The 57,671-nt window shown below is 68.2% G+C and carries 39 protein-coding genes, 1 tRNA gene and 2 pseudogenes (2 of these 42 cut by a window edge); 18 read left to right on the top strand and 24 right to left on the bottom strand.

What is annotated here, in order from left to right; genetic code table 11:
- Window positions 1–50, top strand: the end of a protein-coding gene (locus OM977_RS05960; RefSeq protein WP_264356594.1) for a purine-nucleoside phosphorylase. It extends 769 nt beyond the left edge of the window; the window shows 50 of its 819 coding nt (coding positions 770–819); its start codon lies off the left edge, out of view; the stop codon is at window positions 48–50.
- A 12-nt stretch (window positions 51–62) separates the two neighbouring features.
- On the opposite strand, the gene OM977_RS05955 is transcribed toward OM977_RS05960, so the two are convergent.
- The gene (locus tag OM977_RS05955; protein WP_264356593.1) at window positions 63–500 is read right to left on the bottom strand and encodes an RrF2 family transcriptional regulator; all 438 of its coding nucleotides are present in this window, start codon (window positions 498–500) and stop codon (window positions 63–65) included.
- Window positions 501–687: 187 nt separating this feature from the next.
- Here OM977_RS05955 and OM977_RS05950 point away from each other — a divergent pair, with 187 nt between their 5' ends.
- Window positions 688–2,430 carry a phospho-sugar mutase gene (locus OM977_RS05950; RefSeq protein WP_264356592.1) on the top strand — a complete coding sequence of 581 codons (1,743 nt, stop codon included), beginning with the start codon at window positions 688–690 and terminating at the stop codon, window positions 2,428–2,430.
- Between the two features lie 36 nt (window positions 2,431–2,466).
- Here the strand turns inward: OM977_RS05950 and nirD are convergent, their stop codons facing one another.
- The gene (nirD, locus tag OM977_RS05945) at window positions 2,467–2,844 is read right to left on the bottom strand and encodes a nitrite reductase small subunit NirD (RefSeq protein ID WP_264356591.1); all 378 of its coding nucleotides are present in this window, start codon (window positions 2,842–2,844) and stop codon (window positions 2,467–2,469) included.
- A gap of 257 nt (window positions 2,845–3,101) precedes the next feature.
- Between nirD and nirB the strand changes: the two genes are divergently transcribed.
- From nirB to OM977_RS05915, 6 genes are all read left to right on the top strand, one after another.
- Entirely contained in the window at window positions 3,102–5,786 is a 2,685-nt protein-coding gene (nirB, locus tag OM977_RS05940) for a nitrite reductase large subunit NirB (RefSeq protein WP_442960702.1), read from the top strand.
- 2 nt (window positions 5,787–5,788) lie between these two features.
- Window positions 5,789–6,823, top strand: coding sequence for a uroporphyrinogen-III C-methyltransferase (cobA, locus tag OM977_RS05935; RefSeq protein ID WP_264356590.1), 1,035 nt, complete (start codon window positions 5,789–5,791; stop codon window positions 6,821–6,823).
- 5 nt (window positions 6,824–6,828) lie between these two features.
- The gene (locus tag OM977_RS05930; protein ID WP_442960722.1) at window positions 6,829–8,013 is read left to right on the top strand and encodes a uroporphyrinogen-III synthase; all 1,185 of its coding nucleotides are present in this window, start codon (window positions 6,829–6,831) and stop codon (window positions 8,011–8,013) included.
- A gap of 147 nt (window positions 8,014–8,160) precedes the next feature.
- A complete protein-coding gene (locus tag OM977_RS05925; protein ID WP_264356589.1) occupies window positions 8,161–9,015 on the top strand; it encodes an NAD(P)/FAD-dependent oxidoreductase in 855 nt (284 codons plus the stop codon).
- Between the two features lie 88 nt (window positions 9,016–9,103).
- Entirely contained in the window at window positions 9,104–9,841 is a 738-nt protein-coding gene (gene deoC, locus OM977_RS05920) for a deoxyribose-phosphate aldolase (protein WP_264356588.1), read from the top strand.
- A gap of 53 nt (window positions 9,842–9,894) precedes the next feature.
- Window positions 9,895–10,128: a hypothetical protein gene (locus OM977_RS05915; protein ID WP_264356587.1), complete on the top strand. Its 234-nt coding sequence runs from the start codon at window positions 9,895–9,897 to the stop codon at window positions 10,126–10,128.
- A 61-nt stretch (window positions 10,129–10,189) separates the two neighbouring features.
- Here OM977_RS05915 and OM977_RS05910 read toward each other — a convergent pair whose 3' ends face one another.
- Together OM977_RS05910 and mfd are read right to left on the bottom strand one after the other, a co-directional pair.
- Window positions 10,190–11,023: a metal-dependent hydrolase gene (locus OM977_RS05910; protein WP_264356586.1), complete on the bottom strand. Its 834-nt coding sequence runs from the start codon at window positions 11,021–11,023 to the stop codon at window positions 10,190–10,192.
- A gap of 4 nt (window positions 11,024–11,027) precedes the next feature.
- A complete protein-coding gene (gene mfd, locus OM977_RS05905; protein WP_264356585.1) occupies window positions 11,028–14,669 on the bottom strand; it encodes a transcription-repair coupling factor in 3,642 nt (1,213 codons plus the stop codon).
- Window positions 14,670–14,851: 182 nt separating this feature from the next.
- Between mfd and OM977_RS05900 the strand changes: the two genes are divergently transcribed.
- The 5 genes from OM977_RS05900 to OM977_RS05880 all read left to right on the top strand — a co-directional run bounded on the left by OM977_RS05900 (window position 14,852) and on the right by OM977_RS05880 (window position 19,038).
- Window positions 14,852–16,375 (top strand): SDR family oxidoreductase, encoded by a 1,524-nt coding sequence (locus OM977_RS05900; protein WP_264356584.1) that lies wholly within the window; start codon window positions 14,852–14,854, stop codon window positions 16,373–16,375.
- A 46-nt stretch (window positions 16,376–16,421) separates the two neighbouring features.
- Window positions 16,422–16,919, top strand: coding sequence for a DUF2505 domain-containing protein (locus OM977_RS05895; RefSeq protein ID WP_264356583.1), 498 nt, complete (start codon window positions 16,422–16,424; stop codon window positions 16,917–16,919).
- 4 nt (window positions 16,920–16,923) lie between these two features.
- Window positions 16,924–17,145: an SCO4848 family membrane protein gene (locus tag OM977_RS05890; RefSeq protein WP_264356581.1), complete on the top strand. Its 222-nt coding sequence runs from the start codon at window positions 16,924–16,926 to the stop codon at window positions 17,143–17,145.
- 105 nt (window positions 17,146–17,250) lie between these two features.
- A complete protein-coding gene (locus tag OM977_RS05885; RefSeq protein WP_264356580.1) occupies window positions 17,251–17,697 on the top strand; it encodes a VanZ family protein in 447 nt (148 codons plus the stop codon).
- A gap of 27 nt (window positions 17,698–17,724) precedes the next feature.
- Window positions 17,725–19,038: a UDP-glucose dehydrogenase family protein gene (locus OM977_RS05880; protein WP_264356579.1), complete on the top strand. Its 1,314-nt coding sequence runs from the start codon at window positions 17,725–17,727 to the stop codon at window positions 19,036–19,038.
- Between the two features lie 21 nt (window positions 19,039–19,059).
- Here OM977_RS05880 and sufU read toward each other — a convergent pair whose 3' ends face one another.
- The 16 genes and pseudogenes from sufU to OM977_RS05800 all read right to left on the bottom strand — a co-directional run bounded on the left by sufU (window position 19,060) and on the right by OM977_RS05800 (window position 43,715).
- Window positions 19,060–19,515: a Fe-S cluster assembly sulfur transfer protein SufU gene (sufU, locus tag OM977_RS05875; protein ID WP_264356578.1), complete on the bottom strand. Its 456-nt coding sequence runs from the start codon at window positions 19,513–19,515 to the stop codon at window positions 19,060–19,062.
- A 12-nt stretch (window positions 19,516–19,527) separates the two neighbouring features.
- Window positions 19,528–20,841 (bottom strand): SufS family cysteine desulfurase, encoded by a 1,314-nt coding sequence (locus OM977_RS05870; protein ID WP_264357318.1) that lies wholly within the window; start codon window positions 20,839–20,841, stop codon window positions 19,528–19,530.
- A 652-nt stretch (window positions 20,842–21,493) separates the two neighbouring features.
- The gene (locus OM977_RS05865; protein ID WP_264356577.1) at window positions 21,494–24,172 is read right to left on the bottom strand and encodes a LuxR C-terminal-related transcriptional regulator; all 2,679 of its coding nucleotides are present in this window, start codon (window positions 24,170–24,172) and stop codon (window positions 21,494–21,496) included.
- A 62-nt stretch (window positions 24,173–24,234) separates the two neighbouring features.
- Entirely contained in the window at window positions 24,235–26,973 is a 2,739-nt protein-coding gene (locus OM977_RS05860) for a helix-turn-helix transcriptional regulator (protein ID WP_264356576.1), read from the bottom strand.
- Between the two features lie 392 nt (window positions 26,974–27,365).
- Complete coding sequence (locus OM977_RS05855; protein WP_264356575.1) at window positions 27,366–30,071, bottom strand: LuxR C-terminal-related transcriptional regulator; 2,706 nt, start codon at window positions 30,069–30,071, stop codon at window positions 27,366–27,368.
- Entirely contained in the window at window positions 30,058–32,796 is a 2,739-nt protein-coding gene (locus OM977_RS05850; protein WP_264356574.1) for a response regulator transcription factor, read from the bottom strand. Before OM977_RS05850 ends, OM977_RS05855 begins: the two co-directional genes overlap by 14 nt.
- 145 nt (window positions 32,797–32,941) lie before the next feature.
- Window positions 32,942–33,528, bottom strand: a pseudogene (pth, locus tag OM977_RS05845) (aminoacyl-tRNA hydrolase).
- A gap of 132 nt (window positions 33,529–33,660) precedes the next feature.
- Window positions 33,661–34,257 carry a 50S ribosomal protein L25/general stress protein Ctc gene (locus tag OM977_RS05840; RefSeq protein WP_264356573.1) on the bottom strand — a complete coding sequence of 199 codons (597 nt, stop codon included), beginning with the start codon at window positions 34,255–34,257 and terminating at the stop codon, window positions 33,661–33,663.
- Between the two features lie 242 nt (window positions 34,258–34,499).
- A complete protein-coding gene (locus OM977_RS05835) occupies window positions 34,500–35,480 on the bottom strand; it encodes a ribose-phosphate diphosphokinase (RefSeq protein ID WP_264356572.1) in 981 nt (326 codons plus the stop codon).
- A gap of 5 nt (window positions 35,481–35,485) precedes the next feature.
- Complete coding sequence (gene glmU, locus OM977_RS05830) at window positions 35,486–36,961, bottom strand: bifunctional UDP-N-acetylglucosamine diphosphorylase/glucosamine-1-phosphate N-acetyltransferase GlmU (RefSeq protein WP_264356571.1); 1,476 nt, start codon at window positions 36,959–36,961, stop codon at window positions 35,486–35,488.
- Between the two features lie 212 nt (window positions 36,962–37,173).
- Window positions 37,174–37,245: transfer RNA gene (locus OM977_RS05825), tRNA-Gln, on the bottom strand.
- A gap of 96 nt (window positions 37,246–37,341) precedes the next feature.
- The gene (locus OM977_RS05820; RefSeq protein ID WP_264356570.1) at window positions 37,342–39,171 is read right to left on the bottom strand and encodes an ABC-F family ATP-binding cassette domain-containing protein; all 1,830 of its coding nucleotides are present in this window, start codon (window positions 39,169–39,171) and stop codon (window positions 37,342–37,344) included.
- A 63-nt stretch (window positions 39,172–39,234) separates the two neighbouring features.
- Window positions 39,235–40,197, bottom strand: a complete 963-nt coding sequence (locus OM977_RS05815; RefSeq protein ID WP_264356569.1) for a 4-(cytidine 5'-diphospho)-2-C-methyl-D-erythritol kinase — start codon at window positions 40,195–40,197, stop codon at window positions 39,235–39,237.
- Window positions 40,198–40,290: 93 nt separating this feature from the next.
- Window positions 40,291–41,130: a 16S rRNA (adenine(1518)-N(6)/adenine(1519)-N(6))-dimethyltransferase RsmA gene (gene rsmA / locus OM977_RS05810; RefSeq protein WP_264357317.1), complete on the bottom strand. Its 840-nt coding sequence runs from the start codon at window positions 41,128–41,130 to the stop codon at window positions 40,291–40,293.
- A 239-nt stretch (window positions 41,131–41,369) separates the two neighbouring features.
- Entirely contained in the window at window positions 41,370–42,545 is a 1,176-nt protein-coding gene (locus OM977_RS05805) for a resuscitation-promoting factor (RefSeq protein ID WP_264356568.1), read from the bottom strand.
- A 282-nt stretch (window positions 42,546–42,827) separates the two neighbouring features.
- Entirely contained in the window at window positions 42,828–43,715 is an 888-nt protein-coding gene (locus OM977_RS05800) for a TatD family hydrolase (RefSeq protein ID WP_264356567.1), read from the bottom strand.
- Between the two features lie 221 nt (window positions 43,716–43,936).
- On the opposite strand from OM977_RS05800, the gene OM977_RS05795 reads away from it, so the two are divergent.
- The 3 genes from OM977_RS05795 to OM977_RS05785 are packed head-to-tail and all read left to right on the top strand — an operon-like array spanning window position 43,937 to window position 49,041.
- Entirely contained in the window at window positions 43,937–45,082 is a 1,146-nt protein-coding gene (locus OM977_RS05795) for an AAA family ATPase (protein WP_264357316.1), read from the top strand.
- A gap of 12 nt (window positions 45,083–45,094) precedes the next feature.
- The gene (locus OM977_RS05790) at window positions 45,095–46,531 is read left to right on the top strand and encodes a DUF58 domain-containing protein (RefSeq protein WP_264356566.1); all 1,437 of its coding nucleotides are present in this window, start codon (window positions 45,095–45,097) and stop codon (window positions 46,529–46,531) included.
- Window positions 46,528–49,041 (top strand): transglutaminase family protein, encoded by a 2,514-nt coding sequence (locus OM977_RS05785; RefSeq protein ID WP_264356565.1) that lies wholly within the window; start codon window positions 46,528–46,530, stop codon window positions 49,039–49,041. The genes OM977_RS05790 and OM977_RS05785 overlap by 4 nt, the downstream gene beginning before the upstream one ends.
- Before the next feature lie 35 nt (window positions 49,042–49,076).
- Here the strand turns inward: OM977_RS05785 and OM977_RS05780 are convergent, their stop codons facing one another.
- Both OM977_RS05780 and rsmI read right to left on the bottom strand, forming a co-directional pair.
- Window positions 49,077–50,576 (bottom strand): NAD-dependent succinate-semialdehyde dehydrogenase, encoded by a 1,500-nt coding sequence (locus OM977_RS05780; RefSeq protein WP_264356564.1) that lies wholly within the window; start codon window positions 50,574–50,576, stop codon window positions 49,077–49,079.
- Window positions 50,577–50,768: 192 nt separating this feature from the next.
- Window positions 50,769–51,686, bottom strand: a complete 918-nt coding sequence (gene rsmI / locus OM977_RS05775; RefSeq protein ID WP_442960701.1) for a 16S rRNA (cytidine(1402)-2'-O)-methyltransferase — start codon at window positions 51,684–51,686, stop codon at window positions 50,769–50,771.
- Between the two features lie 75 nt (window positions 51,687–51,761).
- Here rsmI and OM977_RS05770 point away from each other — a divergent pair, with 75 nt between their 5' ends.
- Together OM977_RS05770 and OM977_RS05765 are read left to right on the top strand one after the other, a co-directional pair.
- Window positions 51,762–53,465, top strand: coding sequence for a dolichyl-phosphate-mannose--protein mannosyltransferase (locus tag OM977_RS05770; RefSeq protein ID WP_264356562.1), 1,704 nt, complete (start codon window positions 51,762–51,764; stop codon window positions 53,463–53,465).
- Window positions 53,466–53,523: 58 nt separating this feature from the next.
- Window positions 53,524–55,353, top strand: coding sequence for an AMP-dependent synthetase/ligase (locus tag OM977_RS05765; protein WP_264356561.1), 1,830 nt, complete (start codon window positions 53,524–53,526; stop codon window positions 55,351–55,353).
- Window positions 55,354–55,696: 343 nt separating this feature from the next.
- On the opposite strand, the pseudogene OM977_RS05760 reads toward OM977_RS05765, so the two are convergent.
- A pseudogene (locus tag OM977_RS05760) lies at window positions 55,697–56,767 on the bottom strand (TIGR01906 family membrane protein); the annotation flags it as partial.
- Window positions 56,768–56,944: 177 nt separating this feature from the next.
- Window positions 56,945–57,671, bottom strand: partial view of a L,D-transpeptidase gene (locus tag OM977_RS05755; RefSeq protein WP_264356560.1) — the 3' portion only. It continues 548 nt past the right edge of the window; the window shows 727 of its 1,275 coding nt (coding positions 549–1,275); its start codon lies beyond the right edge, outside the window — the gene reads right to left on this strand; its stop codon occupies window positions 56,945–56,947.

Here is a 57,671-nt window from a genome sequence, read left to right as displayed (position 1 = left end):
CGGGTCCCCGCATCTCCAAGCTGCTGGCGGAGATCATCGCCAAGCTTTAGCTTCCGCGGCCTCTACCCGGCGTCGGCGGCGAGAAAGTCCAGCGCCTTCTGCCGGTCCTCCGGGAAACGCCGTTCCATCGAATCGGCGATCCCGGCGATGGTCTGGCGCGCCAGGGCCTGCCGCCACACCAGCTCGGCCTGGCGCATGGTCTGCGAAATAAGGCAGCTCCGGACGAAATTCATTTCCGTATCTGCCTCCGGGCTGTTGCCCAGGATCCCCTCGCAGCGGAAGGCCGGTTCGGGTCCCTCCAGGGCCAGGACGACGTCCAGCACGGTGATGTTTTCCGGCCGGCGGGCCAAGAGGAAACCGCCCCGGGGACCCGAAACCGAGGTCATCACGCCGGCGCGGACCAGGGCCTGCAGCTGCTTGTTCAGGTAGGCGCCGGGCAGCTTGTAGTACTCGGCCAGCCGGGCGCTGTTGACCGCCTCCCCCGCCGGGGTCCACGCCATGTTGACGCAACTATGGATGGCCCATTCCACCCCACGGCCCATCTTCATATTCCAGACGTTACGTGTCCGGAAAATCGGGTGTCAAGGATGGGGCGGACCGGATCCCGACGCGCTGTAACCGAACCGTGAGGCCCCGCGGACCCGCCGAAGGAACGCTTCGGCGGCGATTGCGGATAGTTTGGTACCTATGACGTCTCCTGATGCCGAACTCATCCGACTGCTGGACGAAGCCCGGGACTGGGCCGCCCAGGACCCGGACCCGGCCACCGCCGCAGGCCTTTCCGAGCTGATCCAGCTCACCGCCGACGGCGTTGCCGCCGCCCGCCAGGAGCTCGCGGACAGCTTCAGCGGCACCCTGCAGTTCGGCACCGCAGGCCTCCGCGCGGCCCTCGGCCCGGGCCCGAACCGGATGAACCGGATGGTGGTGCGGCGCGCCGCAGCCGGCTTCACCGCATTCCTGACGAACGCCGTCGAGCAGGCCTCCCCGGGCACCCGGCCGCGCGCCGTCGTTGGCTATGACGCACGCTACAACTCCGAAATTTTCGCCGAAGAGACGGCGGCAATCCTCACCGCCGCCGGCGTCGAAACCTTCCTGATGCCCGCGGCCCTGCCGACGCCGCTGCTCGCCTACGCGGTGCGGGCACTGGAGTGCGACGGCGGTGTGATGGTCACCGCCAGCCACAACCCGCCGCAGGACAACGGCTACAAGGTCTACCTCGGCCGGCACGCCGTCGAGGAAAGCGGCCGCGGGGCGCAGATTGTCGCACCCTACGACGCCCTGATCGCGGCCAGGATCGACGCCGTCGGCGCCCTGGAGTCCATCGTCCTGGCCAAGGAAGGCTGGACGGTGCTGGAGCCGTCCATCGCGGCCGACTACGAGGCCGCCGTCGCGGCCCTCGCCGTTCCGGAGCATTTCCCTGCCCGGGACCTCAAGATCGTCCTGACCCCGATGCATGGGGTGGGCGGAGCGACGGCCGTGTCCGTCCTCAATGCTGCAGGCTTTGCCGACGTCACCCTGGTCGCGGAGCAGGCGGAGCCGGACCCCGACTTCCCCACAGTGAACTTCCCGAACCCGGAAGAGCCCGGTGCGCTGGACCTGGCCCTCGAGGCTGCGTCCCGGGTGGACGCCGACATCGTTCTCGCCAATGATCCCGACGCCGACCGCGCCGCGGTTGCCGCCAAGGACCCGGACACGGGCGCGTGGCGCATGCTGCGCGGGGACGAGGTGGGAGCCCTGCTGGGCGCGCACGCCGTGGCCCGCCTGGCTGCCGCCGGCGGTGAGGCCCCGGGAAGCGTCTTCGCGAACTCGATCGTGTCCTCGCGGCTGCTCGCGCGGATCGCGGCTGCCGCAGGGTATGCGCATGAGGAAACCCTGACGGGCTTCAAGTGGATCGCGCGTGTGCCGGGCCTGCTCTACGGCTACGAGGAGGCGCTGGGCTATTGCGTCGCGCCGTTCCTCGTCCGGGACAAGGACGGAATTTCCGCCGCGGTGCTGATCGCCGAATTCGCGGCCGCGGCCAAGGCCGAGGGCAAGACCATCTTTGACACGCTGGACGAGCTGTATCTGGTGCACGGACTGCACGCCAGCGACCAGCTCAGCATCCGGGTGGCGGACCTGGGGCTGCTGGACGCCATGATGAACCGGCTGCGCGTGAGCCCGCCGGAATCATTCGGCGGTTCCGCGGTGGAGACGGTCGTGGACCTGGCGGAGGGCAGCGAGCAGCTGCCGCCGACCGACGGCCTGCTGTACCTCACCAAGGACCTCACCCGCGTCATCATTCGCCCCAGCGGGACGGAGCCCAAGCTCAAGTGCTATCTGGAGGTCATCCGCAGCGTCGGCTCTGCCGCGGAGCTGCCGCAGGCGCGGCAGGAAGCGCGCGGCGCCCTGGACAGCGTCCTCGCCGACGTCCGCGAGGCCCTGGGGCTGTAGAAGCCCCGCTTACGGGAGTCCTGGAGCTCCGGGGCTTCAGAGCTCCACTTCGATGTACCCGGCCACAATCCGGGTGCTGAAGGTCTCCAGCCGGAGTCCGGGCGTGCCCAGGCACTCCCCTGTTTCCAGGTCATAGACTTCCTTGTGCAGCGGTGAGGCCAGCGTGGGTCGTGCCCCGCGGGAACCAGTGATACCGCGGGCCATGACATGCGCGCCGGTCGCCGGATCCTCCTGCGCTACGGCGTAAACCTCACCGGCAGCGGTGCGGAACAATGCCACCTGGCGTCCCGCGATCATGGCTGCCTCGCCCCAGGCGGGCTCCAGCTCCTCCACGGCGCACACTCGGTGCCAGCCGGTTCCAAAGCTGGGGTGTTCCACAAAGTTCCGTGCTGCGCTCTCAAGTACGGCAGTCATTTCGGTCCCTCTCTGATACATCCCTTAACGTGCTCAACCGCTCCTGCGGCCACGTATCCAAGCTAGGCCCGCGGTGTTTCAACCGGACGCGCCAAATGTGTCCGGCGGGTAAAAGAGACCTCACCCGCCCCGAAACACATTCGTGATGCAGAAGTTAAGATCACGAAACATAAGGGAAACTGAAGCGAAACTGCACTTGCCTAGGCTGGGTACACAAGCTGCAGAGCACCGTCTGCGGCCCATGCGAAAGGCCCACCGTGACCGGACAGACTTCCAGCCCAGAAACAGCGGGTTCACCTCGCCCCGAAACTCCCCGCCACATCGTGGTTGCCGGCGGCGGCCCTGCAGCCCACCGCTTTGCTGACGCCATGCACTCCCGGGGCCTCGACGGCTGGCACGTCACCGTCCTCACCGAGGAAGCACATCTCCCGTACGACCGCGTCGCCCTGAGCAAGGCCCTCACCGACAGCAATGTCGACCTCACCCTCGGCTCCGCCACCATGTGGGACCACGATGCCCTCAGCCTCAAGACCGGCGAGCGCGTCACGGCCCTCGACACTGCAGGCAAGACCGTCACGACGGCGGCCGGCACCGTGTACCCGTACGACGAGCTCGTCGTCGCCACCGGCTCCGACGCGGCCCGCCTGCCCATCGCCGGATCCGAACTCACCCACGTGTACCGCACGATCGAGGACGTCCGGGCCATCAACAAGGAGATCGCGGAGCTGACGGCCAAGCTCGGCCGCAAGGTCAACGCCGTCACCATCGGTGGCGGCCTCCTGGGCCTCGAATCCGCCGCCGGCACCGAACAGCTCGGCGCCACCCCGATCGTCATCAACGGCTCCCCCTGGCTGATGAACACCCAGCTGGACGAAGGCGCCGGGCAGGCCCTCGGCCGCCTCATCGAAGCCAAGGGCTTCACCGTCCACGGCGGCGTGTTCCCCTCCGAGGTCCTCTCCGACGACGACGGCCAGGTCACCGGCGTGCTCATGGCCGACGGCCGGATCATCGACGCCGACATCGTCATCGTCGCGATCGGCGTGAAACCCCGCGACGAACTCTTCCGGCTGGCCAACGGCCCGGAAACCGAAGGCATCGCGCCGCAGTTCCAGCTCGGCCCGCGCGGCGGCGTCGTCATCTCCGATGACTGCTCCACCGAGGTCCCCGGCATCTGGGCCATCGGCGAAGTCGCCAACTTCGGCGGCATGTGCCTGGGCCTCGTGGCCCCGGCCAACACCATGGCGGAGATTGTCGCGGACCGGCTGCACGGCGGCGAAGCGACCTTCCCGGGCTTCGACACCGCCACCAAGCTCAAGCTCTCCGGCGTCGACGTCGCCAGCTTCGGTGACGCTTTCGCCCGGACCGAGCACGCCCTCGAGATCGTCTACGCCGACCCGGCCCGCGGCGTCTACCAGAAGATCGTCACCACGGACGATGCCAAGACCCTGCTCGGCGGCATCTTCGTCGGCGACGCCTCGCCGTACACGAGCCTGCGCCCCATGCTGGGCCGCGAACTGGCCGCCGAACCCGGCGCGTACCTTACCGCCGCCGGCGGCGGCGACGCCCCGGACACGGAGCTTCCGGACGACGCCATCCTGTGCTCCTGCAACAACGTCTCCGCCGGAACCATCCGCGACACCGTCAACGGCTGCGGAGCCTGCGACGGCAACGCTCCCGTCCAGGAGCTCGGCGAGCTGAAGGGCTGCACCCGGGCCGGCACCAGCTGCGGTTCGTGTGTGCCGATGCTCAAGAAGCTGCTGGAAACCGAACTGACCAAGTCCGGTGTAGCAGTCTCCAAGGCACTCTGCGAACACATCGAGCTCTCCCGCCAGGAACTCTTCGAGACCATCCGCGTCCTGGAACTCACCTCCTTCGAGGAGGTCATGGCCAAATACGGCACCGGCGATGGCTGCGACATCTGCAAGCCGACGATCGCCAACATCCTGGCCAGCCAGAACAGCGCCTACGTCCTTGACGCCGGCCGCGGCACCTTGCAGGACACCAACGACCGCGCCCTGGCCAACATGCAGAAGGACGGCACATACTCGGTGGTCCCCCGCATCGCCGGCGGTGAAATCACCCCGAAGAAGCTCGGCGTCATCGCCGCCGTGGCCGAGAAGTACAACCTGTACACCAAGATCACCGGCGGCCAGCGCATCGACATGTTCGGCGCCCGGCTGGAGGAGCTTCCGGAGATCTGGAAGGAACTCGTGGACGCCGGCTTCGAATCCGGCCAGGCCTACGGCAAGAGCCTGCGCACGGTGAAGTCCTGCGTCGGTTCCACCTGGTGCCGCTTCGGTGTCCAGGACTCGGTGGCCATGGCCATCCAGCTGGAACTGCGCTATCGCGGCCTCCGCAGCCCGCACAAGCTCAAGATGGGTGTCTCCGGCTGTGCCCGCGAATGCGCCGAGGCCCGCGGCAAGGACGTCGGCGTCATCGCTACCGCGGACGGCTGGAACCTTTACGTCGGCGGCAACGGCGGTGCCACCCCGGCGCACGCCCAGCTGCTGGCCAAGGATCTCGACGACGAAACGCTGCTCAAGTACATTGACCGCTACTTCATGTACTACATCCGCACCGCCGACCGCCTGCAGCGCACCGCGCGGTGGCAGGAGGAGCTCGACGGCGGCATCAAACACGTCGAGGACGTGGTGGTGAAGGACACCCTGGGCATCGCCGCGGAACTCGAAGCGGCAATGGCCAAGCACGTGGACACCTACGTGGACGAGTGGGCCGACACCCTGAAGGACCCGGAGCGCCTCCGCCGGTTCCGCTCCTTCGTCAACGCCCCGGACCAGAAGGATGACTCCATCACCTTCGTCCCGGATGAGCGCGGCCAGATGCGCCCGGCCACTGCAGAAGAGAAGGCGCTGGCCGCCGAACAACCAGTCCTGATCGGGGCTTCCATCCCCATGCGGCCCCGCGATGAGAACGAGGTATAGCCATGCAGCTCAGCATTGATCTCACCGGACGCGAAATCCTGGTCACCGGCTCGGACACCGCCACGCGCCAGGCGGTCCGCCGCTACGAAGCCGCCGGCGCCATCGTCTCCCGGCTCAGCACTCCGCACGGGGCATCGCACGACGGTCCCCTGCCGGAACGGCCCTTCCTGGTGGCCGCGGTCGACGACGGCCAGCCGGGCTGGGAGGCCCTGCTGGAGCGCTGCCGCGCGACCGGCATTCCCGTCGCCGCCGAACCCGCCGCCGGTCCCGCCGGCCAGGTCACCCTGGTGGGCGGCGGGCCGGGAACCACCGAACTACTGACCGTGGCGGCCATCAAGGCGCTGCGCGACGCCGACGTCATTTTCTACGACCGGCTCGCCCCGTACCAGGAACTCCCCTCGCTGAGCACGGCCGAACTCGTGGACGTGGGAAAGCGTCCCGGGCACCACCCGGTCAGCCAGTCCGGGATCGAGGAGCTCATGGTCAACGCGGCCCTCGCCGGCAGGAACGTGGTGCGGCTCAAGGGCGGCGACCCGTACGTGTTCGGCCGTGGCGGCGAAGAAGTGGCGGCTTGCGTCAAAGCCGGCGTGCCGGTCCGGGTCATTTCCGGCGTGACCAGCGCCATCTCGGTCCCCGCAGCGGCCGGGATCCCGGTCACCCACCGCGAGGTCAGCCACATGTTCACCGTGGTCTCGGGCCACGCCCCGCTGACCGAGAAGGAGCACACCCACTTGGCGGGCCTCGGCGGAACCATCGTGGTCCTGATGGGCATCGGCACCCTGCACCAGCTCGCCGCCGGCCTGCGCCGCGCCGGGATGCGGGCAGACATGCCGATGGCCGTCGTCGAGCGGGGTTACCGTCCCGGGCAGCGCACCACCATCGCGGAGCTGGGCACCATCACCACCGCGGCCGCGGACTGCACAAACCCGGCCGTACTCGTGATCGGTGACGTCGTCCGGGTGGCCGAAGCCAACCGGGGCTCCGCCGAAGCCGCGGCCGACCTGGACCGGCTCGCCGCGTCCCTGATGGGGGCGTGAGAGCCGTGAGCGCGCTCAACGCCGTCGCCCCCGCCGTCCTGCCCGGAGCTCCCGGCACCCCGGAGGCCATCGCCGCCGAGGAGATCCTGGAAAAGGCGGAGCTGCCCCTCGAAGGATTCCGGATCGGCGTCACCTCACACCGGCGCTCCCAGGACCTGATCGAGGCCCTGGAACGGCGGGGTGCCGAGGTGCTGCACGCGCCTGCGCTGAAGATCGCACCGGTGCAGGAGGACCTGCGGCTGATCGAGGACACCCGCGCCATCATCGACGCCAAGCCCGACCTGTGCATCGCCACCACCGCCTACGGCATGCGCCGCTGGTGCGAGGCGGCTGATACTTTCGGGATCGGCGAGCAACTGCTCGAGACCCTCGGCGCAACCCGGATGTTTGTCCGCGGCCCCAAGGCCCGCGGCGCGGTCCGCGCGGCCGGACTCGCCGACGTCGGGATCAGCAGCGACGAAACCACCGCAACCCTGGTGGACATGCTCCTTGCCGAAGGCGTGCGCGGCAAAACCGTCGCGGTCCAGCTGCACGGCTACACCGATGTGCGCCAGCTCGAGCGGCTGCGGATGTCCGGCGCCACCGTCCTGACCGTCACCCCGTACCGCTGGGTCAAGCCCGACGGCGCCGACCGGCTGCCGCGGCTGATCGAGGCCGCCTGCACCGGCAACCTGGACGTGCTGACGTTCACCAGTGCCCCCGCGGTGGACGCGATGTGGAGCACGGCACACGAGATGGGCCTGTACAAACAGCTTGTGGAGAGTCTCAAGACGACAGTCGCCACCGCCGTCGTGGGTCCGGTCACGGCCCAGCCGCTGCTCGACGCCGGGCTGCAGCCGCTGGTCCCGGAACGGTTCCGGATGGGCGCCCTGATCCGGCTGGTCTGCGAGCACCTGGCCCTGAACCACGTCCGCCGGCTGGACACCGTCTCAGGCAGCGTGGAGCTCCGCGGCCGCTCCCTGCGGATCGATGGCGAGGCCGTGGAGATGGCCCCGGCGCCGCTGCTGCTGCTGCGGGCGCTGCTGGGTGCCGGCGGGGCCGTGCTGTCCCGCGAGGCCCTGTCCGAACTGCTGGAGCTGAGGGGGTCCGTGCACGCCCTGGACATGACGGTGAGCCGGTTGCGCTCCTCGCTTCCGGACGGCCGGCTGGTGGAAACCGTGGTCAAGCGCGGCTACCGGCTGCGGGTGTGACGCAGGGCATTACCGGCTGGTAAATACTGGCGAACGGGCTGCGAAAAAACGGCAACACCCGGGAAACACCCCGGAAAAACCCTCCGCCTACGCTGGGTGCAACAAGCACGACGGCCACACCACAGGCCACCAGCGAAAGGGCCCACCATGTCCAGCGTCACCACTCCTGATTCCCAGACCCGGCCCCGGATCGTCATCGCCGGGGCCGGTCCGGCCGCCCAGGCCCTCGTCCGGCAGCTGACCCGGACGCCGTTCGCCGGCGGCATTACGGTGCTGAGCAACCGCGACGACGCCCCCGCCGAACTCCTCGAACTCGCCGCCCTGCCGCAGGTTTCGCTGCGCTTCGGCCAGCCCGTCAGCTACATCGACCCCGACGGTCAGCGGGTCACCACGGCGGACGGTCTGGAGTTCACCTACGACCAGCTGGTCATAGCCACGGGCTCCTCCCCGGCAGGAGCGCCCCTGGAGGGCGCCGGCCGCTGCCTCAGCTACTCCACGATCGACGACGCCAACGGCCTCGGCGAAGCCGTCAAGGACGTCACCCGGGTTCTCGGCAGGCGTCCGCTGGGTATCCTGGTCGGCACCGGAACGGCCGCCGGACAGGCTGAAGCGGTGCTCCGTGCCAGGGGTGTCCGTCCCGTCCGCACCACGCTCCGGCCCGCCGCCGTGGTTCCCAACCTGGCGGGTTCCATGCTTCCCGCCGCCGGTGTGATCTTCGAAGACGGTTCCAGCATGAACGGGGATCTGGTGGTCCTCGCGGAGGAACGCATTGCCCGCGATGCCCTCTCGGTGAGCGCCGGGCTGAAGACCGCCCCGCGGGGCGGCATCGTGATCGGTGAGGATTTCCGCACTTCAGTGCCCGGGATCTGGGCCATCGGGGATGCCGCCGTGTTCGACGGCGTCCGGCTGGGACTGCTCGTGGCCGCCGCCTCGGCTGCCTCGGTCTGCGCCTCGCAGCTGCTGCGGGCCACGCTGTCCGAACCGCTCGCGGACGCGGCCTAGCCGCTCCCCCGGAGGCGGGTTTGGGGCCGCCGGCGCAGGTTCGGCGTTGTGGCAAGATGGACACCGAGAAGCCACGAAAGGGACCACCATGAGCAACGAAGCCACCACGGCCGCCGGCAGCACCACCCCCGCTACGCCGGATGCCACGGCCGGCACCGGCAACATCGCCTCCTTTATTGACCACACCCTGCTCAAGCCGGAGGCCAGCGAGGCCGAGATCCTCAAGGTCTGCGCCGAGGCCGCGGAGTACCGGTTCAAGTCGGTCTGCGTCAACCCTGTCTGGGTCAAGACGGTCAAGACCGCGCTCAAGGGTTCCGGTGTGCTGACCTGTTCCGTGGTCGGCTTCCCGCTGGGCGCCACCCCGAGCGATGTCAAGGCTTTCGAAGCCCGCGGCGCCGTGCTGGATGGCGCCGAAGAGGTGGATATGGTGATCAACATCGCCGCTGCCCGCGCCAACGACAAGGGCGCCCTGGTCGATGACATCACCGCCGTCGCCGAGGCCGTCCACGAAGGCGGGGCGATCCTGAAGGTGATCATCGAGACCGCCCTGCTGGACGATGCCCAGAAGGCACTGGCCTGCGAGGCTGCCGTGGAAGCCGGCGCTGATTTCGTGAAGACCTCCACCGGCTTCAACGGCGGCGGGGCCACTGCCGAAGACGTTGCCCTGATGCGCCGCACGGTTGGCCCGGACCTGGGCGTCAAGGCCTCCGGCGGCGTGCGTTCCCTCGCGGACGCACAGGCTATGATTGCTGCAGGTGCAACACGTATTGGCGCCAGCTCCGGAATCGCGATCGTCAAGGGTGAACAGGGTTCGTCCGCGTACTGATCTGTTCCGGCAGCCGCCACAGTTTTGAGCCCCACGGGGCCGAGGAGGAACGAATGTCCAGCAAGATCCAGCAGACCGAGCAGACCCCGCAGACCGAGAACAGCCTCGGCTCCACCATCGTCATCTTTGCCGTGATGCTGGGCCTGTTCCTCGCTTCCGTGTACTCCCTGTCATTCCTGACGCTGGGCAACCCATGGCCGATGGCCGCCTGCCTGGCGCTGTTTGCCGCTTCGTTCTGGATTCCGCAGACGATCCTCGGCCGCTCGGACTCGGCCGGCGAAAGCTAAGCTGCCCGCCCCCACGCATTGAATGGCTGAAGCTCCGGATTTCCGGAGCTTCAGCCATTTGCTAGCTTCCGGTCAGCCGGCCGAACAGGCTGCTGAGCAGTCCCGTCCCCAGCGCGACGGCGGCAGGAAAGTGCGCCTCCGCCAAAGCCAGTGCCGCCCCGAACATGCCGATCATGGCGTACGCGCTGACCGGGATCAGCACAAGCCATTCCCGCCGCGAACCGGCCCGTCCCAGCAGCGGGATGGAAAACGCCCCGTTGGCTTTCCAGACGTCCTTGACCAGTGGCAGCTTCCGCAGCAGCCTCGGCGGCTTGATCACCAGCGGCCAGAGCAGCGGCACTCCCCCGGTGGTGATCATGTCCCCGATGATGTGGACCAGCACGCCGGTGAGCATCGAGACCGGCAGCCAGGTCCACTGGTGCGGCGCGAACCACGTCACCAGCCCGGCCATGGCCAGGGCGAAGACCCAGTTGCTGATCCAGCCGTAGTTCGGGAAAAGCTTCAGGGCTTTGGCCGCAATGTTGATCAGGAACATGCACAGCAGGCCGGCGCCGAGGGACAGGAGTCCCCAGTCGGTCTGCAGCTGGACCTGACCGGCCATCGCAGCGAGCAGCACGAAGCAGGCCGCCCCAAGCAGCGAGTGCGTGCCCTGCCGGTGCCCGCCGCTGGCGTTCTCAATGCCGACGGCGATCACGTTGGACAGCGGCGGCAGCGAGTGCGCCACCGTGCTGGAGCGGTGGTCCCAGTCACAGACCAGGGCCGTCCCCGCCGTCGCCATCCCGCCGATCACGATCCCGGTGGCATCCAGCGGGTACCAGCCCAGGGTGTACGGCCCGGTCGAGGCAATAGCCACCCACGCCGCGGCTCCCGACGCGGCGTGGTGTCCTCCCATCATTCTTTTACTTCACCGCCAGCGGGGCATCAGAGAAGATGTTGCGGATGACGCCGTTGGCCCACTCGAGGATCTCGGCGTCCTGCAGGTCCCGGCCGCCGATCCGGGCGGTCTTGGGCTTGGGAATGAGCACTGCGTCCAGCGCAGGCTTGGCCTGGGCCCCCGGGTACATCCGGGTCAGGCGCATGAGCTTGGACTCCGGCAGCTGCGCGGGCGAGAACTTGATGAAGTTGCCCTGCAGGGCGACGTCACTCAGCCCCGCCTCGCGGGCGCCCACCCGGAACCGGGCGACGTCGATCAGGTTGGTTGCGGGCAGCGGCAGTTCGCCGTAACGGTCCACCAGCTCCGCGAGGACCTCGTCGATCGCCTCGTAGGTGATGGCGCCGGCCAGCTTGCGGTAGGCCTCCAGCCGCAGCCGTTCGCCGGGCACGTAGTCGTGCGGCAGGTGCGCGTTGACCGGCAGCTCGATTTTCATCTCGGCGGCCTTCTCCTCCGCCTCGCCCCGGTACTCGGCCACGGCCTCGCCGACCAGCCGGATGTAGAGGTCGAAACCGACGCCCTGGATGTGGCCGGACTGCTCGCCGCCGAGCAGGTTGCCGGCGCCGCGGATCTCCAGGTCCTTCATCGCCAGCTGCATGCCGGCGCCGAGCTCGTTGTGCGTCGCGACGGCCTTGAGCCGCTCCAGCGCCACCTCGCCCAGCGGCTTTTCCGACGGGTAGAGGAAGTAGGCGTAGGCCCGTTCACGCCCGCGGCCCACCCGCCCGCGCAGCTGGTGCAGCTGGGAGAGCCCGTACTTGTCCGCGCCGTCCACGATCAGGGTGTTGGCGTTGGAGATGTCCAGGCCGGTCTCGATGATGGTGGTGCAGACCAGGACGTCGAAGCGCTTTTCCCAGAAGTCCACGATGATCTGTTCCAGCCGGCTCTCGGACATCTGCCCGTGCGCCACCTCCACCCGGGCCTCCGGGACCAGCTCGCGGATCTTCGCCGCCGTGCGGTCGATGGTGGACACCCGGTTGTGCACGAAGAACACCTGGCCTTCGCGCATGAGCTCGCGGCGGATCGCGGCGGAGGTCTGCTTGTCCGTGTACGGGCCCACGTAGGTCAGCACGGGGTGGCGTTCCTCCGGCGGGGTGGCCAGGGTGGAGGTCTCGCGGATCCCGGTCAGGGACATCTCCAGGGTCCGCGGAATCGGGGTGGCACTCATGGCCAGGACGTCCACATTGGTGCGCATCTTCTTGAGCGCCTCCTTGTGTTCGACGCCGAAGCGCTGCTCCTCGTCCACGATCACGAGGCCGAGGTCCTTGAAGCCGAAGTCCTTGGACAGCAGCCGGTGCGTGCCGATCACCACGTCAACGGAGCCGCTCTTGACGCCCTCGGCCGTTTCCTTGGCTTCCTTGCCGCTCTGGAAGCGGGACAGCGGCTTGACCACCAGCGGGAAGCCGGAGAACCGTTCGGTGAAGGTCTCGTAGTGCTGCTGGGCGAGCAGCGTGGTGGGCACCAGCACGGCGACCTGTTTGCCGTCCTGGACCGCCTTGAACGCTGCCCGGACCGCGATCTCGGTCTTGCCGTAGCCGACGTCGCCGGAGATGAGCCGGTCCATCGGGATCTCACGCTCCATGTCGGCCTTGACCTCGTTGATGGTGGTCAGCTGGTCCGGTGTCTCCACGTACGGGAAGGCTTCCTCCAGCTCCCGCTGCCACGGGGTGTCCGCGCCGAAGGCGTACCCGCGGGAGGCCATTCGGGCCGAGTACAGCCGGATCAGCTCGCCGGCGATCTCCTTGACCGCCTTGCGGGCCTTGGACTTGGTGCTGGCCCAGTCCGCGCCGCCCATCTTGCTCAGCGCCGGGGTGTCCCCGCCGACGTACCGGGTCACCTGGTCCAGCTGGTCGGTGGGCACAAAGAGCCGGTCGCCCGGGGCTCCACGCTTGGACGGGGCGTACTCCAGGACCAGGTATTCGCGCACCCCGTCGCCGCCACCGGCCACCCGGCGTTGGATCAGCTCCACGAACCGGCCGATGCCGTGCTGTTCGTGCACCACAGAGTCCCCGGCCACGAGCTGGAGCGGATCCACGGCGTTCCGCCGCTTGGACGGCATCCGGCGCATGTCCTTGGTGGAGCCGGCGGAGGTCCGCCCCAGCAGGTCGGCCTCGGTCAGCAGCGCCAGCTTGAGCGGATCCAGGACAAAACCGCGCCCGACGGCGGCGGTGGTCACTTCGATCAGCCCGGCCTGCGGTTCGTCGTCGAGCGTCTCCACCCGGGCACAGGGGATGTCGCTGTCGTGGAAGAGTTCCGCGAGGCGCTGCGCCGGGCCCGGGCCTTCCGTGACCACGACGATCCGCCACTGGTCCCGGACGCGGGAGCCGATGAACTCCATCATTTCGGCGACGTCGCCCTGGTAGCCGCGGGGTTCCCGGGCGTGCAGGTTGAGCACGTCGACGTCGGGCAGCAGCTCTTCGTCGGTGGCCAGCGAGGTGATGGACCACCAGGAAACCCCGTGCGCGAGGGCCGCGGAGCGGGTTTCGGTCAGTGAGCGGAAGCTGGCCGAATGCAGGGCTTCGGACGCCGCGGAGCTCAAATCTAGAGGCGCCGTGCCGCCGTCGGACGCCGTGGACCACGCGGCCTCCAGGAATTCCTCGTTGGTGGCGGCGAGGTCGTGGGCCCGGGTGCGGACCTTCTCCGGCTCGATCACCACAGCGATGGAACCCGCCGGGAGCTGGTCCAGAAACGGGACCATGGCGTCCACCAGCACCGGGGCCAGGGATTCCATGCCCTCGACGGCGATGCCGCCGGCAATCTTCTCCAGCATGTCCGTGGCGGCCGGGAGCTGGGACTTCAGCGTCGCGGCCCGGGACATCACGGAGGGGGTGATCAGGATTTCGCGGCACGGCGGGGCATGGAGTTCGGTGGGATGGTGCAGGCCGTGGGCGGTCAGCGAGCGCTGGTCGGCAACGGCGAACCAGCGCATCTGGTCCACCTCGTCGCCGAAGAACTCCACCCGGATGGGGTGGTCCTCGGTGGGCGGGAACACGTCGAGCATGCCGCCGCGGACCGCAAACTCACCGCGGCGGGTGACCATGTCCACCCGGGCGTAGGCTGCGTCGGCAAGGCTCTTCACGACGCTGCTGAAGGGAGCCTCCTGGCCCACGGTCAGGGTGACCGGCACCAGTTCGCCGAGGCCCGCGACGATCGGCTGCACGACGGCGCGTACCGGGGCCACGACGACGCGCAGGGCGCCGCTCGAGGAAGTTTCGGGGTGGGCGAGCCGGCGCAGCACCGACAGGCGCCGGCCGACGGTGTCTGAGCGGGGTGAGAGCCGCTCGTGCGGGAGGGTCTCCCAGCTGGGGAACTCGGCGACGGCGTCGGCGGGCAGGAAAGCGCGCAGCGCCTCGGTCAGGTCCTCGGCTTCGCGGCCGGTTGCGGTGACGGCGAGGACCACCGGCGCCGCGCCGGCTGCCTCCTTCGCCGTTTCGCTCAAGCCGTCAGCCATTTCCGCGAGCAGGACCGATCTCATCCCGGCGGGAGCGCTGATCTGATAGTCCTCGCTGCGGGCGGGGAACCCACGGGCCGCCTCCGCCTGGATCCGGGCATAGTTCCGGTCTTCGGCGAGGACACGGCGCAGACCGGTGAGAGAGGGGCCGTTGAGGCTCATAGCTGTTGCTCCTGATGGGATCACGGGGTGCAGGCAACACGAATACCCGAAATTCGTGAGAATCCCGGGTGTTCCAAGCCTACAACGCGGCCACTAGGCTGGCAGAACGGGGCGGGGGTCGCAGCAGTCCGCAGCCGCCGCCGCTTCGAATCGCAGGTATGCGCAATGACAAGGAGCCTCCCATGAACGGCACGCCCCAGGCCCCGGACCCGAGCCCGCAGCCGAAGACCGTGCTGGTCACCGGCGCCACCGGCTACATCGGCGGCCGGCTGGTCCCGCGGCTGCTGGAGGCGGGGCACAACGTCAAGGTCCTGGTCAGGACGCCGGCCAAAATCGCCGGGGTGCCGTGGCTGGAGCAGGTGGACGTTGTCGAAAGCAGCCTCGACGACGGCGCGGCGCTCCGCGAGGCGCTGGACGGCGTCGACGTCCTCTACTACCTGGTGCATTCCATGGCGACCGGCTCAGGGTTCGAGTCGAAGGAAAAGGCAATGGCCGAAACCGCCGCCACCGCCGCTGCCGCTGCCGGTGTGGGCAGGATCGTCTACCTCGGCGGCCTGCACCCGAGCAACACGGAACTGTCCACCCATATGAGGTCCCGGGAAGCGGTGGGCAAGGTCTTCCTCGACAGCCCGGTCGACGCCGTCGTGTTCCAGGCCGGCGTGGTCATCGGCTCGGGTTCGGCCTCGTTCGAGATGATCCGGCACCTGAGCGAGACCCTGCCGGTCATGCCGGCCCCGAGCTGGGTGCGGAACAAGATCGAGGCCATCGCGGTGCGCGACGTGCTGCACTACCTGCTCGGTGCCGCGTCGCTGGACGGCACCATTGACCGGACCTTCGACATCGGCTCACGCCAGGTGCTCAGTTATGCCGGGATGATGAACGAATACGCCGCCGAGGCCGGACTCCCCCGCCGCTGGGTCCTCGCGCTGCCCGTCCCGGCCCCCAAGCTGGCCGGGCTGTGGGTGGCGCTGGTGACACCGATTCCCCTGTCGATGTCCCTGCCGCTGGTCGAGTCGCTGCAGCACGACGCCGTCTCGCGGGAGCACGACGTCGACTCCTACATCCCCCAGCCGGAAGGCGGCCTGACCCCCTACCGGCGGGCGGTGGCCCTCGCCCTGGGCAAGGAGCGCGACGGACAGGTGGAAACCACCTGGTCCAGCGCCGGCGCCGATGCCGATCCGCTTCCCTCCGACCCGGACTGGGCCGGACACCGCGTCTACCTCGACGAACGCACCTACACCAGCACGGTGGATCCCCAGCACGTCTGGACCATCATCGAAGGCATCGGCGGGCGCAACGGCTGGTACTCGTTGCCCCTGGCCTGGCGCGTCCGCGGCTGGCTGGACAAGCTCACCGGCGGAGCGGGCCTGCTGCGCGGCCGCCGGCACCCGCACCTGCTGGCCGAAGGCGAAGTGGTGGACTGGTGGCGGGCCGAGCGGATTGAGCGCGGCCGGCTGCTCCGGCTGCGCGCCGAAATGCGGGCGCCGGGCCGGGCCTGGCTCGAACTTTCCGTGGAGCCCGACGGCAGCGGCAGCCGGTACCGCCAGCGCGCGATTTTCTTCCCGAAGGGCCTCAGCGGACGGCTCTACTGGCTGGCCGTGTTGCCGTTCCACAGCCTGATCTTCCCCGCGATGTCAAGGAATATCACGGCCGCCGCACGGGACCTGCAGGCCCTCGAATCGGAGTCGGCCGGGCGCACCCCGTAGGATATTGGGAGCCCGAATCGTCCGGACCAACAGCTTTGGAGACCCCATGCCCTTGAGTGCATCCACCACCCTGCCCCACAGTGTTGACCGCGTCACCGCCGTTTTGGTGAACGAGGAATTCCTGCGCCACACGAGCGAATACGTCGGCGGCACGCTGGAATCCTTCTCCGTGGACGGCGACACCGCCGGCGCCTTCGTCACCACGATCGTCCGAACCATCCCCACCACCCGGATGCCCGACATCGCCCGCAAGTTCGTCGGCGAGAGCCTGAAGGTCACCCAGGTCGAAACCTGGGCAGCCCCCGCCTCGGACGGTTCGCGGCAAAGCAGCATCTCGATGAAGGTCGCCGGCGCCCCGCTCGACGTCAACGCCGTCCAGCGCCTGGTGTCCGAGGCCGGCAGCACGCGGATCGAGCTCGAAGGCACGGTCACGTCCTCCGTGCCGTTCCTGGGCGGCAAGATCGCCGAAGCCGCCGAGCCGATGGTCGGCAAGGCGCTGAACATCCAGTCGCAGCAGGCCCAGGCCTGGCTCGAAAGCCACTAGCAGCGTGGAGCTTCCCGCTTTTCCGGCAGTCGTCCTGATCGTGGCCGGTGTCTGGTCCCTCGTCGTCTGGCCGCAATTCCTGCGCCGGGTGATGAAGGACCCCCGGGCCCGCGACGCCGGCGGCAAAGCAACCCGCTTCCTGACCGTCCACGTGATCCTCGTCAGCATCTCCATGGTGCTCGGGGCGGCGACGGCGGCAATCGGGATCGCCGGCCTGCTCACCTAGGCGGAACCGCCGCGGCGCAACGGCGCCACGGCGTCCGCGGCGTCGCGGCGTCCGCGGGCGCTACACTCAGGGAAACGCCCGTGAACTACCGAAAGGCGCTGCCGATTGCGATCCCGCCGCCGCGTCGCCAGGTGGGAGTTCCTGGCCTACGCGATGATCCTGGGCGCCATAGCGCTGTGGCCCACGCCTGTGGACCGCGCCGGGGCCGGGCTGCTGGTCAAGGCGCTGAAGGACCTGCACCGACGAGGGATGCCCGGCTGGATCGACTACGCGTTTGTTGAGTCGGCGTCGAACGTTCTCCTGTTCGTCCCGCTGGGCGCCCTGGTGGTCTCGATCCTCGGCAGGCGCTACTGGTGGGCCGGCGGGGCCGCCGGTTTGGTGCTGTCCGCCGCGATCGAGCTCGCCCAGTTCGTTTTCCTGCCGGCCCGTTACCCCACCCTGCTCGATGTCGCCGCGAACACCGCGGGGGCAACCTTCGGCTGCCTGCTCATGCTGCTGCTTCTGACTCTCCGCAAGCCCGTGCCAAACTCGCCTCCACGACGTAACCTTTGATCACACCCTTTGCGGGAGGACCACGGGATGCGGATATCGGTTATCGGCTGCGGGTACCTTGGCGCAGTGCACGCTGCGTGCCTGGCGAAACTTGGTCATGAGGTGGTAGGCATCGACCTTGACGCCGGCAAAGTGGCGCAGCTGTCCGCGGGGAAGGCGCCGTTCTACGAACCTGTACTGGATGAGCTGCTGTCCGCCCTCGAGGAATCGGGGTGTCTGAGCTTCACCACGGAGATGTCGGCCGCGCGCGGATCCCAGATCCATTTCATCTGTGTGGGCACTCCGCAAAAGCGCGGCGAGAACGGCGCGGACCTGCGCTTCGTCGATGCCGCGGTGGAGTCTCTGGCCGCCCAGCTGTCCCCCGGCGACATCGTCGCCGGCAAGTCGACCGTCCCGGTGGGAACCGCCGCCCGGCTGGCCGAAGTCATTGCCGAGGCGGAGCCTGGCGCCACGCTGGTTTGGAATCCCGAATTTCTCCGCGAAGGCCATGCCGTGACCGACACCCTGAACCCGGACCGGCTGGTGTACGGCGTTCCGGACGGCAGCGAGGACCATCCCGCGGTGGCCATCCTGGACCAGATCTATAAGGCGCCCCTCGCCAACGGGACCACCCGGCTGGTCACCGATTACGCCACGGCGGAGCTGGTGAAGACCGCAGCCAACTCGTTCCTCGCCACCAAGATTTCCTTCATCAACGCGATGGCCGAGGTCTGTGAGGCCACCGGCGCGGATGTCACACGGCTGGCCGACGCGATCGGCCTCGACGAACGGATCGGCCGGAAGTTCCTCAACGCCGGCATCGGGTTCGGCGGTGGCTGCCTGCCCAAGGACATCCGGGCTTTCATGGCCCGCGCCGGGGAGCTGGGCGCGGACCAGGCCCTGACTTTCCTGCGCGAAGTGGACGCCATCAATATGCGGCGCCGGACCCGCGTGGTCGAGCTGACCCGGGAACTCTGCGGCGGCTCGCTGATGGGCCAGCGCATCGCGGTGCTGGGCGCCGCCTTTAAACCAGAGAGCGACGACGTCCGCGACTCGCCGGCGCTAAGCGCCGCGGCCCAGCTCCAGCTTCAGGGCGCCGTGGTCACCGTTACCGACCCCCAGGCCCTGACCAATGCAGCCAAGCGCTTCCCGGAGCTCCCGCTGGAACCGGATCTGGAAACCACCCTGCGCAGGGCCGATGCCGTGCTGCTGCTGACCGAATGGGAGCAGTACCGCGAACTGGACCCGCACACCACCCGGGCCCTCGTCTCGGCTCCGCGCATCCTCGACGGCCGGAACGTCCTCGACCCGGCCAAGTGGCGGGCCGCGGGATGGACGTACAAGGGCCTCGGCCGGCCCTGAGCCGGACCGGAGGCGTAGGCCTCAGTTGGAGACGGCCTGTCCGAGCGCGTCCTCCGCGGCGACCCAGGAGAGCATGGCGCACTTGACGCGGGCCGCGTACCGCGCCACGCCCTCGAACGCCGCGGCGTCGCCAAGGATTTCCGGATCCGCGGCCACCTTGCCGCGGGAGCGCAGCACCTCACGGAAACTGCCGATGACGGAACGGAACTCCTCGGCGGCCATGCCCTCGGCCAGGTCCGTCAGCACGGAAGCAGACGCCATTGAGATCGAGCAGCCATCGCCGTCCCAGCGCAGTTCCCTGACCTTGCCGTCCGCGACGGCCACCCGGACGGTAATTTCGTCGCCGCACACCGGATTGAGCTGATGGGATTGGCCGCTGCTCGCACCGTCGGGGACCGTGGTCCCGGCGAGCCCGCTGCCGTGCCGGGCCTTGGAGTGCTCCAGGATGATTTGCTGGTACAGCTGGTCGAGACTCATGTACTGCCGTCCTCAGGCTTGGAAGTAGCCGCGGACATCGGCGACGGCGTTGAGAAACGCGTCCACATCGTCCGTGGTGTTGTAAAGGTAGGTGCTGGCGCGGGTGCTGGCCGTGAGGCCCAGCCGGCGGTGCAGGGGCTGGGCGCAGTGGTGCCCCACCCGCACGGCAATCCCCCGGCTGTCCAGGAACTGCCCGACGTCGTGCGCGTGGACGCCGGCGACGTCAAACGCGGCCAGGCCAATCCGTTCCTGGCCGGCGGCCGGGCCCAGCACGCGGATTCCGGGGATGGATTCCAGGCCCGCCACGAGCCGCTGCCCGAGCTCGAACTCCCAGGCGTGGATCCGGTCCACCCCGGTTTCGCTCAGGTAGTTCGCGGCGGCAGCAAGCGCCACGGCCTGGGAGATCTTCTGGGTTCCGGCTTCGAAGCGCTGCGGGCTGGGCAGGAATCCGGCGCGCTCCATGGTGACGGTGGTGATCATGGAACCGCCGGTCAGGAAGGGCGGCATCGCGTTGAGCAGCTCGGACTTGCCGTAAAGCCCGCCGATCCCGGTGGGAGCCAGCATCTTGTGCCCCGAGAAGACGGCGAAGTCCACGTCGAGTGCCTTGACGTCCAGGGGCAGGTGCGGCGCTGACTGGCACGCGTCCAGCACCACGAGCGCCCCCGCCGGCCGGGCGAGGGCAACCAGCGCGGCGACCGGGTTGATGGTTCCGAGGACATTGGAGGCATGAGTGAAAGCCAGGATGCGGGTCCGGCTGCCGATGATGCGGCCCGCGGCGTCCAGGTCCAGGGCGCCGGCGTCGTCGACCGGAATGTGGCGCAGCGTGGCTCCGGTCCTTTCCGCCAGCTGCTGCCACGGGATCAGGTTGGCGTGGTGTTCCATCTCGGTGACCACGATCTCGTCGCCGGCGGAGAGGGCGAAGCGCGCTGCTTCGGGGGCGGCGCCGGGCAGCGAGGCGTTCAGGAAGGAGTAGCTGAGCAGGTTCAGTCCCTCGGTGGCGTTCGAGGTCCAGATAAGTTCGTCCTGTTCGGCTCCGATGAAGGCCGCGACCGACTCCCTGGCGTCCTCGAAGGCTTCGGTGGCCTCCACCGCCAGGTGGTGGGCGCCGCGGTGGACCGCCGAGTTCCGCTGTTCATAGAATTCCTGCTCGGCTTCCAGCACGCTGAGCGGGTTCTGCGAGGTGGCACCCGAATCCAAGTACACCAGGGGCCTGCCGTTGACGGTCTGGCTCAGGATCGGGAAGTCATTGCGAATCCTCAGGACCTCCTCGTTTCCCAGCGCTGTGGCTGAGCGGAGGAGGTGGGCTGGTGTGGCAACCATGGGGATAACTCCTGGATCGGCGTACGGCTGCGGCGCACGCAGCCCGCCGGCCGGAAGGCGGGCCGGGCTATTACGTCACGCAGATTAATCCTAATTATCCCATGCGTTGGAGATTGCCCGGCGCCGCGCCGGATGGGTGGGGCGGAACAGGCCGGACGCTTAGGCCAGCCGGGTCCGAACAGCAGGGCGCCCCAGCGGGTAACCCGCTGGGGCAGACCGGTTAAGGGAGCCGGCGGCGGCTGGGGGGAGAGCCTCGGTCTCAGAAGGCTCTGACGCCGCCGGCTCCGACCTTGGGGCACAGCTGCCGGTTAGGGCACTGTGCGGTTCCAATGAAGGAGTACGGAGATGGGAAGTATTGGCGCGACCACCTTTAATGGTGGCAGTAGCTGCAACAGCAATCAAGAGTCTGTTTGGAACGACGCTCCCTTGCTGGTGTAGCCCGCGGCCAGTTCCCGCCCTGAAGTGTCTCATTTGAGACCTTTATGGTTTTCAAGAACTGACTTAATTGAATCCTCCTGGCCATATCAGTGCACGAGTAGCCTTTACCCGACTTCTGATTCCATTCGCCCCGTCCCACTACTTGGTGCTACTTCCGCGGAGCCTGCAGCCCACTTATGAAGTACGCAGAAGGACCGAAGACCGGACGGAGACAGCGCTGTCATCCCTGCTCAGGGGCCTCTTCCGGGACAACCACCGGGTGCCGGATGTCCCGCTTCGCATCAAGGAGTTCCGCGCGCCGGCTGACTCCAAGCTTGGCGAAGATCCGGCTCAAGTGTCCCTCCACTGTCCGCGGCGACAGGGACAGCGCCGCGGCGACGTCGGCGTTCGTGGACCCGGCGGCCACGAACTCCAGGATCTCCGCTTCCCGGGCCGTCAGCACCGGCCCACGTTCGCTGTGGACGACGTCCATCTGCCCGGAGATGCCGGCATCGACCATGAGGTGATGGAGTCGGCGCTGGACCGCGGTGATTCTCCAGCGGTCCGGGCTGTGTTCCAAGCACGCGGCCGCCTGCTGGGCGGCTTCCAGCGCCAGAAGCCCGTGGCCGGCGGCCGCTGCTTCGTCGCTGATCGCGATCAGCCCGGCGGCGTCTCCGCTGGACACTGCGCGGGCGTGAGCCTCCAGCAGCCGCGCTTCGCGCCCCTCCACGGCGCTGCTGCTGGAGGCCAAGGCCGGGGCCGTGCCCGTGTCGCCGTTTCTGAGGACCAGCCTTCGAATATCCGTTTCAACGCCCCGGAGGCCTTGGCGCTGCGCCTCGTCCGCCAAGGCTCCGAGATCCCCGTGGCCGCCGACGAGGCCGGTAAGAAGTTCCACCGTCACGCAATACGCCTCGGAGAGCAGTCGAAGGCTCTGCGGCCCGCGGTAGGCGGCGGCGCGGAAACCGTTCGCCTGCTCTTGAGCTTCGTCCGGGTGGCCGGCCAGGACGGCAGCATAGCCGGTCACGGCATGTGCGAAAGACAGTAGTTCCAGGGGATCGGCGATGCTGAGTTCTTCAACGCCCAGGATCAGCTCGGCCAGGCTCTCCAGGATCCGTCCCTGGCGCAGCAGGGCGTACCCGCGCATCGCGTGCAGCATCCCCCCGGTGTACAACAGCCGGGCCGGATGTTCAGCGGCGTAGTCGTCCAGGACCTCTGCGAGTTCCCCCCATTCCCCGGTCCGAATGAGGCTGAGGCTGTGGCGTGCCAGCAGCTCTTCCTCGGCCAGCGGCATCGTCAGCCCCGCACCGTGCACACCCGCCCAGGCCTCGCGGTCCAGTCGCAGCCCTGCCAGCAGCCGGCCCTGGGCTGCCCGAAGTTCGGCAAGGAGGGAGACCGCCGGGAGTCGGATCTCCGGAAGGGTGGCTGCGGCGTCGATGAGGTCCGTGAGTTCCGCCTCAACGTCCGACGACGGGCCTTCCCACCGGCGGTGCAGGATGCCGGCCGCCACGCCGGCGGCGGGCGACTGCGACCACGAGGACTCGCTGGTGGTCAGCTCACGTCCGTTTCCGTGGTCCGTCTGCGCCTCCCTACCCTGCGGCTCGACGTTGAAACCGGCTGGCAGCAGGGCGGCGAGTCGTGCCGCGAGGTAGAACGGCCGGCCGTGGCGCCAAGGCCGCGCCGCTCCCAGGCAGGCGGCGGCTTCCCCGGGAAGCCCCAGGAGGTAGTGCGCGTACGCGAGGTGGATTCTGGCCTCCGGGAGGTACCGGACGTCCCGGATAGCCTGGGCAGCCTGGATCGCGACTGCTGGTTCCAGGTCCGCGTTGGCCGTCGCGGCCGCCTGGAGCAGCTGTTCCGGCGGCACCTGTGCACCGCAGTCCAAGGACCAGCGGAGCTGGTTCAGGAACGCCTCGGGCCGGACCACCCCTGCCGAGGGCAGGGCAAGCAGGCTGGCCCGCAAGGTTGCACTCTGGCCGGCCGGGGCGCGGCGGCGGATGATTTCGCCCAGCAGCGGACTGGCCGGCCGTACAGTCCGGTCATGTCCGGGGCTGACGGTGATGATTCCCGCTGCTTCCAGTGCGTCGACAGCTTTGGGGCTGCTGAACCGCAGGATCTGACCCAATGAGAGCGGCCCGGCCAGGGCCACGATGGCGGCTACCGTTCTCTCCTCCGGGGTCATGGAACGCAGCTGCTGGTCGACGACGTCCGCGGCGGGCACCCCGGCCAGGTCGGGACTGGTGCATAGGAACCACACCCCGTGACGAAGCACGAGGGCGCCGCTCGTCCGCGCATGCTCGATCAGTGACATGAGCATCAGCGGGTTGCCCTCTGCCACCTCGGCGAACACCGCACTCACCCAGGGCGATACCTCGGCCCGGAGCACCTGTTCACAGAGCTCGTGGACCGCGGGGCGGGTGAGGGGTGACAGCTCGAACTTGGAAAGGAGCCCGTCGTCCCACAGGGTCAGGAACTGCTCCGGGATCGACGGGCCCGGCCGGCTGGTAGCCAGGATGTCGGCGGCACCTACCGCAACGGCGCGGGCAAGCAGTTCCGTGGTCCCCCGGTCCAGGCACTGGGCGTCGTCGATCGCGAACAGCGGCCGGACCGCCTCAGCCTTGAGGCGGTCCGACATGGCTCGGAGGACGGCAGAGTAGGAATCCAGCTCGGAATCCGGCAGCTCGGACAGATAAGGCGCCAGGGCTCCGAACGGCACAGCTGCCAGGGCCCGGGTGGCGACCAGGCGGATCACTGTCCCCCGTGGACGCAATTCGCGGAGCACCGCCTTGTACACCGCCGTCTTGCCGGTTCCCGGGGCCCCGACGATCAGGACACCTGACCTTGAGTCGTCGAGCAGGGACCGTGCCACATCGTGGACCAGGCCGGACCGCCCAATCAAGGGGGCGGTCTCAGCGAGGCCCTCCATCCCTGACACCTCCCCCGGTCCCCGATCCAACCCTGGCAGTCGTTTGGCGGAAGTGCCCGGGCTCAGCCGAGCCGGGCGCTTTCCGCCGGCGTGGAGATGACATCTTTGAGTTCCGATCTGCTGGCCACATGGAGCTTGGAGTACACCTGGTAAAGGTGACCCTCAACCGTGCGGACCGAAACATGCATCTGTTCGGCGATCTTGCGGTTGGAGGTTCCGGCAGCAGCCCTGACCGCGACTTCGCATTCCCTGGCTGTCAGGGTCGACGTCGTGAGCGAGTGCAGGCCATTTTTCGGGCTGCCGAACCTGTCGTCGAGGGACTGCTGCGTGCGCTGTCCGATCCGCAAGGCGATCCGGTTGCCGGCGTCGTTGGCGGAATTGACTGACTTGCGCGCCGCGTCCCTCGCGAAAATCGCGTTGCCGGCAGAGTCGGAGTCCTTCGACACGGCCAGAAGCTGCTCGCTGTCCGATTCCTTCACGCCCTCGGAGAGCCGCACGCAGAGGGCGGCGAAAGTTCCGGTGACGCGGACGGCAAGACTCCCGAGCTTCAAGGCGACCTGACGGTCACCAAGCCGGGCGGCGGCGGAGAGGAACAACAGCCCCGGGGTCAGCGCCGAGGAGCCGGTGTCGCGGTCGGCCTCGGCCACGAGTCCGCGGATAGCCGTCGCCCGCTGCCCAAGCTCGGCCAAGGCACAGAGTTCGAAGTACCGGGTCATCCGGCCTACCAGCCACGATGCGTGCGGCTGCAGCTGGGCCAACTCCGCCAGCTGAAGGCTGGCCTTCTCCTCGTCCCCTTGCAGGGCCGCGGCATAGGCGAAGGCGGCCATCGCCAGGCCGGCCACAGAGTCGGGATCCTGGGCAAGGAGCTGCTCCGTACCGGCCTGGAGCCGCGGCAGCGCATCGTCGAGGAGCCCGGCATGGAGGTCGAGGACTCCCTGCCCGATCTCGAACATTCCGCCCAGCCGTTCCTGCGGGTCAGCGGTGCCCGACGAACCCGCCAGGAACGCGGCGGCCTCACGGAACTTGGCCGAGAGCAGCATCAGGAGCAGAAACCGGCCCCTGATCTCCCGCACGGCGCGGTCCGCAAGCGCGACCGACCCGGCTGCGGCAATGACCTGCTTGCCGAGGCCAAGCGCCGCGATGACGTTTCCGGTGACGGCCATGGCTTCGCAGCGCAGGCTCGCGGTCAGAATCCCGGCTTCGGTGTCCAGCAGGCTGCCGCCCGGGTTGTCGGTCATGGACAGGACATCCTGGTAGCGGCCCTCGAATACGGCGAGCTCCGCTTCAGCCAGCCGCAGTCGCTGCCAGGCCGTATCCAGGACAGCCGGATCCTCGTCGGGCTCAGCAGAGAGCCTCCGTCCGATCTCCTGAAGCCTGGCGTGGGCGTCAGCCGCCGTGGAGTCGCTCCGTTTGTCCAGCTCGGCCCGGAGAAGCTGCAGCGAGGTCCAGTCAGCCAGCGGAATGTCCTCGCCCGCAGCAGAATCCAGGGTGAAGAGTACCCGGCGCGCGGAGTCGGAGTTGTTTGCCGAAAGGTGGGCCTGGACTGACTCGACGGCGACCCGGGAAACGGCACCGCGGCCCTGGATTTCGTGCAGGAATCTCAGCGCCGCGGCCGGATCGGATGAGTTGTTCGCCATCCGCGCCGCAGCCAGCGCCAGTTCCGGGCTGATCTGCTCGCCGCAGTCCAGCGCCCAAGCGACACCGGCGGAGCTGCCGGCATCAGCCTGTTCCGAGTCCTGGAGCACGGCCGTCAGCCGACGGCGGAGCTCCGCGCTGCGTCCTGGGGGCACCACGCTGGCAACGATGCCGGCCGACAACCGGTTGGCGACGCTGACCATCGGCGGGTGTTCATGGCTCACGTGGATCATGGCACGCTCCTGCAGGGCGTCCATGTCCTGCGGGTCCGCGATGTTCATGAGCGTCTGCAGCGGGACCGCTCCGGCCAGTGCCAGCAGTTCAAAAACGTCGCGCTGGCCCGGGCTCAGCCGGTTCAGGCGGGCTTTCACCACATCGCGGATCTCCCCGGTCAGGGCGATGGGACCTTTGCCCAGGACCCAGACGCCGTCTTGGCGGACGATCGTCCCCAGTTTGATCTGTTCCCTTGCGAGGGAGTGAAGAAAGAGTGCGTTTCCGCCGCTTGCGCTCCACAGGGCCCGGGCGGCGGTGTGCGAGAACCGGCCGCCGTATTCGTGGCCCAGCGACGCCGCGACTTCGTTGAAGTCGAACGGTGCGAGATCCATCCGCTTCAGCAGGTCATCCTTCCACAGCCCCATGATGTCCCCGCCAACATGGGGGAGGTCCACGCAGGCCGCCAGCAGGGTGACGTGCGCCCCGGCGCTCAGCTGGGCCACCATCATGCTGGACAGCTCGTCCAGGTCATGGGCGTTGTCTACGAAGAGGATGACGCTCCGCCCCTGCGCTTTGTTGTGGAGCACCTGGGTGAGTCCACGCAGAACCATCAGGGGGTGCTCAAGGTGGGATGCGTCCAGATCGTTGAGCAGAACGCTCAGGGCGCCATAGGGGAGCTTCGAGGAGATGGAGCTGCCGCGGATCTGGACCACTGCGTAATCCGGGCCGAGCTGTTCAAGGGCGCGCTGGGCGATGAATGACTTTCCCGCCCCGTGTTCCCCCACCAGGACGACGCCGCAGCCGGAGCCTGCGGTCAGCGTCTCGACGACCTCCGCAACAACATGGTTGCGGATAAAGGGTTTCTCGTAGCGCCCCGGAAGGAAGCGCTGTGCTGTTGATATCGCATCTGTTTTACCGCTGCCCGCAGGCAGCCCGACGTCGTGCTGAAACATGAGTGAGACCTTCGCAATCAATGGTTGACCAGTGATAAGTCAAAGCTATGGACCACGCGTCTTTTCGGTATGCGTAAGTAGTACTCGATTACGCAGCGGGTACTTGGCCGGGTCTACGCAGGTGTACTCAGTTCCGGCGGGACACTCAGGTGCCGGAACCAAGTAGTCGGCGGCCCGCCCCGGGTGTCCTTGCCGTAGCGGTGGCCGTCCCGACGTCGGAGGCCCGGGTAAGCCGGGCCTCGGACCCCGCGTACTGGCTACTCCGGTGGCCCGGTTCCCGGCCGCCAGACCGAGTTTCCGGCATTACTGGTTTCCAGGAGTACTGGTTTTTGTCGCTACTGGTTTTCCCGCTACTGGTTACGGGTTAGCGGTCCGGGTGAACGTCCGGGAGATCAGTTGCCGGCCATGCCGGGGAGCTGGTCCCGGCCCTTGACGTTCAGCTTGGCGTAGCTCCGGTACAGGTGGCCCTCAACCGTGCGGATGGATACGTGGAGTTCCGCGGCGATCCTCCGGTCGCTAAGGCCACGGACGGCCAGGGCAACGATGTCCCGTTCCCGCCGTGTCAGCAGTCCCAGGGCGTCTTCGGCGCCCTCCGGCTCCTGGCCCGGCGCGTCGTCCGCCCGGTCCAGGCAGCGCTTGCGATGGGACATGGCCATGCGTTCCCGCAGGGAATCTCCGGCGGCCCGGAAGGCATTGGCGGCGGCGTCATAGGCAAGTGCAGCGAAGCCCCAAAGCTCGGCTTCTTCACAACTTTTGGCGGCCGCCAGGTGGTCCGCCGCCAGATCCGTACTGATCGCGGCGGCATAGTCGCAGATGGCGGCCGGCCGGGGGCCCTCCAACTGGGGCTTCAGCTCCAGCAGCCGGGATGCAGCCTTCCGGTCCCCCAAGGCAAGACAGAACGCGAGCGCGTCGAATTCCAGCCCCGCAGTGTTCTGTCCGTCGTCCGGCCGGCCAAGCAGCCGAAGCTCGGCGATGGCCTCGGGATGGTTTCCAAGACGCGCCTTGCCGTACACCACCGCCATCGCGGCGAGTCCCCGCAGATAACGTGAGACGGCCGGCGGTAAAGCCTCATAGTCGGCGAGGAACGAGGCGGCTTTGTCCCTTGCACCGACTTCCGCGGCGGCAGCAAATGCCATCGCCGCCGTTAGGCCGAACAGCTGCTGGGGATCCGCCAGCCGCAAAGATTCGAGGGCAGCGCTTAGCGTGTTCAAGGCCTGCGCCGCCTTCCCCTGGTAGAGCAGGATGACGCCGCGCGCCGCATGCACCCCTCCGCCGAAGGAAATCAGGCTGGGTCCGCTGCCCGCGGCGAAGCGGCCCAGCAATGTCTCGGCCGCCGGCCAGTCGCCGGCATGGATCGCTGCGGCGGAAGTCCGGACCACCAGGAAATCCGTGAGGAAGTGCAGTTCGTCGTGCCCGGCGCCGGCAGCGGTCAGGGCTTCGGAGGCAACGGCGAACGCACTGACTGACTTACCCTCGACGAGGAGCCGCTCGGACTCCAGGGAGAGCCTGAACGCCTGGTCCAGGTGGTTGGCCGGCGGCCCCGCAGGCGCTGCCCCGGGTTCGGCGCGCCGGTCCGTCCCGCCTTCTCCGGCCATGGCCAGTACCATGCTCCGGATGGTCGCATACCGGTCCGTCGTGGCCGCGCGGATACGCCGGGCTTCGGCCGGTTTCTCCTGCGCCAGCCGCTCGCCGGCGCTGAGGAGAACCTCCGCCCGCTGCATGATGTCCTCCGGTGCGTGGCCCTGCGCGGACAGCACGGCGGCCCACAGCAGGGTGCCGGTCAAAAGACTCGCCACACTGTGGCCCTTGCCGAAGTCCACTTCCAGGATTTCCCGCGCCACGGCGTAGTCGGAGGCGTTGTAGTGGGTCCGGGCCGTCACCGACCGCGCCGCCCCCTGCAGCTCGGGGTCCTTGACCAGGGATGCGGCCTTGCGCGCCAGCTCGTCCTGGTACAGCCGGCTCGCCAGCGTCGCGGCCCGGAGCAGCTGCCGGTCCGGCAGCTCCGCGCCGCATTCCATGGACCAGCTGACCTGCCGCAGCAGCCCTTCGGCGGAGGCGGGCTCTTTATCCATGAGCCGCAGCAGGCTCTGCCGGAGCTGGAGGCTGCGTGCGGGGGAAATCAGGTTGCGCAACGCGTCACCGTACACGGCATGCCGCAGCCGCAGTTCGGGAACGGAGGACGTCGTGACCCGGATCAGCTCGTGCTCGATCAAGGCCCCCACGGCCTGTTCGCCGACCACCGCCTCAATCAGTTCCTTGGACACCGGCTCGGCGAGCGCCACCAGGTTCAGGGCCTGCCGTTCCTCCGGCGAGCGCCGCAGCAGCTGCCGGCGGACGACGTCGGTGAGCCGGTCGCCATGACTGTTCAGGGGCCGGGTCAGCAGCCAGACCCCGTTCCGTTGGAGCAGCGTGCCGTCGTGCTTCGCGTCGTCGATCAGGGAACTAAGCAGCAGGGGGTTGCCTTCGGAGGCCTCCCAGAGAAGCTCGGCGACGTTCGGGAGGATCTGGGTGCCCAGCGTCAGTTCCAGCATTTCGGTCGTCTGCTGCTGCGTCAGGGGACGCAGATCGTGCCGTTCGGCGATGCCCTCAAACCACAGCTGGAGCAGCGGTTCGGGCAGCCCTGGCCGTGCGGCGGCCCCGACCAGCAGCTTCGCCCAGCCGGCGGCGGCCAGCTCCACCAGGATTCCCGCCGTCGCCTCGTCGAGGTCGTGCGCGTCGTCCACGATCAGCAGCAGGGGCTTCTGCGCTGCGCGCCGTTCCTCCTCCAGTTGGCTCCACAGGGTCCTGAGGACTGCCAGTTGCGAAGTCGCTTCCTGCACCGGAAGGCCGACGATGAACGGCCCGAGCACGCCGTACGGGACATGCGTCAGCGAGGGGCTGCCGTGGATCCGGATCGGTGTCACCTCGGACTCGAGTTCGGCGACAACGGCCTCCAGCAGGGTGGACTTCCCGATCCCGCTGTCCCCGAGCAGCAGAACAGCGACGTGCGTGCCACCTCGGAGTGCCGCTACCGCTGACCCCAGGTCTTCCGTCCGCCCCGTCAGGGCCGCTGCTGTCTCGGCTCCGGGGACGGTGGGGCGCGGCCTAGATGAGTCCAAGCAGATCACTCCGGGAGGACACTCCGAGCTTCGTGAATACCTGGTAGAGATGGCCCTCCACGGTTCTCACGGAAATTCCGATGTCCAGGGCGATGTCCTTATTGGAAACGCCGTTGCCGGCCAGGGTGGCAATTTGGCGCTCCCGTTCAGTCAACAGCGGCCCCTTGTTGCGGGGCGTGATTGGCAACGCGGGCACGGACTCCGAAAGTTTGTCCAGCATGGTGTGCGCGGTGCTGGCGGTCCCGCTCAGCCCCTCCGCCTGGGCGAAGTCGAAGGCCAGAGCAGCGCAGCGGGCCTGCACGGCGTCGAGCTCCAGGCTGGCGGAGAGCTCTGCGGCCTGTAGCATGATCGCGGCGTCCTTGGTCCGGCTTCCTATGGCGACGATCCGGGACAACTCCGCCAACGGGCCCTGCCGCCGTCCGGCGATCTCCTCCATGAAGTGGAAGTCCTTGGCCGTGCCGTTGACGGTGGCGCCGAACATGCAGATGCCGGCCAGGGTGTAGCGGCCGGCCCGGTAGTGTCCCTCGGCCGTGTGCACCAGCCGGTCCCTCGCTTCGGGATCGCCCAGCCAGCGCGAGGCCATGTCCATGCAGAACTCGGCGGAGGTGCGGATGGCAAAGCGGGCCGGTCCCTCGGCGGAACGGGCCCGGTCAAGATAGATGGTTGCCTGGATGGAATTGCCCGTCTGCGCGTACGCGAAGGCCGTGGCGGCGTACGCCTGCCGCAGCGACTGCAGGCTTGACCGCACCTCGAGCTGGGCTATGGCCGCCAGCAGCGGGTCCAGCGCCAGGTACCCGCGGCCGGCGTAGACATACGCGAGACCGACGGCGAGATCCGTCGCGGCACTTCCGGAGTGCAGGCCGTGCCCGGCCCGTCCGCTGGCATCCTTGAGCATGCCGATGCTCTGACGCCAGTGCCCGGACAAGAGCAGCACGTTGAACGACCGCCAGGCGAAATTCTCACGGATCCGGGGAACGTTTGACCACTCCCCCAGCTGGCCGCCGATCTCGCGCATGAGACTTCGGGCGTCGAGCTCCTTGCCCGTCAGGCAGAGGGCTTCCATCAGGATGATCGCACACCGGATTCTGTGCACCGGATCGATGCCCCGACCGTCCGCTGCCGCCGCCTTGAGCCGGTCCATCATGGGTTCAAAGTCACCAATGAAGGAAAGGAAGTTGAACTCGCAGAGGTCCAGGCACAATGCCGCCCGGTTGAGGTCTTCCTGAGATTCGGTAGGCGCATCAACGCTCAGCTCCTGGAGCCGCAGCCGGGCCTGCCGGATCATTTCAGGGACCTTGCCGGACCGGTCCTCCAACCAGGACATGCAGTCAGCCTTGGCCGTGATCAGCTCGGCGAACACCACCGCCCCCAGGGCCCGGGTCTGTTCCTCCGAGATGTCGTCGAGGGCGGACATTGCCTGCAAAGGCAGACCCAGCTGCAGGTAAGCCGCCGATTTCTGGAGTTGCCCCTCGGCCCATTCCCGGTCCCCGGGGCTCAGGCTGCCGGCACATTCGAGCGCAAACTTCGGATCGAAAAGTTTGACCGCGGCCTGTGCCGCCGCCAGCGCATGGGCGGGGGCCAACGGGGCCTGGCAGTCGTGGGTCCAGGCCGCATAGGCGAGCAGGTCCTCCACCGTCAACTCGCCGAGCTCGTCAGGCTGATGTCCCGGGACCTTGTCCCGCAACTCCAGGCGGCGCTCCACGCTGAGCCAGTTGCGGACGATGTCGCCCAGGTAGCGGTCTCCGAGGGAAACGAAGTGGCGGTCGGTGCGGTCGACGACGATCTGGCCGGCGTCCTCCATGTCCGCAATGACGCCGGCCCCGTACATCCTCGCAAGCCGGGACAGCGCCATGGTCCGGGCGCAGGATAAGACCTCGATCACTTCCTTGGCCACCGGTGTTTCGCGGGCATAGCGGGCCCGGACGATGTCCTCCAGCCCGGTGCGTCCGTCGAGGACGACTTCGTCCAGCAGCGTCCAGACCGAGCCGGACAGCACAAGGTTGCCACGCTCGATCTGTTCGGAAACGACGGCCTGCAGCAGTGTCGGACTGCCGCCCACGAGCTGGTGCATCTGGCTGGCGAGGGCGCTCGAGACGCGGTGACCGAGCGCCTCCTGCAGCACGTCCAGGGTTTCCAGCTCCGTGAGGTTGGCGAGCCGGACTTCCGCCAGCTGGCCCGAGGTGATGAGCCAGTAGAAGTCAGGGGGCAGGTCCGTGGTGCGCTGGGCCGTCGCTATGAGCCGGGCCGTCTGGGTCTGCAGCAGGTTGAGCAGGACGCCGGTACTCAGTTCGTCCAGGGCACCGGCGTTGTCCAGCAGTATGACGCACGGCCGTCCCGCCGCGTCGTCGCGGATCAGGGAAGTGATGCCGTGCAGGATGGCAGTCGGGGATCCGAGGGAGCTCTGCGGCAGGCGCGCGAGCGTGAACGCGAGGCAGCCGTACGGCGTGGTGGAACCTGGTCCCGAACTGCGCAGCTGCAGGGTGTAGACGTCCGGACCGAACCCGGCCAGTGCGGTGCGCCCTACGAGCGACTTGCCGACTCCCCGGTCACCGGTGATGACGACGCCCGTCCGGCCGTCGGCCAGCAGTGACTCGCGGACACGCTCCGCGTCCGCGGCGCGCGCAAGACCGGACCACCGGTGTCTGTTGACCGCACCGGCAACGTGTTCTTCGGCGGGTGCCAATGTAGTGGAAACATTTCCCCAGCCCAGTGATTCCCTCGACATCCAGTTTCCTTCGTACCGCTTTGCGGGCATCCCCAGATATGCCCGCTTAGAAGTAGCGTATCCCTATCCCCCGACATGAGAGTAGAGCGATCATAGCGGGTATTGCAGATCGTTGAAAAGGAAAGTCCGGCGGCGCGGGTCGCGCCTACGGGGCCTTGGCCGGATGGAACTGCTGCTGGGCGGCGAGCAGGCCGTCCCGGACGAGGCATTCCACGGCATCCGCCGCGGAATCGAGCAGGAACGGGAGTTCCTTTTTTCGGTCGAGGAGAAGTCCCGGAGCACGTAGTCTGCGGTGTCCATCCGTCCGGGTGGCCGCCCGACACCCACGCGGACCCGCAAGTAGTCCTTGGTGGCGAGGGCCTTAGAAATATCGCGCAGCCCGTTGTGGCCGCCCTCGCCGCCGCCGATCTTGATTTTTACAGTGTTAAAAGGAATGTCGATTTCGTCGTGCACGGCGATGACGTGGCCGGGATCGATGTCGAAGAACTTCGCCAGCGCCGAAACCGGCCCGCCCGAAACGTTCATGAAGCTCAGCGGCTTGGCCAGCACCACACGGGGACCGCCGATGCCGAGCCGCCCTTCGAGGACCTGCGCACGGGACTTGGACGACTTGAAGCCGCCGCCGACGCGCGTGGCCAGTTCGTCCAGGACCATCTGCCCGACGTTGTGCCGGTTGTGCGCATACTCGGCTCCCGGGTTGCCAAGGCCTACGATCAGCCAGTTGTCAGTCATCGATCAATCCTTCTGGTGGGAGGTCCGGTTCCGGGGAGACGGGGTAGGTTGCCGGGCCGGAGTGCCTCCGGCTGCGGAGACGACGGCGGCCGGGCCCCAAAAGGGACCCGGCCACCGGAGAAGTCGCCGGAATTACTCGGCTGCGACGGAGGAACCGGCCGTGGTGTCAGCCGATGCCTCTTCCTCGGATACCTCAGTGGCCTCGGAGATGTGCACGACGAGGGACTCGGGGTCGGCCAGCAGGATGGAGCCCTGCGGCAGGACCAGGTCGGAAGCGTGGATGTGCTCGCCGGCGGTGCGTCCCTCGATGCTGACCTCGATGGCGGTCGGCAGGTGGGTTGCCTCGGCCTCAAGGGAAACGACGGTCATTTCCTGGTTGTAGGCGTTGCCCGGGGCAAGCTCGCCGGTCAGGTGCACGGGAATGTCCACGGTGACCTTCTCGCCGGTGCGGACGGTCAGGAGGTCCAGGTGCTCGATGATCTGCTTGATCGGGTTGCGCTGGATGTCCTTGACCAGGGCGAGGTGCTTCTCGCCGTTGATGTCCAGGGTCAGGAGGGCGTTGGCAACGCGGACGGCCAGCGTGGTGGCCTTGGACGGCAGGGTGATGTGGATCGGCTCTGCGCCGTGGCCGTAGATGACGGCCGGGATCAGGCCTTCCATGCGGGCGCGGCGGGCGAAGCCCTTTCCGAATTCGGTGCGTAGTTCTGCTGCGAGCTTCTGCTCAGCCATGGGTATCTCCTAGGTGGACTAGCGGTGTTCAGCAAGGGCGGAGGTCTGTTTGCGACCTTCAACGCCGGGTGGCCAGGGGGCCGCCCTTCCGAAGGGAGATTCAGACCCAGTCGATAACGGAGACCAGCACCGGTTTCCCGTAGATGCGGAATACCAGTTGCTCTCCCTCGCCAAGGTTTCGGTATAAGGCTACCAGCGCCGGGCCCGGTTCCGAAAACCGGGCCCGGCATCGGGCGATCGCGTCAGGCGTTGCCGTCGAAGAGGCTGGTCACGGAGCCGTCGTCGAACACTTCGCGGATGGCGCGGGCGATCAGCGGTGCGATGGACAGCACAGTGAGCTGCGGGAACCGCTTTTCCGCGCCGATCGGCAGGGTGTCCGTGACCACGACTTCGCGGGCCCCCGACTCTGACAGGCGCCGGGCCGCCGGATCCGAGAAGACGGCGTGGGTCGCGGCGATGATGACGTCTTTGGCCCCGGCGTTCTTGAGCACCTGGACGGCGCCGGAAATCGTTCCGCCGGTGTCAATCATGTCGTCGATCAGGACGCACGTGCGGCCCTCGATCTGCCCGACGACGGTCTTCGAGACGGCCTGGTTGGGCACCGTGAGGTCGCGGCTCTTGTGCACGAAGGCCAGCGGGGCACCGCCGAGACGCTCCGCCCACTGCTCGGCGACGCGGACGCGGCCGGTGTCCGGAGACACCACCGTGATGTCGTCCGAGCCGACCCGGGTCCGGATGTAGTCGGCCAAAAGCGGGATGGCCATGAGGTGGTCCACGGGCCCGTCAAAGAAGCCCTGGATCTGGGAAGTGTGCAGGTCCACGCTCATGATGCGGTCGGCGCCGGCGGTCTTGTAGAGATCGGCGACGAGGCGGGCCGAGATCGGCTCCCGGCCGCGGCCCTTCTTGTCCTGGCGGGCGTAGGGGTAGAACGGCGAGACCACAGTGATGCGCTTGGCGGAGGCCCGCTTCAGGGAATCGATCATGATCAGCTGTTCCATGAGCCAGTTGTTCAGCGGGGCCGGGTGCGCCTGGATGACGAAGGCATCGGTGCCGCGGACGCTTTCGCCGGCCCGCACGTAGATCTCGCCGTTGGCAAAGTCATAGGCGTCCAGGGGCAGCAGCTCGGTTCCCAGCTCCTTGGCAATCTCTTTCGCCAGCTCGGGATGTGCACGCCCGGCGGCAAGCACAAGCTTCTTCTCGCCGCGTGCCGTAATTTCGCTCATGATTGCTAGCCCTCTTCTGTTGATGCCGGAGTAGTGGAGGAAGTTGGGGCGGCGGCCTCGGCCAGCGCTGCGGAGATCGAGCCCGGCCGGTTCGCGAGGACCCAGCCTTCATCGTTGCGCTGCTTGGCCACGGACACGGCCAGGGCGCCGGCCGGCACATCGCGGCGGATCACGGCACCGGCACCGCTGTAGGCGCCGTCGCCCACCTGCACCGGGGCCACGAACACCGTGTTGGAGCCGGTGCGGACACCGGAACCGATGACGGTCCGGTGCTTCTTCTCGCCGTCGTAGTTGGCGGTGATGTTGCCGCAGCCGATGTTGGTGTCCTCGCCGATCTCCGCGTCCCCGGCGTAGCCGAGGTGGGAGAGCTTGGAGCCGCGGCCGATCGTGACGTTCTTCGTCTCGTAGAAGGCGCCGATCTTGCCGGTCTCGCCCAGCACCGTGCCGGGCCGCAGGTACGTGAAGGGTCCGACGCTTGCCCTGGCGCCGATCATGGAGCCGGAACCGTGCGTGCGGATCACGGTCGCACCCTCGCCCACCTGGACGTCGGTCAGGGTGGTGTCGGGGCCGACGACGGCGTCCCGCGCCACCGTTGTTGCGCCGTGCAGCTGGGTGTTGGGCAGCAGGCGGACGTCCTCGTCGAGGGTGACGGTGGCGTCGATCCACGTGGTGGCCGGGTCCACGACGGTGACTCCGGCGCGCATCCAGGCTTCGACGGTGCGCCGGTTGTGCTCCGCGCCGAGGGCCGAGAGCTGCACGCGGTCATTGGCGCCTTCGACCTGCCAACGGTCTTCGGTGACGACGGCGGCCACCCGGCCGCCGGCCGCGCGGGCCAGGGCCAGGACGTCGGTGAGGTACTTTTCGCCCTGCGCGTTGTCCGTGGTGACGTGGGCGAGCGCGCCGCGCAGCACGGCGGCATCGAAGGCGTAAATGCCGGAGTTGACTTCGCGGATGCCGCGTTCGGCGTCCGTGGCGTCCTTGTGTTCCCGGATGCCGGTGACGGTTCCGTCCGCGGCGCGGAGGATGCGGCCGTAGCCGGTGGCGTCATCCAGCACGGCGGTAAGCACCGTGACGGCATTGCGGTCCGCTTCGTGGACGGCCACCAGTTCGGCCAGAAGCTGACCGGTAAGGAGGGGGACGTCGCCGTAGGTGACGACGACGGTGCCGCTGAGCGACGCGCCGGCGTCGAGCGCCTCGAGGGCGGCCTCCACGGCACGCCCGGTGCCTGGGACCTCGTCCTGGTCGACGATCAGCGCGCCCGGATCAAGGGCGGCGATATGGGCGGCTACGAGGTCACGTTCGTGCCGGACAACAAGGGCCAGCTCCCTCGGATGAATGGCGCGGGCGGCGGCGAGCGCGTGCCCTACGAGCGAGCGCCCGCCGATTTCGTGGAGGATTTTCGGGGTACGGGATTTCATCCGGGTACCGGCACCTGCAGCTAGGACGATCACGGCGGCTGGGCCGGAATTCTCGGGGCTCACGTACGGGCTCTCCTTGCTCAGTGGCTTAGCTTCCGCCGCTGTTCGGTGGATCTGCTTGCCCCGCGGCTGAGGCCCTGTTGGAGCACCTCGGTTGCCGGATCCGCGCGGCCTGTCCGGACCGGAATCCGGTCACGGCGTCAGTTTCATCCTACTGGACCAGCGCCTGACCCCACCCGTCAGGGGCTGTTCCATGCCCCGCTGACGCGCGGCAGTTCCGCCCATAGGATTCGAACCTATACTCCACGGCTCCAAAGGCCGGGGTGCTGCCATTACACCAGGGCGGACCATGCCGGGGGCGCAAAGCCCCGGTGGCACGAGAACCAATTCTGCCATGAAGGTTGAGCCTCGTGCGACTCAGCCAGCGCGACGCCTCCGGAGCCCTACTCGCCCAGGACTTCGAGTGCCGCGAGCCACTCGAGTTCGAGGGCTTCGCGTTCGCCGGCGAGGTCCTTGAGTTTCTTGTTCAGTTCACCGAGCTGGCCGACAGCTGAGGGGTCGGCTGCAGCGGTGGTCATCTGGGCGTGGACCTTGTCCTCCTGCTGCTTGAGCTTGCCCAGCTGGCGGTCAATGCGGTTCTTGGCCTTGCGGGCATCGCGCTTTTCGGCCTCGGACGGGCCGCTCACCGCGGGCGCGGAGTCGGCACTGGCGGAGGTGACGGGGTTGCCGCCACCGGTGATGGTGGAGCCGGCGAGGGCCCCTTCGCGCAGTTCGAGGTACTGGTCCACGCCGCGCGGCAGGGCCCGGATCTTGCCGTCGCCCAGGAGCGCCATCTGGTGGTCCGTGACGCGCTCCAGCAGGTAGCGGTCGTGGCTGACGACGACGAGCGTGCCGGGCCAGCCGTCCAGCACGTCCTCGACAGCGGCGAGGGTGTCGGTGTCGAGGTCGTTGGTCGGCTCGTCAAGCATCAGCACGTTCGGCTCGCCCACGAGCAGGCGCAGGAGCTGCAGCCGGCGACGTTCGCCACCGGAGAGGTCCTTGACCGGGGTCCACTGCTTCTCGTTGGTGAAGCCGAGTTGCTCCACGAGCTGGCCGGCGGTGAATTCCTTGCCGCCGACGTTGAAGGACCGCTTTTCGCGCTCGATCACTTCGATCACGCGCAGGTCCGAGACGTCGTCGAGCTCCTTGACCTCCTGGGTCAGGACCGCGGTGACCACCGTCTTGCCGCGCTTGACCTTCCCGGAGGTGGGCTGGATTTCGCCGTTGAGGAGCTTCAGCAGCGTGGTCTTGCCCGCGCCGTTGACGCCCACGAGGCCCAGCCGTTCACCCGGGGCGAGGCGCAGCGTGATGTTGTCGAAGAGTTTCTGCCCGGGCTCGCCGCCGAGGAAGTCCAGCGAGACGTTCTCGAGGTCCAGGACGTCCTTGCCGAGCCGGGCGGTGGCCATCTTGCTCAGGGCCGTCGAGTCACGCGGCTCGGGGACGTCGGCGATCAGGGCGTTGGCGGCCTCGATCCGGAACTTGGGCTTGGCGGTGCGGGCCGGGGCGCCGCGCCGGAGCCAGGCGAGCTCCTTCTTCACGAGCTGCTGGCGCTTGCTCTCCACCACGGAAGCGGACCGGTCCCGTTCGGCGCGGGCCAGCACATAGGCGGCGTAGCCGCCGTCGAACGGGTCCATGATGCCGTCGTGGATTTCCCAAGTCTTGGTGCAGACTTCGTCGAGGAACCAGCGGTCGTGGGTGACCACCAGGAAGGCGCCCTGGTTGGCCCGCCAGCGGGTCTTCAGGTGCCGGGACAGCCACGCGACGCCTTCGACGTCGAGGTGGTTGGTGGGCTCGTCGAGCATGATGACGTCGTGGTCCTCGATCAGCAGCTTGGCGAGGGCCACACGCCGCTTCTGCCCGCCGGAGAGCGCGTGCACGTTGGCGTGCCAGTCGACGTCGGACACGAGTCCGCCCATGACTTCGCGGATCTGGGGATTGCGGGCCCATTCATAGTCGGCCTGGTCCCCGACGATCGCCGCGCCGACGGTGAGGTCTCCGTCGAGCACGTCGCTCTGGTCCAGGTAGCCGATGTTGACCTCGCTGCGCTTGGTCACCCGGCCGGAGTCCGGAGTGGAGCGCGTTGCCAGCAGCCGCATGAGGGTCGACTTGCCGTCGCCGTTGCGGCCCACCATGCCGATCCGGTCGCCCTCTTCCAGGCCGAGGGTGATGCCATCGAGGACGGTACGGGTTGCATACGAAACCGTGAGGTTCTCGCCGCCGAGAAGGTGTGCCACTGGGAACTGCTTTCCTAGATGAAATGGTGGAGCTGAAGAGCACCGGCGAAACGGCCGAAGCTTCTAAAGGAGCGTATCGGAGATGATGCGTGCCCCGTGCACCGGCCCGTGCACGGCCATGGCGTCGAGGCCGTGATGGCGGAGGTCCTCGGCCAGTCCGGCGGCGGCTCCCGGGCTGTGCGCCAGGAAGGCCACGGTGGGTCCGGACCCCGAGACAATTCCCGCGATGGCGCCACACGATTCGCCGAGCCCCAGGGTGTCGCGGAGCTGCGGCGCCAGTTCGATCGAGGCCCGCTGGAGGTCATTGACCAGGACCCGGCTCAGGGCGTCCGCGTCTCCCCCGCGCAGCGCCTTGAGGATTCGAGGGTCCACGGAGCTGGGTTCCTCGACGCGGATTCCTTCCGCCGTCCGCAGCCGGTCCAGGGTCCGGTAGACCTCCGGGGTGGGCAGGCCGAAGTCAGCGGTGACGAGCACCCAGTCCGTCTGGGCCTTGACGAGCGCCGGTGACAGGTCATCCCCCAGGCCAAGTCCGACGGCGGTGCCGCCGAGCAGGGAAAACGGGACGTCCGCGCCGAGTTCAGCGGCGAGGTGCGCCAGCTCGTCCCGGGAAAGTCCGCTGTTCCACAGTGCGTCGCAGGCGAGCAGGGTGGCGGCGGCGTCGGCTGAGCCTCCGCCCATGCCGCCCGCCACGGGGACCCGTTTCGTGAGTTCGAGGTGCACCCCGGTGGAGTGCTCCGAGACGTCGGCCATGATGGCCGCGGCCTTGTAGGCCAGATTGCGCTTGTCGAGGGGGATGTCGGCGGCGTCGAGGTCCAGCGTGCTCGCCGGGCTGAGGCTCACCGTGATTTCGCCGGTGTCCGTGCTGGTGGCGGCCACTTCCTCGTAGAGGGACACCGCGAGGTAGACGCTGGCGACGGAGTGGTAGCCGTCCGGCCGCAGGGGTCCGACGTCTAGTGAGACGTTTACTTTGCCGGGAGCCTTGACCCGGACGGTCCTCGCGGCAAAGCGCCCTCTCACTGCGTTCATGGCACCACGCTATGGCATGGCGGTGCCATGCTCAAAGCCTTGCCCGCGGAGCAACCCCGGCAGCGACGCTGCTAGAGGGCTCAGGCGAGGTGTTCAGGCCTCGGGCCGGGCGTGCGCTTCGGCGATCCGGGAAAACGCCGCAATGTCAATGACTTCGCCGCGGGCGGTGGGGTCCACGCCGGCGGCCCGCAGGCACCGTTCCGCCTCGGCCGCGCCCCCGGCCCAGCCTGCCAGCGCCGCGCGCAGGGTCTTGCGGCGTTGCGCAAAGGCCGCGTCGATTACGGCGAAAACCTGTTCCCGGGTTGCGGTGGTGACCGGTGGCTCCCGGCGGGTGAAGGCGACGAGGCCGGAGTGGATCTTGGGGGCCGGCCAGAAGACGTTCATCCCGATCACGCCGGCCTTGCGCATGCTGCTGTACCAGGCGGCCTTGACCGACGGGACACCGTACGTTTTGGAACCGGGGCCGGCCGCAAGCCGGTCGGCGACCTCGTCCTGGACCATGACGAGGCCGTGCCGGAGGCTGGGGAAGTGCTGCAGCAGGTGCAGGACCACCGGAACGGCAACGTTGTAGGGAAGGTTGGCCACGAGGGCGGTCGGTTCCACGGGAAGCTCCGTGACCCTCATGGCGTCGGCGAGGACAAGGTGGAAGCTGTCCGCGGCCTCTGGGCGCCACTGGCGGACCGTCGCGGGAAGTTTCGCCGCGAGGACCGGGTCGATTTCGACGGCGACGACCGACTGCGCGGCGTCGAGCAGGCCGAGGGTCAGTGATCCCAGGCCCGGACCCACTTCCAGCACGGTCTCGTCGGGGTGGATGCCGGCGGCGGCAACGATCCGGCGGATGGTGTTGCCGTCGATGACAAAGTTCTGGCCCAGCGTCTTGGTGGGCCGGACCCCGATTTCCTCGGCCAGCCGGCGGATGTCGGAGGCGCCCATCAGGGGTGCGGGCGTGGTTCCGGTCGCTTTGGCGGGTTCGGCCGCGCTGGCGCGCGCGCTTCCGGGAGCGTCGGGAGACGCGAGGGGGGTCGGTTCAGTCACCTAGGTATCCTATCCCGCGGGGACAGGACAAAGGCCGGGTCCGGAGCCGGACCCGGCCTTTGCGGGAGGGATGGCCGTGGTCAGCCGCCGCTCCCGCCGTCGTTCTTCAGCAGCAGAAGGGGGTGTCCGCCGCGCGTTTAGCGGGCGGCCCAGCCGCAGCCCCAGGGCTGCAGGCCGCGCTGCGCGTAGACGCGGTTGGCAATATCGATCTGCTGGGCCTTGGTGGCGAGGCTGGCGTTGGGCGCATACGCGCCGCCACCGGCGCCGAGCCAGGTCCGGATATCGAACTGCAGGCCGCCGTAGTAGCCGTTGCCGTTGTTGATCGACCAGTTTCCGGTCGACTCGCACTGGGCGATCTTGTTCCACATGGCTTCGTTCATCATTGCCGGAGCGGCGGCACCGGAGTTTCCGGCCTGCGCGGCGGGCTTGGGCTTTTCCTTGGTGCCGACCGTGACCTTCTCGGGAACGGGCTGGACAGTGACCGCCTCGGATACGAGGGTCCGGGACGCTTCGCGGCCGTCCACGAGGACCAGCTTGAAGCTCTTGTTCAGGGTGCCCGCCACGCCTGCCTGGGTCACGTCCTTCTCACCCTTGAAGAGTTCCGCGCTCTCGGTGCTGACGGTCTGGAACGGCACGGGCTCGGTTACTTCGGCCGTCTTGCTGACGTCGATGCGGGAAACCTTGATGACCATGTCATTGACGACAGGAGCGTTGCCGGGCTGGGAGGTCCGGTCGCTGGCGCCGACGGTGACGCCCGCGTCGGCCAGGAGCTGGGAGACGGTGGCTGCGGTCGTGGTGGTCTGGGCGGCCTTGCCGTCCGCGACGATGTTCACGGTCTTCGGCGTCGAGATGGTCACGAAGGAGCCGGAAACTGCCAGCTGGGCGTCTTTCGGGACGGAGACTTCCGAGGCGCTGGCGACGCCGAGCTCCGTGACGAGGCCCTCGACCGTGGGCGAGGTGGTGCTGATGGTCCGTTCCGCGCCGTCGAGGCTGACTTTTACAGCCTTGGCGAGGTTGACGTTGATGACCGATCCGTTCTGCACGTGGGAATCCGCCGAAGGCGAAACCCTGTCAGATGGCTGCAGTTCAACCTGGGCGCCCTTGACGACCTGGCCGACGGTGCCGCCGAACGTCTGCACGGAACTTACTTTTCCGTCGACGTTGAGCGTGACTGTCTTGTTGTTTCCGACGAAGGCCACGAGGCCAAGCACGAGTGCCACGAGCACTACTACGTGGGTGCCGACTTTGACGAAGCTGAACTTGCCGTCCGAGGTGAAGAACTTGACCACGATTGCCCGTATCTCTTGGACCATCCGGGCACGGGGAAAGCGCACAGGATCAGCTGCCGCGAACGCCCCTTGGGGCAGCTCCGGAACGGGTCCGGCTGTTCGCAGTTACTGTGTGCACTGCCACACTCACAAACGAGAGCGCGCCTGTGGATCGATGGCCACATTGCGCGCCCTGCAGGAGTGAAGTTATCCGAAGGCCTTCCCCGACCCCGGCTAATAGTTGACCACTGTAACCGTAGCGTTATAAAGCAACCAAGAAATTGTACATACCCGGTATGGTCGGCGTGGGCCCTTGGAGATGGTTTTTTAGCTCCACGATCCGTACGCCCGCACCGTATTTTCGGTGATTTGGGCGCACAGCCCCGAGAGCTCGCTTCCAGTCAATTCGGCCATGGCCCGCACGGTGTACGGCACCATGTAGCTGGCATTCGGGCGGCCCCGGTGCGGGTGCGGCGTCAGGAACGGCGCGTCGGTTTCGACCAGGATTCTGGACGGCTCCGCGATCGCCAGGGCTTCGCGCAGGTTTACCGCGTTCTTGAACGTCACGGTGCCGGCGAAGGACATGTACCAGCCCTCGTCGTTGCAGACCCGCGCCAGCGGTTCGCCACCGGAAAAGCAGTGGAAGACCACCCGTTCGGGGGCGCCTTCCTCGCGCAGGACCTGCACAACGTCGTCGTGGGCGTCCCGGTCGTGGATCTGCAGCGTCAGCCCGAGCCGCTTGGCGATGTCGATGTGCCGGCGGAAGGAATAGCGCTGGTGGGCCAGCCCGTCCCCCTCCGTGCGGAAGAAGTCCAGGCCGGTCTCCCCGATCGCCCGGATCCGGGGATGCGAGGCCAGCGCCTCGATCTCGGCCAGCGCCTCCTCCAGCTCCCCCCGCGCAGCATAGAGCGGGGCGTCATTGGGATGGAGCGCCACCGCGCCCAGCAGCCGTGCGTCCAGCTCAACGGCGCGGACCGTGAACCGGGAGGACTCCAGGTCACACCCCACCTGCACGGCGCCCTTTACGCCGACTGCCTCGGCCGCATCCAGGGCGTCCTGAACGCTGACCGTCACGTCGGCGCTGGGGAAGTCCAGGTGCGTGTGGTTGTCCAGCACCGGGACCGGAAGGGGTTCCGGCGCGGGCGGGTATCCTTGCCGGTCAGCACCATCGCTGCCCGGGGCGCGAAAGGAGACCGGAGTTCGGGAATTGCACATCAGTCCACCTTAACCGGGAGCCCCCGGAGCAGCCGAACCCAGCGTTTAACGCCGGTGGGTTAAGTTGTCCTGGAGGTGGTGTCTGGAGATTTACCCGGAACTCTCTGTCAGCCCCGGCAGTTCTGTTAGTACTCTGTTATGAATACAGGCGAACACCGATGACGAGCCCGGCAATCCGTGCCGATCCGTCCCGGCTACGCACCAGGGCTGAAAGGCTGCCGATGGACTACCACCGCACCTCCATACACGAAGTGCTCCCTGAGGACCATGCCTTCCAAGACGGCTCTGCTGTGGACGGGAACGGGGTTGCCCGGCGGCCGGCACGGTTGCCCGCGGCCATGGACGCGGAACAGTTCCACGCGGCCAGCGAGCGCATCCTGAAGGCCATCAACACCGTGATCGACGGCAAGGCGGAAGCGGCGAAGCTGGCGCTGACCGTGCTCCTGGCGCAGGGGCACCTGCTGCTTGAGGACGTCCCCGGGGTCGGCAAGACCCTGTTGGCGAAGACGCTGGCCCGCACCATCGACTGTTCGGTGAGCCGGATCCAGTTCACGCCGGACCTGCTGCCCTCCGATGTCACCGGCGTCTCCATCTACAACCAGGCGTCCCGGTCTTTCGAGTTCCGGCCGGGGGCCGTGTTCGCCAACATCGTCATCGGTGATGAAATCAACCGCGCCTCCGCCAAGACACAGTCGGCGTTGCTGGAGTGCATGGAAGAGCACCAGGTCACGGTGGACGGCAAGTCCTACATTCTGGATGAGCCCTTCATGGTGGTGGCCACCCAGAACCCCATCGAGATGGAAGGGACCTACCCGCTCCCGGAGGCGCAGCGGGACCGTTTCATGGCGCGGATTTCCATGGGCTACCCGGACAAGGAAGCCGAAATGGAGATGCTGGAGACCCACCAGGCGACGTCACCGTTGACACGCGTGACCGCTGTGGTGAGCGCCGGTGACGTGGCGGCCATGATTGCCACAGTGCAGCAGGTCTACGTCTCGCAGTCGATCAAGGAGTACACGGTGTCGCTGGGGCGGGCCACCCGGGAAAGCGGCATGCTCCGGCTGGGCGCCAGTCCCCGGTCCATGCTCCAGCTGCTCCGCGCGGCCAAGGCCACAGCGGCCCTGGCGGGTAGGGACTTCGTGTTGCCGGACGACGTCGTGAGCGTGGCCGAAGCGGTCCTGGCGCACCGGATCATCCTGGACCGCAAGGCAGCCAGCACCGGGGAGACGCCGCAAAGCGTTATCCGGGCCGTGCTGGCAAAGATCCCGGTCACGCCCGAGGTGGGCGGGGCGCCGGTTTCCGGCAACGGCCGGAGCCCCATTCCTGCCAGGGCGGCGGACCCCTCCCTTCCGCCGCATCGCCGCTAGGGTGGTTCCGCCGTGGCGCTGATGGACCGGTTTCCCAGACACATCTTCAGCACGCGCGGCTGGGGCCTGCTGGGCGCGGGCGGCACCTTCCTGCTGGCGGCCCAGGTGATGGGACGCCGTGACCTGCTGGCGCTGGCCATCTTCCTGGTTGTCCTGCCGCTGCTCGCCCTGGCCGGAACCCGGGTCCTCAAACCAAGGTTCCAGGTCTACCGTGAGTTCCATCCCTCCACCGTGGAAACCGCTGCCACCACGACAGTCCTGCTGGCCGTGGCCCGGACCGGGGCAGGCTCCGGTCAGGCCCTCATGGAGGAAAAGCTGCCGGCCAGATTCGGCGAATCACCCGTGTTCCGTTTTCCGGCGCGTTCGGCTACCGGAGGCACCAGCCGCTACGAGTACCACTTGCGGTCCGCGAAACGGGGCCAGTTCCGGATCGGCCCGGTCACGGCCGAATTCAGCGACCCGTTCGGTCTGTCGCTGCACCGCCACGCGATCGACGACGGCGACATCCTCACCGTGACGCCGGCCGCCGTCGAACTGCCGGTGACGGGCCTGGCCGGGGCCCGCGGGCACGACGGTGTCACTGCCACCAGGATCCGCGCCAACCCCAGCGACGACGACGTGATGACCCGCGAATACCGCCACGGCGATCCGATGCGGCGCGTGCACTGGGCCGCCACCGCACGGCATGGTGAACTCATGGTCCGGCAGGAGGAATCCGTGACCACCCCGGAGGCCACCATCATCCTGGACCAGCGGCTTGCGGCCTTTCCCCGCGCCGCCCACTCCCACAGCCATGTCTCCGGCGTAGCGGACGCGGACGGCCACGAAATCAGCACCAGTGCGGACTTCGAGTGGGCGGTGACGGCCGCCATGTCAATCTGCGCCCACCTCTCCGAGCGCAATTACGCCCTGCGCTTCCTGGACACCGACGGCGAGCCCGCGTTCCTGCATTCCCCGTCTGCCCCCGAACCTGTTGCCGAGGAATACATCGGGTCCGCCGGTCAGCAGTCTGTCGCCGAGAGCCTGGCCGCCATTCACCTCAGCAGGCCCCTGCACGCTCGCCGAGACCCGCATGCACCGTCCCGGCGCGGCACTCCGGCCGGGACCGACTCCGCGCCGCGGCCCTTCGATGACCGGCTCATGGACAAACTGGCCGCGCACCGGCTGCGCGGACCGCTCCTCGCCATCCTCGGCACCGTGACGCCGCGTGAGGCCCGGGATCTCGCCCCTGCGGCCGGCTTCGGCGTCAATGCCTTTGCCCTTGTCATCACGGAGCAGGCGCAGGAAACCGGCGAAGTCCTCGAAACGTTGCGGCTCGGCGGCTGGCGGGCCATTGCCGTCTCCGCCTCGACGGCACACGCGGCCGCCTGGTCAGCCTTTGACGAGGACGAGGCAGTTACTCCTCCCCGTACCGCCGACGTTCCGCCCGGCGTGGGGGTGGGGTCATGACACTCACCCCGCAACGGCATCCCGCGGCAGACTCCGGTCCGGCCAGGACCGAAGACGCGGCCACCGTCCTTGCGCCCGCTGACGCCCCCCGGCGGCAACGCGTGGGCGCCCATCCCTGGATCATGGCCCTGGCAATCGCCACTGCCGTCGCGGGGGCGGCCCTGGGGCTCAACGGCGTCCTGCGGGGCTGGGCCTGGTACTCCCCCGTGGTGACGACCGTCTTCACAGTCGCCCTGACCATGGCAGGCCTCCGGGCACTCCGGTGGCGCACCGTCTTCGTTGGTCTGGGCGGCCTGGTCTCGCTCGTGATGATCCTGACGTTCACCTTCTTCCGCCCGCACAGCACCATCGGTTTTATCCCCTCCGGGGCCACCATGACCCAGCTGGGCCGGTACCTGCGCCGCGCCAGCGAGACCGTCCTGGCCGAGAGCGCCCCGGTGGCACCCAACGCCGGGATCGTGCTGGTGATCTGCGCCGTCCTCGGGCTGCTGGTGATGCTCATCGATGCCCTGGCGTACCCGTTGGCGCTGCCGGCTACCAGCGGACTCGGAATCCTGGCCATCCTCGTGGTCCCGGCCATGGTCAAACCCCAAAGCGTCGGTGTGCTCGGCTTCGCGGGCGCCGCCGTCGGATACCTGCTGATCCTGGCCAGCAGCCAGTGGTTTGCCCCGGATCCCCGAACCCGGGCGGACACCGCCCGCAATCCCGGGCAGCTCCGGCGGGCTTCACTCACCGGAGCCCTGGCCCTGACCGTCACGCTCCTGCTGCAGCTGGTGATCCCCGGCTTTGACCAGGGCACCTTCCCCCAGGGTTCGCGGCTCAACCCGTTCGGCTCGGCTACCGGACTGAATCCGATGATCAGTTTGGGCAACAGCCTGCGGAGCCCGACCGGCGAGGGCCGCATCACCTACGCGACGAACTCCCCGTCCGCCCCGTACCTCCGCTCCGTGACCGTGGACAGCTTCAACGGTGAGTCCTGGTCCCCGGACGACCGGGAGGACACGCGGCGGGTGGGCACCGGCCGGATCGATTCGGGGCTGGAGTCAGTCGCGACCGAACTCCGGGTGGTCACGGCCGTCAACACGGGCCAGTTCACCAGCCCGTACCTTCCCGTGCCGTATGCCCCCGAGGCGGTTAATGGCCTGACCGGGCGCTGGACCTGGGACCCTGCCACGCTCAGCATCAAGGGACTGGACACTAATTCAAGGGACCAGCAGTACGTTGTGCTCTCGACGGCCCCCCAGTTGACGCCGGACGTGCTGGCGCAGGCCCCAACCCCGCCCCAGGGAGTCCCGGAGCTGTTCTTCCAGTCTCCGGCCAACGTTCCGGAAATCGTGCGCACGACGGCCGAAAAGGTGACTGCCGGCAGCGAGACCGCCTACGCCAGGGCGGTTGCAATCCAGAAGTACCTGCGCTCCCCGGAGTTCACCTACTCCCTGCAGTCCCCGGTGCAGGGCGGCTACGACGGGAACGGACTCTCGGTGCTGGCGGACTTCCTCACCCTGAAGAGCGGCTACTGCATCCACTTCGCCTCCGCCATGGCCGTCATGGCCCGGCTGGAGGGGATCCCCAGCCGGATCGCCGTCGGTTACGCGCCGGGCCGCCCCACCGGCGGAACGGTGTCCCTTGCGGGCCAGGGCGCGCTGCCGGAATTCGAGGTGGACGCCCGGGACGCCCATGCGTGGCCGGAACTCTACTTCCAGGGCGTGGGCTGGGTGGCGTTCGAACCCACCCCGTCGCGTGGGGTTGTCCCGCCCTACACCACCGAGAACGCTCCTTCCAGCGGCGCCAGCACCAACGAAAACAACGAAGGCCTGCTCCCTATCGACGAGGAAAACCCCACCCCGCTGCCCCAGGTCCCCCCGGTTCCGCTCCCCGGCGCGCAGGCCCCGGCGGACGCGAGCACCCAGTGGCTGCCGGCACTCTACAGCGCCGGAGCCCTGCTGCTGGTGGGCTTGCTGGTGGCGTCCCCCCATCTGGCGCGACGGGGCGTCCGGCGGCGGCGCCTGAAGGCTGGCGGCGGAGCAGGCGGCGGGTCTGCATTGCCGGCCTTCGCCGAACTGCGCGATCTCGCCACGGACTACGGAGTTGCACCCCGGACCAGTGAGACGCCTCGGCACTTCTCCGAGCGGTTGCGCGGTTCCGTCGCCCTGGGTGGAGCCGATGGTCCCGGCGCTGCCGCCCACGCCGCGGTGTCGGCCCTCACCGACGATTTCGAGCGGCACCAGTACGGACGCCCCGGCGGCTGGGCTGGCGGCAACCGTCTGAACGGCTCCGAGACGTCGGCCGCCGCCCGGATTTCCGCCGTCCAGTCCGCACTGCGGACCAACGCGCGGCTGCTCGTGCGAGTCCGTGCTGCCTGGCTTCCGCCCTCGGTCATGGGCAGCTGGCGCCGGTCGATGTCCGCTCCCGCCCGGGCCGTGTCCCAAACAGCAAAGCGCACCCGGCGGGGCGTTGCGGGTTCCTGGGTGAGGATCCGCAACGTGTTCCGCCGGGTGCGCCGGAGCTAGCTAGCTCGCCGTCCAGCCCCCTGAGGGGTCCGCCGTTAGACGGCGTAGGGGTCGGCGATGCCGATGTACTGCGTGTAGAGGTATTCCTCGATGCCCTCCAGGCCGCCTTCACGTCCGAGGCCGGACTGCTTGACCCCGCCAAACGGTGCCGCCGCGTTGGAGATCACGCCTGCGTTCAGGCCCAGCATGCCGGTTTCGAGGCGTTCGCCCATCCGGAGGCCGCGGTTCAGGTCCTTGGTAAAGACGTAAGCCACCAGCCCGTACTCAGTGTTGTTGGCCAGCCGCACGGCCTCGTCTTCGGTGGAGAACGTGATGATCGGTGCGACCGGACCGAAGATTTCCTCGGACAGGATCCGGGTGCCCTCGGAGACGCCCTTCAGAATGGTGGGCTGGTAGAAGTACCCCGGCCCGTCCACCGGGCCGCCGCCGACGATCGCCACGGCACCGGAGGAAACAGCATCGCTGACCAGTTCGTGCACCTTGTTCCGGCTCTTCGCATCGATCAGCGGTCCCACCTTGGACTCCGCTTCCGTTCCCCGGGCTGTGGTCATCCCGCCCATTTTCGCGGCAAACTTCTCGGCAAACTCGTCCGCGACGGACTCGTGCACGATGAAGCGGTTCGCGGCGGTGCAGGCCTCGCCCATGTTCCGCAGCTTTGCCAGCATCGCCCCGGCGACGGCGGCATCGACGTCGGCGTCCTCGAACACGACGAACGGGGCGTTGCCGCCGAGCTCCATCGAGGTCCGCAGGACCGTCTCGGAGGCGTCGGCGAGCAGCCGGCGGCCGACTTCGGTGGAACCGGTGAAGGAAAGCTTGCGCAGCCGGGAATCCTTGATCAGCGGACCCGTTGTGGCGCCGGCGGTGGACGTGGGGATCACGTTCAGGACACCGGCCGGCAGGCCGGCCTCCATCATCACGGCGGCAAACAGCTGCGAGGTCAGCGGGGTGAGGTTCGCGGACTTGAGCACCATGGTGCACCCTGCGGCCACGGCCGGCGCAATCTTACGGGTGGCCATCGCCAGCGGGAAGTTCCACGGGGTGATCAGGAGGCAGGGGCCCACCGGCTTCTTCGTCACCAGGAGCCGGGACTTCCCGTCCGGGGAGACGGAGTAGCGGCCAAAGGCGCGGACGGCTTCCTCGGAGAACCAGCGCAGGAACTCGGCACCGTAGGTGACTTCACCGCGTGCCTCCGCGAGCGGCTTGCCCATCTCGAGGGTCATCAGCAGCGCGAAGTCCTCGGCACGCTCGGTGACCAGTTCGAAGGCTTTGCGCAGGATCTCGCCACGCTGCCGCGGGGGCACCTTCGCCCAGGACTCCTGGGCGGCGGCGGCGGCATCCAGCGCGGCGGCACCATCCTCGGGCCCCGCGTCGGCGATGCTCAGCAGCACCTTGCCGGTCGAGGGGTCCTCAACGTCAAAGGTCTTTCCCGAGGCAGCCGGGCGCCACTGCCCGTCAATCAGCAGGCCCGTCGGAACAGAGGCCAGCAGCGCGCTCTCGCGCTCAGCGGTCACATTGGGCTGGGCAGTTACGGTCACGATTGACTCCCTCGTCGGCAATTCGGGGTGAACTTTGGTTGGCTCCGGCGCTGGGCGCCAGCGCTGGATTTACCATCACGGTACTGCCGCATTCTCCGGGATGTCTACGCATGCCCGCACTACAGCCACGGGGATCCGCTGTGCAGCTGCACAGCCACGCGGTCGATCGCCCGGCGGCCGCATGCGGCCGGATCAGCGGGCAGCGAGCACCGCGGAGTAGAGCTCCCGCTTGCTGACCCGGCTCTCTTCGGCCACCGCGGCGACCGCTTCCTTCAGCCGAATCCCCTGGGCAATCAGTGCGTTGACGGCTGCCACGTGGTCCTCCGGCTTGCCCGGTTCCCGTTCCGGGGCCCCTCCGACGACGACGGCAATCTCACCGCGCACCTCGTTGCTCTCGGCCCACTCCAGCAGTTCGCGGAGGCTGCCGCGGATGACTTCCTCGTACGTCTTGGTCAGTTCCCGGCAGACGGCAGCCCTGCGGTCCGCACCGAACCGCTCGCGCAGGGCGCGGAGCATCGGCTCCAGCCGGTGCGGGGCTTCAAAGAACACCATGGTGCGGCGCTCGGCATCAAGGTCCGCCAGCCGGGAAGACCGTTCACCGGCCTTCCGCGGCAGGAAGCCCTCGAAGCAGAAGCGGTCCGTCGGCAGCCCGGACAGGGCCAATGCCGTGAGCACGGCCGAGGGCCCGGGGACGGCGGTGACCGTGAGCCCGGCCGCAACGGCCCCTTCGACCAGCCGGAAACCCGGATCCGAGACGGACGGCATGCCGGCATCGGTGACCATCACCAGGGTCTTCCCGGACCGGACCTGATCCAGGAGCTCGCCGGTCTTCGCCACCTCGTTGTGCTCGTGGTAGCTGATCACGCGGCCACCGACGGTGACGCCCAGGCCCTGGACCAGCCGGTGCAGCCGCCTGGTGTCCTCCGCCGCGACGATGTCCGCCGTCGTCAGCAGTTCGATCAGCCGCGCCGAAGCGTCACCGACGTTGCCGATCGGCGTAGCCGCCAGCACGATCCGGCCGGGGCCTGCCGGCGTCGCGGCCGCCGGAACGCCGTCCGGAACAGCGGGCTGATCTCCGGCGTCGCCGGCCTGATTCGGGGAAGTGCTCATGTCATGGTCCACACGACCAGCCTACTGCGGGCCGGCGGGCGGCCGGCGCCCAGCTGCAAAAGGTAGCATGGCAACGTGACGCAGACCCCCACGCGGCCCGCCGAGGCCGGTTCAGCCGGACCGGCGCCCTCCACGGCCCCTTCCGGACGCAATCTGGAGGGGCACCGCTGGATCAGCCGCCCCGCGGAGGCCTATACCCCCGAAGCTCTCAGGGAGCGCCTCCTCGGCGGTATTCAGAGCTGGCGGGACTATCCGCCGTCGCTGCGCCTGTGGTTCTGGCTGATCCCTGCCATCACCGCCGCCCTCGGCGGCATCCTGCGCTTCGTCCGGCTGGACACGCCCCGCAATCTGGTCTTCGACGAAACCTACTACGTCAAGGACGGCTATTCCTTCCTGGTCAGCGGCTACGAGCGGGCCTGGCCGGAGAAGGCCAACGATTCCTTCATCGCCGGCAACCCCGGGGTTCTGCTGGACACTCCCGAGTACGTGGTCCACCCGCCGGTGGGCAAATGGATGATCGCCGCGGGAATGTGGCTCTTCGGCCCGGACAACCCCTTCGGATGGCGGTTCGGAGCGGCCCTGACCGGAACGCTGTCGATTTTCCTGCTGGCCCTGATCGCGCAGAAACTGTTCAGCTCGCTGACCCTCGGGGCGGTGGCCGGCGTGCTGCTGGCGATCGACGGGCACCACCTGGTGATGTCCCGAACGTCCCTGTTGGATATCTTCCTGATGTTCTGGGTGCTGGCCGCGTTTGGAGCCCTGCTGCTGGACCGCCACGACGGCCGGCGCCGGCTCGCGGTACGGCTCGGCCGGCAGGCCGCCTCCTCCCCCGACGGCAGGCCGTCGGCCCTTCAGCTCGCCTCCGGCCCCTGGCTTGGCATCCGGTGGTGGCGCATTCTGGCGGGCGTGTGCCTGGGCCTCGCGGTCGGGACCAAATGGTCCGCCCTGTTCTTCCTTGCCGGGTTTGGACTGTTGACCGTCTTCTGGGACCTGAGTGCACGACGGACCGCCGGAATCCACGGCTGGATCAGCGGCGGGATCCTCAAGGACGGCGTTCCGGCGTTCCTGAGCATCGTCCCGGTCGCGGCACTCACCTACGCCGCGAGCTGGACCGGCTGGTTCCGGTCCCGGGACGCCTATTTCCGGCACTGGGCGGAGACCAGCCCGTCTGCGGAATGGGGGTGGCTGCCCAACGCGGTGCGGTCCCTGGCCCACTACCACCTTGAAGCGTACAAGTTCCATCAGGGGCTCAGCGCGGACCATCCCTACGAGGCAAGCGCCTGGAGCTGGCTGGTGCTCGGCCGGCCCACCTCATTCTTCTACGAATCCCCCCAACCGGGCAGCCCCGGCTGCGGAACAGGCAGCTGCGCCACAGCCATCCTCTCGGTGGGCAACCCAGTGATCTGGTGGAGCGCCGCGATCTCCCTGGGTGTCCTGCTCTTCTGGTGGGCCGGCCGGCGGGACTGGCGGGCCGGGGCGGTCCTCGCGGGCGTCGCCGCTGGCTACCTGCCCTGGTTTCTGTATCCGGACCGCACCATGTTCTTCTTCTACGCCGTATCCTTCGAGCCGTTCCTGATCCTCGCCCTCGTCTATTGCCTGGGCCTCGTGCTGGGCAAGCGGACGGACCCGCTCTGGCGCCGTCGCTCCGGTTTGTACATCGTGACGCTCTTTGTGGTCACGGCCGTTGTGGTGTCCGCCTTCTTCTACCCGGTCTGGGCAGCCGAGACTATTCCCTACCAGGACTGGCGGTTCCGGATGTGGATGCCGTCCTGGATCTAGGGCAGGATTGCAGGGTAGGTCCGCCGCCGCCCGGCGGACGCGGAACGGAGACCCGGCTGTGAGAGAAGCAAGTACCGGACTGCTCGTGGAGCTCGATCCGAACAGCAACGTGACGGACCTGCTGCTGGCACAACATGCCAAGGATCCGGTCTCGGCGCTCTATTCCCGCAAGGGACCGGCCGGCTGGGCCGACGTCTCCGCCCAGCAGTTCCTCAACCAGGTCACGGCCCTGGCCAAGGGCCTCATTGCCGGCGGCCTCGCCCCGGGAGAAACGGTGGCGGTCATGTCAGGGACCCGCTACGAGTGGACGGTGGTGGACTTTGCCATCTGGTTTGCCGGCGGCGTGACGGTTCCCATCTACGAGACGTCCTCCCCCAACCAGGTCGAATGGATCCTCCATGACTCCGGCGCCCGGCGCGTCTTCGCGGAAAATGAGGCCACGGTCAGCCTCTTCCGGGACGTCCTGGACAACTCCCGGCTGCTCGGCGACCGTCTGGTCCCGGTCGTCCGGATGGACCACGACGGCGCCGCCCCCAACCTGGCCACCCTCGCCGCCGCCGGGACCGGCGTGAGCAGCACGGAGCTGGAACGGCACCGGACCGCGGCGGACCTGGCGGACGTGGCCTCGCTGGTGTACACCTCTGGAACCACGGGCCGGCCCAAGGGGTGCGAGATCACCCACGGGAACTTCGCCCTCGTGGCCAGGAACATGGTGCTGTTCCTGCCCGAACTTCTGCTGCAGCCCCGCTCCCGCACCCTGATGTTCCTCCCGCTGGCCCATGTCCTGGCCCGCGCCGTGCAGGTCGTCTGCCTCAGCGCCGGGACCACCCTGGGCCACACCTCCAACGCGAAGGAACTCCTGGAGGACCTGTCCAGTTTCAAGCCCACGTTCCTGCTGGCGGTGCCCAGGGTTTTCGAAAAAATCCACACCGGAGCCGCGCACAAAGCGGCGCTGGCGGGCAAGCAACGGCTGTTCGGAGCGGCCGCCGCCGTAGCCATTAACTATTCGAAGGCCGTGGACGCCGCGGCACGAGGGACAGGCACCGGACCCGGCCCGGCAGTCCGCGCCAAGCATGCCCTTTTCGAACGGCTGCTGTATCCGAAGCTTCGGCAGGCGTTCGGGGGGCAGCTCCGCTACACCGTCTCCGGCGCCAGCCCGTTGAGCGCGAACGACGCCCACTTCTTCCGCGGCGCGGGCATCCCGGTCCTGGAAGGCTATGGACTGACCGAAACCACGGCGCCCTGCACGGCCAACACCCCGACCCGGACCAAGGTGGGGACTGTCGGCATTCCGGTCCCGGGTACCACCATCCGGATCGCGGAGGACGGCGAGATCCTGGTGAAGGGGATCGGCGTCTTCAAGGGTTACCACGCCAACGCTGCCGCCAACGCCGAAGCGTTCGTGGACGGCTTCTTCCGGACCGGAGACCTCGGGTCTCTGGACGAGGACGGCTTCCTGACCATAACCGGGAGGAAGAAGGACCTGCTGGTGACGGCAGGTGGCAAGAACGTGGCCCCGGGGCCGCTGGAGGAAAAGATCCGCGAGCATCAGCTCGTGGGCCAGGCGGTGGTCCTCGGCGACGGCAGGCCGTTCGTTTCGGCGCTGGTGAACCTGGATCCCGAAGGCCTGGAGAACTGGTGCGCCACGCAGCGGATCGCCCCGATTTCCGTGGCCGATGCGACGGGCGACGAACGGGTCCGGGCTGCCATCCAGGGGGCCATCGACGAGGCAAACTCGCTTGTGTCCCAGGCGGAGTCCATCCGCAGCTTCGTGCTGCTGGACGCCGACTTCAGCGTGGAATCCGGGCACCTGACGCCGTCCCTGAAACTCAAGAGGGACGCCGTCGTGCGGGATTTCCAGGCGCATATCGCCCGGATCTACGGCTAACGCACAGCGTTCAACCCGGCGGCGGCGTATTGCCCGGGCGGTGCCTGGCCTAGACGGTGCTGGAATGGCCCCGGGAAGGCTTGCCGTCCGCTTCTGACTGGTCCGTTCCCGCAGCCGCCCCGGTTCCGGCCTCGCTGGCTGCCGCCCCGTCCGGTCCCTCAGCAGTAGCCGCGTTCGCTTCGGCCTTCCGCGCTTTGGCGCGCTTGAAGCGTGAACGCATTCCGCCGGATTCTTCGGCTGGCTCCCCCGTCGCCGTCCCCTCCGCAGCCGCGTCCTCCACGGGCGCGCCGTCCTCGGGCGCGCCGTCCTCGGAAGTGAAGTCCGTTGACTGGCGGTCCCCGGCGGCGCTGCCCGCTGCGGCACCTCTCCTGGGCAGGCCGCGGCGCTTCCGGGTGGGCCAGGTGAGGATCAGCGTCACCAGGGAGGTGAGCAGGACCAGGGCCCCGATGACGATGCCGGCGTCCACCCAGAACTGGCCCGGGAACAAGCGGATCAGGGTGTCCTGCAGAGAGAAGGTCCAGGTGCCATTGGCGAAGAACAGCCGGTGGAACTCGGTGAAGAACTGCTCCCAGCTGAGAACGGCGAGCACCGCCAGGCCGATGATGAGACCGAGGGTGACGATGGAGCCGGCAAACAGGCCACGGCGTACTCCCCCGGTGCTGCGGCGCCGCAGGTAGGCGATGGCGATGACGCTGAAAAGCATCAGCAGGACGCCGGCACCGAAAGCGGCCAGGATGACGAGCTTGACGTCCGCCATGTGGCTGACTTCGCCTTCCTTGAAAAGCTGGTCGCCGCTGCGGTCGACGAGCTCTCCAAGGTAACGCGGGCCGGACCAGTTGCTGAGATAGTCCACGGCGTAGGAGCCGTACGTCATCCGGTCGTCCGTGCTGAAGCCGTAGCCGTCGCCCGGGAAGCCTGGACGGTTGTACTCGACCCACAGGAACAGGGGGCTGGTGACGGCCCGGACGGCCAGGACCAGCAGGATGATCGGGAAGCAAATGGCCAGCAGGACCTGCATGACGCGCGGCAGGACGGGCTTGGTGTTCGCCGCGTGTTCGCGTTCGGCGTTCCGGCGTTCCACCTCTTCCTGGGGTGGGCGGATCTGGAGGGCGGAAGTGTGCAGCGGCTCCTCCCGCGGATCCGGTGACGCGGCCGCGGCATCGGCGGCCTTGCGGTCGGCGCGGCGGCCCGGCGCGGCACTCGTCCCGGCAACGCCGGTTTCCGGGACAGCGCTCGCCCCGGCAACGCCGGTTTCCGGGACAGCGCTCGCTCCGGCGCGTCCGGCGTCGTTGTCGGGTTCCTCCGTGCCCGCCGGTGCCGGTTTCATCCAGTCGAAGGCGGGCTCGTCGCTGTCATCGGCGGGATCCAGGCGCGGACCCTGTCGATCCGGAGAGGTGGGACTTGTGTCAGTCACTGCAGCTTCGCTTCCGTAGGCTTCCGTGCCGCCCGGCCTGCGCCTGGCAACGCAATATCTCTGGTTCCGAGCCTACCGCCAGACCCTCCGGGCGGGCGAGGTGCCACCCCGGGGGCCCGCCGGGATTACGGCGGCGATTTTCGCCGGACCGAAGGCGGCTGCGGGGCGGGCGCGCCGTCAGCGTTTCGCGTACTGCGCCCACGGGATGTTCCAGTCGCCGAAGCCCTCCAGCGGCTCCACCGGCGGGGCGCCGGTATTGAGCGTCTGGACCACGTCACCGCTCGTCATATTGTTGAAGAACCAAGCGGCGTCCGCGGGGAGCAGGCCAACGCAGCCGTGCGAGACGTTGGACCGGCCCACTGCCCGCCAGGCCGACTCGAGGGCCTGGTGGACGTAGACACCGGAGCTTGTCAGCCGGTTGGCATATTCCACGGTCAGCGGCGGGTAGTAACCCTTGTCTCCGGGCTTCAAGCCGATGCTTCCAGCGTTGAATTTAGAGTGCCGTTCCTGCTCCATGATGACGGCAAAGCCGCTGGGTGAGAGCCAGTCGTCATCCCCCAGTGTCACCGGCGCGGTCCGGACCAACTGCCCGTCGAAGTACACCTTCATCGTCTTGGTGATGTCATCCACGACGGCGAGGCGCTGCGGCCCCACCTTGAAGGACACCAGGACGTTGGAGTTGCCGATCATCTTGTTGCCGAAATCCACGCCGAAGAGCTTCAGGTCGACCGTGACTTGGGTGTTCGCGGCCCAGAACGCCTCGGGACGGATTCGCACCCGCCGGTCCGAATACCAGCGCCACGCGACGGCCTGGCCCGAAGAAGCGGTGACGGTAACCGCCTTCTCCATCGCCTCCTTGTTCAGGACGGGCTCACTGAAGACAATCTCAATGGGCTGTCCCGCG

The sequence above is a fragment of the Pseudarthrobacter sp. MM222 genome, assembly GCF_947090775.1.
Taxonomy (GTDB): Bacteria; Actinomycetota; Actinomycetes; order Actinomycetales; family Micrococcaceae; genus Arthrobacter.
Note: the sequence above shows the minus strand (reverse complement) of the source record. Positions and strands in the feature narration are given on the sequence as shown.

What these genes read in the sequence shown, in the direction of transcription:
- OM977_RS05850 (WP_264356574.1), bottom strand. Translation starts at nt 32,796, where the DNA reads ATGTCGAGGGAATCACTGGGCTGGGGAAATGTTTCCACTACATTGGCA.
- OM977_RS05800 (WP_264356567.1), bottom strand. Translation starts at nt 43,715, where the DNA reads ATGTGCAATTCCCGAACTCCGGTCTCCTTTCGCGCCCCGGGCAGCGAT.
- OM977_RS05950 (WP_264356592.1), top strand. Translation starts at nt 688, where the DNA reads ATGACGTCTCCTGATGCCGAACTCATCCGACTGCTGGACGAAGCCCGG.
- sufU (WP_264356578.1), bottom strand. Translation starts at nt 19,515, where the DNA reads ATGAGTCTCGACCAGCTGTACCAGCAAATCATCCTGGAGCACTCCAAG.
- nirD (WP_264356591.1), bottom strand. Translation starts at nt 2,844, where the DNA reads ATGACTGCCGTACTTGAGAGCGCAGCACGGAACTTTGTGGAACACCCC.
- cobA (WP_264356590.1), top strand. Translation starts at nt 5,789, where the DNA reads ATGCAGCTCAGCATTGATCTCACCGGACGCGAAATCCTGGTCACCGGC.
- OM977_RS05860 (WP_264356576.1), bottom strand. Translation starts at nt 26,973, where the DNA reads ATGTTTCAGCACGACGTCGGGCTGCCTGCGGGCAGCGGTAAAACAGAT.
- rsmI (WP_442960701.1), bottom strand. Translation starts at nt 51,686, where the DNA reads ATGAGCACTTCCCCGAATCAGGCCGGCGACGCCGGAGATCAGCCCGCT.
- OM977_RS05910 (WP_264356586.1), bottom strand. Translation starts at nt 11,023, where the DNA reads ATGATGGGAGGACACCACGCCGCGTCGGGAGCCGCGGCGTGGGTGGCT.
- OM977_RS05900 (WP_264356584.1), top strand. Translation starts at nt 14,852, where the DNA reads ATGAACGGCACGCCCCAGGCCCCGGACCCGAGCCCGCAGCCGAAGACC.
- deoC (WP_264356588.1), top strand. Translation starts at nt 9,104, where the DNA reads ATGAGCAACGAAGCCACCACGGCCGCCGGCAGCACCACCCCCGCTACG.
- rsmA (WP_264357317.1), bottom strand. Translation starts at nt 41,130, where the DNA reads ATGGGCGCCTCCGACATCCGCCGGCTGGCCGAGGAAATCGGGGTCCGG.
- OM977_RS05835 (WP_264356572.1), bottom strand. Translation starts at nt 35,480, where the DNA reads ATGAGCGAAATTACGGCACGCGGCGAGAAGAAGCTTGTGCTTGCCGCC.
- OM977_RS05795 (WP_264357316.1), top strand. Translation starts at nt 43,937, where the DNA reads ATGGACTACCACCGCACCTCCATACACGAAGTGCTCCCTGAGGACCAT.
- mfd (WP_264356585.1), bottom strand. Translation starts at nt 14,669, where the DNA reads ATGAGCCTCAACGGCCCCTCTCTCACCGGTCTGCGCCGTGTCCTCGCC.
- OM977_RS05880 (WP_264356579.1), top strand. Translation starts at nt 17,725, where the DNA reads ATGCGGATATCGGTTATCGGCTGCGGGTACCTTGGCGCAGTGCACGCT.
- OM977_RS05785 (WP_264356565.1), top strand. Translation starts at nt 46,528, where the DNA reads ATGACACTCACCCCGCAACGGCATCCCGCGGCAGACTCCGGTCCGGCC.
- OM977_RS05915 (WP_264356587.1), top strand. Translation starts at nt 9,895, where the DNA reads ATGTCCAGCAAGATCCAGCAGACCGAGCAGACCCCGCAGACCGAGAAC.
- OM977_RS05815 (WP_264356569.1), bottom strand. Translation starts at nt 40,197, where the DNA reads ATGAACGCAGTGAGAGGGCGCTTTGCCGCGAGGACCGTCCGGGTCAAG.
- OM977_RS05840 (WP_264356573.1), bottom strand. Translation starts at nt 34,257, where the DNA reads ATGGCTGAGCAGAAGCTCGCAGCAGAACTACGCACCGAATTCGGAAAG.
- OM977_RS05895 (WP_264356583.1), top strand. Translation starts at nt 16,422, where the DNA reads ATGCCCTTGAGTGCATCCACCACCCTGCCCCACAGTGTTGACCGCGTC.
- OM977_RS05955 (WP_264356593.1), bottom strand. Translation starts at nt 500, where the DNA reads ATGGCGTGGACCCCGGCGGGGGAGGCGGTCAACAGCGCCCGGCTGGCC.
- OM977_RS05865 (WP_264356577.1), bottom strand. Translation starts at nt 24,172, where the DNA reads ATGGAGGGCCTCGCTGAGACCGCCCCCTTGATTGGGCGGTCCGGCCTG.
- OM977_RS05805 (WP_264356568.1), bottom strand. Translation starts at nt 42,545, where the DNA reads ATGGTCCAAGAGATACGGGCAATCGTGGTCAAGTTCTTCACCTCGGAC.
- OM977_RS05925 (WP_264356589.1), top strand. Translation starts at nt 8,161, where the DNA reads ATGTCCAGCGTCACCACTCCTGATTCCCAGACCCGGCCCCGGATCGTC.